The organism is Paenarthrobacter sp. GQ52, from assembly GCF_059759005.1.
Genome location: NZ_JCAXEJ010000021.1, coordinates 54,874 through 97,750, shown reverse-complemented (window position 1 = coordinate 97,750; position 42,877 = coordinate 54,874). Strand labels below are relative to the sequence as shown.

The 42,877-nt window shown below is 61.5% G+C and carries 42 protein-coding genes (1 of these 42 cut by a window edge); 13 read left to right on the top strand and 29 right to left on the bottom strand.

Annotated features, from left to right (window positions below):
* Positions 1 to 966 (bottom strand): Abi family protein (locus AC6CH8_RS20225; RefSeq protein ID WP_498192064.1); only part of this gene is annotated, 966 nt, incomplete at its 3' end.
* 201 nt (positions 967 to 1,167) lie between these two features.
* Between AC6CH8_RS20225 and ggt the strand changes: the two genes are divergently transcribed.
* Entirely contained in the window at positions 1,168 to 3,003 is a 1,836-nt protein-coding gene (ggt, locus tag AC6CH8_RS20220) for a gamma-glutamyltransferase (protein ID WP_498192063.1), read from the top strand.
* Positions 3,004 to 3,048: 45 nt separating this feature from the next.
* Here the strand turns inward: ggt and AC6CH8_RS20215 are convergent, their stop codons facing one another.
* The 16 genes from AC6CH8_RS20215 to AC6CH8_RS20140 form a co-directional block, all read right to left on the bottom strand.
* Complete coding sequence (locus AC6CH8_RS20215) at positions 3,049 to 3,237, bottom strand: hypothetical protein (RefSeq protein ID WP_091470216.1); 189 nt, start codon at positions 3,235 to 3,237, stop codon at positions 3,049 to 3,051.
* A 28-nt stretch (positions 3,238 to 3,265) separates the two neighbouring features.
* Entirely contained in the window at positions 3,266 to 3,970 is a 705-nt protein-coding gene (locus AC6CH8_RS20210; protein WP_498192061.1) for a hypothetical protein, read from the bottom strand.
* Positions 3,971 to 4,738 carry a hypothetical protein gene (locus AC6CH8_RS20205; RefSeq protein ID WP_498192060.1) on the bottom strand — a complete coding sequence of 256 codons (768 nt, stop codon included), beginning with the start codon at positions 4,736 to 4,738 and terminating at the stop codon, positions 3,971 to 3,973.
* Positions 4,735 to 5,445: an ABC transporter ATP-binding protein gene (locus AC6CH8_RS20200; RefSeq protein ID WP_498192059.1), complete on the bottom strand. Its 711-nt coding sequence runs from the start codon at positions 5,443 to 5,445 to the stop codon at positions 4,735 to 4,737. The genes AC6CH8_RS20205 and AC6CH8_RS20200 overlap by 4 nt, the downstream gene beginning before the upstream one ends.
* Positions 5,442 to 7,118 carry a daptide biosynthesis intramembrane metalloprotease gene (gene mpaP / locus AC6CH8_RS20195; protein ID WP_498192058.1) on the bottom strand — a complete coding sequence of 559 codons (1,677 nt, stop codon included), beginning with the start codon at positions 7,116 to 7,118 and terminating at the stop codon, positions 5,442 to 5,444. The genes AC6CH8_RS20200 and mpaP overlap by 4 nt, the downstream gene beginning before the upstream one ends.
* Positions 7,119 to 7,156: 38 nt before the next feature.
* Positions 7,157 to 8,386, bottom strand: coding sequence for a YcaO-like family protein (locus AC6CH8_RS20190; RefSeq protein ID WP_498192057.1), 1,230 nt, complete (start codon positions 8,384 to 8,386; stop codon positions 7,157 to 7,159).
* Positions 8,383 to 9,201 (bottom strand): daptide-type RiPP biosynthesis methyltransferase, encoded by an 819-nt coding sequence (gene mpaM / locus AC6CH8_RS20185; RefSeq protein ID WP_498192056.1) that lies wholly within the window; start codon positions 9,199 to 9,201, stop codon positions 8,383 to 8,385. The genes AC6CH8_RS20190 and mpaM overlap by 4 nt, the downstream gene beginning before the upstream one ends.
* Before the next feature lie 85 nt (positions 9,202 to 9,286).
* Positions 9,287 to 9,424, bottom strand: coding sequence for a daptide-type RiPP (locus AC6CH8_RS20180; RefSeq protein WP_166660325.1), 138 nt, complete (start codon positions 9,422 to 9,424; stop codon positions 9,287 to 9,289).
* Between the two features lie 47 nt (positions 9,425 to 9,471).
* The gene (locus AC6CH8_RS20175; protein WP_256870618.1) at positions 9,472 to 9,597 is read right to left on the bottom strand and encodes a daptide-type RiPP; all 126 of its coding nucleotides are present in this window, start codon (positions 9,595 to 9,597) and stop codon (positions 9,472 to 9,474) included.
* 48 nt (positions 9,598 to 9,645) lie between these two features.
* The gene (locus tag AC6CH8_RS20170) at positions 9,646 to 9,789 is read right to left on the bottom strand and encodes a daptide-type RiPP (protein ID WP_498192053.1); all 144 of its coding nucleotides are present in this window, start codon (positions 9,787 to 9,789) and stop codon (positions 9,646 to 9,648) included.
* A gap of 6 nt (positions 9,790 to 9,795) precedes the next feature.
* The gene (gene mpaC / locus AC6CH8_RS20165; RefSeq protein WP_498192052.1) at positions 9,796 to 11,010 is read right to left on the bottom strand and encodes a daptide-type RiPP biosynthesis dehydogenase; all 1,215 of its coding nucleotides are present in this window, start codon (positions 11,008 to 11,010) and stop codon (positions 9,796 to 9,798) included.
* Complete coding sequence (mpaD, locus tag AC6CH8_RS20160) at positions 11,007 to 12,293, bottom strand: daptide-type RiPP biosynthesis aminotransferase (RefSeq protein WP_498192050.1); 1,287 nt, start codon at positions 12,291 to 12,293, stop codon at positions 11,007 to 11,009. The genes mpaC and mpaD overlap by 4 nt, the downstream gene beginning before the upstream one ends.
* Positions 12,293 to 13,339, bottom strand: a complete 1,047-nt coding sequence (gene mpaB, locus AC6CH8_RS20155; protein ID WP_498192049.1) for a daptide biosynthesis RiPP recognition protein — start codon at positions 13,337 to 13,339, stop codon at positions 12,293 to 12,295. Before mpaB ends, mpaD begins: the two co-directional genes overlap by 1 nt.
* A gap of 297 nt (positions 13,340 to 13,636) precedes the next feature.
* The gene (locus AC6CH8_RS20150) at positions 13,637 to 14,959 is read right to left on the bottom strand and encodes an MFS transporter (protein WP_364305837.1); all 1,323 of its coding nucleotides are present in this window, start codon (positions 14,957 to 14,959) and stop codon (positions 13,637 to 13,639) included.
* Positions 14,956 to 16,548 carry an acetate--CoA ligase gene (locus tag AC6CH8_RS20145; RefSeq protein WP_498192048.1) on the bottom strand — a complete coding sequence of 531 codons (1,593 nt, stop codon included), beginning with the start codon at positions 16,546 to 16,548 and terminating at the stop codon, positions 14,956 to 14,958. Before AC6CH8_RS20145 ends, AC6CH8_RS20150 begins: the two co-directional genes overlap by 4 nt.
* 17 nt (positions 16,549 to 16,565) lie before the next feature.
* Entirely contained in the window at positions 16,566 to 17,330 is a 765-nt protein-coding gene (locus AC6CH8_RS20140; protein ID WP_420179041.1) for an enoyl-CoA hydratase/isomerase family protein, read from the bottom strand.
* A 116-nt stretch (positions 17,331 to 17,446) separates the two neighbouring features.
* Here AC6CH8_RS20140 and AC6CH8_RS20135 point away from each other — a divergent pair, with 116 nt between their 5' ends.
* The 3 genes from AC6CH8_RS20135 to AC6CH8_RS20125 all read left to right on the top strand — a co-directional run bounded on the left by AC6CH8_RS20135 (position 17,447) and on the right by AC6CH8_RS20125 (position 19,872).
* Positions 17,447 to 18,340 (top strand): LysR family transcriptional regulator, encoded by an 894-nt coding sequence (locus AC6CH8_RS20135; RefSeq protein ID WP_498192047.1) that lies wholly within the window; start codon positions 17,447 to 17,449, stop codon positions 18,338 to 18,340.
* 138 nt (positions 18,341 to 18,478) lie between these two features.
* Positions 18,479 to 19,015, top strand: a complete 537-nt coding sequence (locus AC6CH8_RS20130) for a type IV toxin-antitoxin system AbiEi family antitoxin domain-containing protein (protein ID WP_420179043.1) — start codon at positions 18,479 to 18,481, stop codon at positions 19,013 to 19,015.
* The gene (locus AC6CH8_RS20125; protein ID WP_498192046.1) at positions 19,012 to 19,872 is read left to right on the top strand and encodes a nucleotidyl transferase AbiEii/AbiGii toxin family protein; all 861 of its coding nucleotides are present in this window, start codon (positions 19,012 to 19,014) and stop codon (positions 19,870 to 19,872) included. Before AC6CH8_RS20130 ends, AC6CH8_RS20125 begins: the two co-directional genes overlap by 4 nt.
* A gap of 28 nt (positions 19,873 to 19,900) precedes the next feature.
* Here the strand turns inward: AC6CH8_RS20125 and AC6CH8_RS20120 are convergent, their stop codons facing one another.
* The 12 genes from AC6CH8_RS20120 to AC6CH8_RS20065 form a co-directional block, all read right to left on the bottom strand.
* Complete coding sequence (locus tag AC6CH8_RS20120) at positions 19,901 to 21,262, bottom strand: Nramp family divalent metal transporter (RefSeq protein ID WP_498192045.1); 1,362 nt, start codon at positions 21,260 to 21,262, stop codon at positions 19,901 to 19,903.
* 176 nt (positions 21,263 to 21,438) lie between these two features.
* Entirely contained in the window at positions 21,439 to 22,188 is a 750-nt protein-coding gene (locus AC6CH8_RS20115) for a ThuA domain-containing protein (protein ID WP_498192044.1), read from the bottom strand.
* A gap of 1 nt (position 22,189) precedes the next feature.
* Complete coding sequence (locus AC6CH8_RS20110; RefSeq protein WP_498192043.1) at positions 22,190 to 23,293, bottom strand: Gfo/Idh/MocA family protein; 1,104 nt, start codon at positions 23,291 to 23,293, stop codon at positions 22,190 to 22,192.
* A 45-nt stretch (positions 23,294 to 23,338) separates the two neighbouring features.
* Positions 23,339 to 24,241 carry a carbohydrate ABC transporter permease gene (locus tag AC6CH8_RS20105; protein WP_420179047.1) on the bottom strand — a complete coding sequence of 301 codons (903 nt, stop codon included), beginning with the start codon at positions 24,239 to 24,241 and terminating at the stop codon, positions 23,339 to 23,341.
* On the bottom strand, positions 24,238 to 25,194 hold the full coding sequence (locus AC6CH8_RS20100; protein WP_498192042.1) for a carbohydrate ABC transporter permease: 957 nt from the start codon (positions 25,192 to 25,194) through the stop codon (positions 24,238 to 24,240). Before AC6CH8_RS20100 ends, AC6CH8_RS20105 begins: the two co-directional genes overlap by 4 nt.
* 2 nt (positions 25,195 to 25,196) lie before the next feature.
* Positions 25,197 to 26,519, bottom strand: coding sequence for an ABC transporter substrate-binding protein (locus AC6CH8_RS20095; protein WP_498192040.1), 1,323 nt, complete (start codon positions 26,517 to 26,519; stop codon positions 25,197 to 25,199).
* 200 nt (positions 26,520 to 26,719) lie between these two features.
* The gene (locus AC6CH8_RS20090) at positions 26,720 to 27,715 is read right to left on the bottom strand and encodes a LacI family DNA-binding transcriptional regulator (protein WP_498192039.1); all 996 of its coding nucleotides are present in this window, start codon (positions 27,713 to 27,715) and stop codon (positions 26,720 to 26,722) included.
* Positions 27,716 to 28,161: 446 nt separating this feature from the next.
* Positions 28,162 to 28,728: a hypothetical protein gene (locus AC6CH8_RS20085; RefSeq protein WP_498192038.1), complete on the bottom strand. Its 567-nt coding sequence runs from the start codon at positions 28,726 to 28,728 to the stop codon at positions 28,162 to 28,164.
* Positions 28,718 to 30,205: a reverse transcriptase domain-containing protein gene (locus tag AC6CH8_RS20080; RefSeq protein ID WP_498192037.1), complete on the bottom strand. Its 1,488-nt coding sequence runs from the start codon at positions 30,203 to 30,205 to the stop codon at positions 28,718 to 28,720. Before AC6CH8_RS20080 ends, AC6CH8_RS20085 begins: the two co-directional genes overlap by 11 nt.
* A 141-nt stretch (positions 30,206 to 30,346) precedes the next feature.
* The gene (locus AC6CH8_RS20075; protein ID WP_498192036.1) at positions 30,347 to 30,805 is read right to left on the bottom strand and encodes a hypothetical protein; all 459 of its coding nucleotides are present in this window, start codon (positions 30,803 to 30,805) and stop codon (positions 30,347 to 30,349) included.
* Complete coding sequence (locus AC6CH8_RS20070) at positions 30,798 to 31,172, bottom strand: helix-turn-helix domain-containing protein (protein WP_498192035.1); 375 nt, start codon at positions 31,170 to 31,172, stop codon at positions 30,798 to 30,800. The genes AC6CH8_RS20075 and AC6CH8_RS20070 overlap by 8 nt, the downstream gene beginning before the upstream one ends.
* A 41-nt stretch (positions 31,173 to 31,213) precedes the next feature.
* Positions 31,214 to 31,735, bottom strand: a complete 522-nt coding sequence (locus AC6CH8_RS20065) for a hypothetical protein (protein ID WP_498192034.1) — start codon at positions 31,733 to 31,735, stop codon at positions 31,214 to 31,216.
* A 308-nt stretch (positions 31,736 to 32,043) separates the two neighbouring features.
* Here AC6CH8_RS20065 and AC6CH8_RS20060 point away from each other — a divergent pair, with 308 nt between their 5' ends.
* The 9 genes from AC6CH8_RS20060 to AC6CH8_RS20020 all read left to right on the top strand — a co-directional run.
* Positions 32,044 to 32,847: a hydroxypyruvate isomerase family protein gene (locus tag AC6CH8_RS20060; protein ID WP_105692055.1), complete on the top strand. Its 804-nt coding sequence runs from the start codon at positions 32,044 to 32,046 to the stop codon at positions 32,845 to 32,847.
* Between the two features lie 71 nt (positions 32,848 to 32,918).
* Positions 32,919 to 33,854, top strand: a complete 936-nt coding sequence (locus AC6CH8_RS20055) for a 2-hydroxy-3-oxopropionate reductase (protein ID WP_498192033.1) — start codon at positions 32,919 to 32,921, stop codon at positions 33,852 to 33,854.
* 126 nt (positions 33,855 to 33,980) lie between these two features.
* Positions 33,981 to 35,756: a glyoxylate carboligase gene (gene gcl / locus AC6CH8_RS20050; RefSeq protein ID WP_498192032.1), complete on the top strand. Its 1,776-nt coding sequence runs from the start codon at positions 33,981 to 33,983 to the stop codon at positions 35,754 to 35,756.
* 25 nt (positions 35,757 to 35,781) lie between these two features.
* Positions 35,782 to 36,951, top strand: coding sequence for a glycerate kinase (locus AC6CH8_RS20045; protein ID WP_498192031.1), 1,170 nt, complete (start codon positions 35,782 to 35,784; stop codon positions 36,949 to 36,951).
* The gene (allB, locus tag AC6CH8_RS20040) at positions 36,944 to 38,293 is read left to right on the top strand and encodes an allantoinase AllB (protein WP_498192030.1); all 1,350 of its coding nucleotides are present in this window, start codon (positions 36,944 to 36,946) and stop codon (positions 38,291 to 38,293) included. The genes AC6CH8_RS20045 and allB overlap by 8 nt, the downstream gene beginning before the upstream one ends.
* A 10-nt stretch (positions 38,294 to 38,303) precedes the next feature.
* Positions 38,304 to 39,044, top strand: coding sequence for a winged helix-turn-helix domain-containing protein (locus AC6CH8_RS20035; protein WP_498192029.1), 741 nt, complete (start codon positions 38,304 to 38,306; stop codon positions 39,042 to 39,044).
* 98 nt (positions 39,045 to 39,142) lie between these two features.
* Positions 39,143 to 39,610 carry a thioredoxin-dependent thiol peroxidase gene (bcp, locus tag AC6CH8_RS20030; protein WP_091470169.1) on the top strand — a complete coding sequence of 156 codons (468 nt, stop codon included), beginning with the start codon at positions 39,143 to 39,145 and terminating at the stop codon, positions 39,608 to 39,610.
* A gap of 178 nt (positions 39,611 to 39,788) precedes the next feature.
* Positions 39,789 to 40,907, top strand: a complete 1,119-nt coding sequence (locus AC6CH8_RS20025) for a PP2C family protein-serine/threonine phosphatase (RefSeq protein WP_498192028.1) — start codon at positions 39,789 to 39,791, stop codon at positions 40,905 to 40,907.
* Between the two features lie 19 nt (positions 40,908 to 40,926).
* Positions 40,927 to 42,877, top strand: the 5' portion of a protein-coding gene (locus AC6CH8_RS20020; protein ID WP_498192027.1) for a glycosyltransferase family 2 protein. Its footprint extends 26 nt past the window's final position; 1,951 of the gene's 1,977 nt are visible here — the first part of the coding sequence; the start codon lies at positions 40,927 to 40,929; the stop codon falls past the right edge of the window.

Here is a 42,877-nt window from a genome sequence, read left to right as displayed (position 1 = left end):
CCATCCCCCAGGCACACCCAATGAATCCAGGGTGACAACCGACGATTCCGGGAAAGTCTCCAGCAACTTGACCAGACGTTGAGGCCAACCGTCATCTGCACCAATTGCCCGAAGCATGTAAGCCATAACAGCCAGAGCATTGTAAAGTCCAAGAACCTCCTTGGATGAGGTTTGATCTCTGAGGTGATCCAGAAGCGGTACATCTCCCTTGGGCGGCCTTTTAGGGGACGTCACCAGTTTCCGGTTGAAGAGTCGCGCGTGATGAGCTGCCACATTCCTTACATAATTCAGGCTTGCGATCCAGCTCCCCATGATGCGCTTAGAGGGGACTCCGTACGCTGCGGCAATTTCTGATGCTATAGAGCTGTTCAGTCCGCCATACAGTCGGTTCAGATGACCCAACTCCATGATTTCCGTAGCAGCCCAGATCGGCAGCCGACCATCATATTTCTCGCGAAAGTGATACACGAACGCCTCGTCAGAAGCATTCTGACGTTCCAAAAGCCTAGCCACCCATAGCTCATGCTTGCTGAGGTATGGCTGCCCAGTTTCCGCATCTGTGGACGACTCAGTGAAAGCACTTACGAAACTTGAAGTCTCCAGATGGGCAAATGCAGATCGGTGTCCGAGCACATAACCGATCTGCATACGGAGGGAGATTTCGATTCGCTCAATGGCTTCCAGAACCAGCAGTCGTAATCGTCGGTCAAAGTCAATCAGCGCAGCAGCATCCTTGAGGGAAGTCCCCTGCCGAAAACCGCTCAAAACGCGAACACGTTCTCGACCGGTGTCGTCTAAATAGCGCTCGGACTTACGGAATGGATAAAGGTACCCCGTTAGACGGTAATAGCCGACTTCGTACAAGAGTTGGGCGCCCCGGCCTTCGCCGGGCTCAGTTATACCCCGTGAGACAAGGCGAGCCACCTGATCATCAACCGACAGCCACTTCTTCGTGTACTCAGCCAAAAGTCCCTCGCTTAAAGAAAATCAGCCCGAGCCGTTAGGCGAGCGGGCTGATCATGATGGGTCAACATTATCACGAGACGAAGCTCCCCGATTCATCCCGTCCACTGACAAAATTTCAACCGTTGTTCCTCGCCAAGCCCCGCGATAGGGTGACCGGACCGTCCACCCACATCATCGTCTGGAACAACTCTGGGAGACACCATGACACATGTGAGACGTCAACTGGCTGCTGTCACGGCAGCCTTGGCACTAACTGCGACGAGCGGCGCGATGGCCAGTCCAGCCTTCGCCGATCCCCGCGAAACCGAGAAAAACCCGACGGCCACGGGCTACGGCGGTGCGGTGAGCACCGTCGATCCCGAAGCTTCCGCAGCCGCCATCGAAGTACTGAGGAAGGGTGGAAATGCTGCCGACGCCGCTGTCGCCGCGGCAGCAACCCTTGGAGTTACCGAGCCCTACAGCGCAGGCATCGGTGGCGGCGGTTATTTCGTTTTCTATGATGCTAAGACCAAGCAAGTTGGAACCATTGACGGCCGCGAAACCGCTCCGGCGGGCATGCCTACCGACGCGTTCATCGACCCCGCTACCGGCAAACCCTACAGATTCACCCCGGAACTCGTCACCAGCGGCGTCTCCGTGGGCGTCCCAGGCACACCCGCAACATGGGAGCGGGCCCTGGAACGCTGGGGGACGTTGGATTTGGGTGAGGCACTGAAGCCAGCCATCAAGGTAGCCAACCGCGGCTTCGTGGTGGATGAAACCTTCCGGCAGCAAACCTTGGACAACGAGGCCCGGTTCGACACCTTCACGTCCACGCAGGATCTGTTCCTTCCCGGCGGTGACGCTCCCGCCGTCGGAAGTGTCTTCAAGAACCCCGAGCTTGCTGCCACGTATCGCCTGATCGCCAAGGAGGGCATTGACGCCTTCTACGGCGGTCCGCTCGCGGAGGAAATTGTCAACACGGTAAAGGCTCCGCCGAAGTCGGGCGACACTAGCCTGCCCGTTCCCGTCGGTTTCATGACCACACAGGACCTGGCCAACTACAAGGTGCTGGACCAGGACCCCACCAAGGTGGAGTACCGCGGCTACGAGGTCTATGGCATGGCTCCTTCCAGCAGCGGCGGCACCACCGTGGGTGAGGCGCTGAACATTCTGGAGAACTACGACCTCAAGGGAATGGAGCCCGTCAACGCCCTCCACCATTACCTTGAAGCGAGCTCCCTGGCGTTCGCGGATCGTGGCGCCTACGTTGGCGACCCGGCCTTCGTGAATGTCCCCACCGAGAAGCTGCTGGACGACGTCTTCGCTAAGGAACGCTCCTGCAATATCAATCCGACGGCGGCCGCCCCCGAGCCTTTCGCCCCGGGGAACGTGGAAGATTACGACGGCGCCTGCCCGGCTGCCGTTGCACCGCTCGCCGATGAAACGGATACAGAGAATATCTCCACGACGAACCTGACTGTCGCCGACAAGTGGGGCAACGTTGTGGAGTACACGCTCACGATTGAGCAGACCGGTGGTTCGGGAATCGTTGTGCCGGGCCGTGGCTTTCTGCTGAACAACGAGCTGACCGATTTCAGCACCGTCTACAGCGAGACTGATCCGAACCGGATTCAACCTGGTAAGCGTCCCCGGTCGTCGATGTCGCCGACCATCGTTTTGAAGGATGGCGATCCGTTCCTGGCTCTCGGCTCCCCTGGCGGTTCGACCATTATTACTACCGTGCTGCAAACAATTTTGAACCGCATTGACCTGGGAATGGACGTCTCCGAAGCCCTCGCAGCTCCGCGGACGTCACCCCGGAATGGCCTCACAGTCACCTCCGAGCCCGCCTTCATCGAGGCCTACGGTCCAGGTTTGAAATCGTTGGGGCATGATCTGGTTCCGGCTGGCGATGCCTTTACATCAGCGGCCGAAATCGGCGCGGCCACAGCCATCGAGTTCAACCCGGATGGATCGCTGACAGCTGCTGCCGAACCTGACCGCCGGGGTGGTGGATCAGCGATGGTGGTCAAACCAGCAAAACCGGGCAAGTAACTACGGGCTCGCTTGCCGCGGACAAACTATTTCGTGGCAAGCGGGTCACTGTTCGTTTTGGCCTGCTCTGCGTCCCTGAAGATATCGCCAGAACATAACGAGTGCTGCGACCACCATGATGACTCCCGAAACAGTTGACCACACTGATTCACCGCGGTTCGAGATGAAGATGGAGACAGCGTAGGCAGCGAGCGTGAGGGCCAGGAGGAGCCAGACCAACGGTTTGGTATTCACTATGTTTCCTTAATTTTTGATTGGAGTGTCAGGCCAGGTCTCGCCTGAGAAACACCCAGCTGGCTGCCGCTGATACCACTACAAGCCAGCAAAGGGCCCCGGCGAAAGATGCGAACGCGGGTATGTTGACAGCCACGTTCTCCGCCCAGTTGGCGGCGAGGGTTGGGAAGAGGAGCCGCCCGGTCTCCCCCAGAGACGGGGACAGGAGTTCCGGGAGTGCCAAGCTGAGAGGCACAACGAAGAGGCTCACCAAGTGGTTGCGGATAAGGGATCCCAGGGCGAAGCCCCATAACGACCCCATGCCGGAAGTCACACAGAAACCCAGAACGGTAGCAGGGTTGAGATGCCACGTACCGTCCGTAAATACTCCGAACAAGCCGAAGGCAGTCCCCACCAGTGCGCCGCTGATGAGGGCTGCCAAGGTGGTTGTTGCAGCCCGGCCGGTAAATGCAGGGCCCCGCTGAAACAGTAAAACCCTCCTGTTGAAGCTACCGGTGCGGTAGTCCGCGGTGAATGAGAATGCACCCACAATGGCGGCCCCGGTGAGCATGAGGGAGAGCCCGGTTTTACGCAGAACGTGGTCCAAGCCCGGCGTTGGTGCTTGGGATTCAAGGCTGGCAGCGACAATGAGCAACCCTAGAAGCCCCAACACCAACAAAGCCCCCAAAGCCGAGCCCTTCCAAAGCCATGGCCGCTGCAGATCAGAGCAGAAAGCAGGCACCAGGTTGAGCATCTAAAACTCCCGTCCCTTGACCGTCCGCACGGCCCCGGCACCCGCAGCAGTCAGCCACCCGCATGAGACCAGGAACGCCGGCACGGGCTCGAGTAACCCTTCCAAGGGCAGTGACGCGATTCCGGCCAAGGCGCCTGATGGAAGCCAGCGGGCAACCTCCGAGCTGCTCAGCAACAAGGGCAACTCAACGGCGAGTGGGATCAGCAACGTGAGGATCGTCGTCGCGTAGTAATGCCGGATGATCCAGCCGAGCGAACACCCCCAAATAGATCCCAGCGCCGAGGCCATCACCACGCCGGGCAGTTCCCGCCACGACTCTGCAGACAAAAGGGCTCCCCGCACTTCTGGCGGGAGCGACAACGCCACGCTTCCGCCCCACACCACTACTCCTGTGATGGCAGTGGCAAGGCCGATGACCAGCGCGGCCACATACTTGGCCCGCAGCACTTGCCGCGGTCCGGTCATTACGATGCTTCGCCGAAGCGTGCCGTAGTAGGACTCCCGGGTCACAAGATAACTCCCGGCAAACGTGGCCACTGGAGCAAGGCTTGCGGCCAGGGCCCAGAACACCTGGACATTCTGGGCGGCCGAAAGCCCCCCTGAATTGCCCGGCCATCCAAGGAAGTTGGCAACGAACCAAGGCACCAGGGCGCTGAACGCCAGAACACCCACCACGGAATACCCGCTGAAATACCTCAGTAGCTCCGATCGAAGTCCGGTGGGCAGCCAGGCCACACGGTCCTTGGTGGCCACAACATCCCTGGTCATCGGGCTCGATCCAGAATCTTGAAGTAGGCAGATTCCAGGCTTCCGCCACCCAGAGCTTTGGCCTCCTTCAGCGTTCCCCGGAAAAGCGTCCTTTGCTTGAGGATCACCACTTCGTCGGCAACCTGTTCCAGTTCCATCAGCTGATGGCTCGAGACCAACGCACTTCCGCCGGAAGCAGCGAAGTCCCTAAGGAATCGCCTCAACCACTGGATGCCCTCCGGGTCCAAGCCGTTGGCAGGCTCGTCCAGCACCAGTAGCTGGGGTCTGCCTATCAGCGCGGATGCGATCCCCAGCCGCTGCCGCATCCCCAGCGAGTAGTCGCGGACCTTCTTCTTGCCCTCTGCAGCAAGGTCAACCTGCTCAAGAATCTGATCCACGTCCTGACGCTCAGCACCGGCAGCAAGCTGGCAGATCTGAAGGTGCCGGAGTCCTGTCAGCCCGGGTTCTATGTCCATTCCGTCCAAATTCACTCCTACTTTGGTGGCGGGCCTCCGCAGCGATCGGTAGTCGGTTCCAAAGACTGTTGCCCGTCCAGAGGTGGGTTCCACCAGACCGGTCAAGCCTGCGAGCGCTGTGCTCTTGCCTGCGCCGTTGGGGCCGATGAGGCCCACTACCCGGCCGGCCTGAACATCGAAGGTCAGCTCCTGGACCGCGAACCGCCCGCCCCTCTTCTTACTGAACTGCTCAAAGCTGGCAGTGACTGTCATGAGTGCCCTTTCATGGAATCCTCAGTCTTGGAGTGGTCACTGGCATCCGCGTTTCGGCCGGGCCACAGCATCGAATGGGTCACGGAATCCCACAGCCACTCCCCTAGGCTCATGTGGCGTTGGCTGGTCACTTCGGCCCGTCCGGATACGGGAAGACGTTCCGCGGCAGCAAGCTTGGACTCCCCGGTGAGGTGGCTTGGGTAGGCAAGCACGGGCAGGCTGTTGCCTTCCAAAGCGATGGGAACGATCGTGTCCAGCGGTGCCAAGGATCCCGACGGCGGTTGGTCACCGATCGTGGCACTACCCAGCTTTTCGTGGAAGATCATTCCCTGCGACTGAAGTACAACTTCATCTCCCGGCCGGATCGTCCTGCCTGCGGCATCGGGAGGCATCACGACCTGCAGCGCGCCCTCGGAATACATGTAACCGGCCACCGTCACCGCTTTCACGGGAATGAAAGCCGCAAGCAGAGTGATAGCCAGCGTTCCCAGGAGCGCGGCGAGCACCCGCCGCCACAGCGGACTTCCGTTCGCCGCAGCGGTACTGAAGAACCGGACGATAGACCTTCCCGCCATCGTCAGCAGCAGGCACAGGACCGCCGCGACAACTATGTGCCCTGCAATCCCCAGTTGGAGGAAGACCGGGACAAGCCGCTGGTACCCAATCACCATGAACCCGATACCCGAGACGAAACTCGCGAGCCCGAACCAGGCCAGCCAACCGTAGCTTCGGTATTTGGGCAGCGAACCCAGCACGTGTGAACTCACAAAATCCCCCGTGACGCTCAAGGACTTGTTCCGCAGATGCGGAACGTCCACGGCTGACATCAAAGCGACATAGCCATCCAATTTGATGAACGGAAACAAGTTCAGAATGGCCACCGCGTAGCAAATGACTCCGTAGAGGAGAACTGCATCCTGCAGCCATGACACCGGGAGGAAGCCGCGGACCGACAGGGCGAAGCTTCCGAGACCGAGGTGAACCAGTGGACCTGCGAGCGCCACGAATACCCGCTGCTTCCGTGACCCCAGCCTCCATCCATCGGTTACATCGCAAAAGAAGGCCGGCGACAGGTAGAACAGCATGATTCCGATACGTCTGGGAGTGCCGCCGCAACAAGTGAGCGCCAGCCCGTGCCCGAATTCATGGAGCAGCGTGGAAGCGAACATGGCCACCGCTACAAACAGATAGGCCTCCAATGGAAGTGGCGTTGATAAGACGCGGCCGATGCTGGGTCCAGCAATGAAGACACCTGCCACGCCGCCGAGCAGGAGCAGCACAGCAGCCGCCACCGCCTTCGGTCCGGACACGGTCGTCATCAGCGGGCGGATGGACTGCAGCAGGGGTGCTGGGTTGAACAAGGTGAATTGAACAGTCAGGGGTGGTCTGAACTGGATCCTTCCATTCCCGCTCGGCTGCTTACCGGCGTCGAAAATTCCTGTCTTGGCCAGCTGCCGGACAATTCCCATGACGTCGGCGGCAGTCCAGGGAATCCCAAGGTACTGGGCCACCTGTGCAGGGTTCCGGACCCCATCCAGCGCGTTCAGGACGGCGGCCACATCGGCGGAAACACGCGCTTTGGGGACACTGGCCATGGCAACGATCCAAGGCGCACCAGCTTGCAGAGGAGCATCGATGGATGCCGAGGACACCAGCTTTACGGGCCATTCCACTCCGGGCGCGGCTTCAGAAGAGTCCCTTCTAAAAGCCCTCATATCAACGGATGGGGTGTCGTGGACGAACCACCCGGCATCCGGGCCAGCCCCTTGGTTTCGTCCATGGTCAAGGGAATGGCGCCTGGGCAAACCGCTTTGCCCGTAACCCATCCAAGCTCCTGAATGGCTGGAGGCAGCCTATGGGTGAGGCTGACCCAATAAGAAGGGATGCCCCCACGGCCCAGCCATTCCACCAGTGCGTCTGCATCGGCTGCAGCTTTTGCCGCTGGAAATTCTGAAGCCCTGAAGGACAGAGCCCACTCGGACAGTTCGGCAATGGCCTCTGGGCGAGTCCAATAACCGGCCCGTGATTCGTCATCAGTAACCTCTAGCACCGGCATGACGGAAGGCGTGCGGGCAAGGAAGAGCTCGCGAATTTGCAGGCCCTCTTGAAGCGCTCCCCTCAGTGCTGCCATGGGATCCGAGGCAGCTTTGATACCCACGGCCCCAAACTGCCGTTGGTGGGCACCGCCGTCGTCAGGTTTACCGATGATGATGCAAACAGCTGTGTGCAGCGGCCCTTCGTCGGACGGGATAAAGGCCAGGGTGGGCCAGATGCCGCGGGCATGGGCGGCGTAGAGGAGACCCAAGAGGCGCTGGGTTTCCTGGGTCCCGCGCAATGGATCCGGAATCCCGCCATCATGGAATAGGTGCAGCGCCGTACGCGTCCGCCAGGCAGCAAGAAACGCGTCACGCTCAATCACTTCGGCTACACCGGAAGCCTTGGCGAAAGCCTCGGATGGTCCCGATGCGGCACCGTTTGGTGAGGGATCAAAGAAGGCGTCCCAAGGGTTCAGAATGCCTCCGCCGTAATCCACTACAGGTGCCGGTACGCAGGCTTCCTTCCCTGTCAGCAGGTCCGTTGCCGCGTACCAGGGCAGCTCATAGGCGAGCGCCGAGGCCATTCCCAAGCCTGGCGTCACGTAGTCAATCCGTTGACTGGCGGTGTCTGCACCTTGGAGGTGTGGCATCAAAAGGTAATCACAGTCAACGTCCGCCGGGACCAGCGCAAAACGTTCAACGGCTTCTCCGGCCCCTCGCGTAATGGAGGCCCGTCTGTTGACGTCAAAGGCACCCACGGCGGACGCAAACCCGCTTACGCCTGTGCCGGCATTGGCCAGCAGCCCCACCGTCCGCCAGAGGCCCACCTCATTCGGCAGGTATATGGATGCCTCGGATACCAGCCCCAGGGCAGGGTCAAGGGTGCGTGCAGCGTCGATGCTCATTTGCTGCACACCCATAGCTCGATGTCGTTCAGTCCTGGAGTACGGGTGGCAATCCGTACTGGGCGACGTTCCACAATAGTGAGGCCCTCAGCAAGGATTTCTTCCTCGATAAGACTGTTGCTGACAAAGGCGATACGGCTGGAATAGGCGGAGGATCTATACGTGCCGCCTTCGTTGAAGCCCACCTGGATCATGGTCACGTGCCGTGCACCATTGGCAATGTCCCGGCTTTCGACCGTGATCAGGAAGGAGTCTTCCCCCAACGGCGAAACTGTTGAGCCGCCGTCGTGATGTTCCGACCCCGCCGTACCGTCGGCATTCAGGACTGTCAGCAGGAACCGGCCGTCAGGTGCCAATGAATCCCCCACCCTGCGGAACAGTTCCCGCCGTCCGCGCGGGTCAAGGAGGGTGATGGAACTCGCGCCGAGCACCACGCAACCAAACTCGCCTCCTACCTCGAAGCTGGACATGTCCGCCTCCACCAACTCAACCGGCACACTGCGGGGGTTGAACGTGCGGTCTTCTGCCTTGCCCTTCAGCATCGCCAACATTTCCACCGAGGAATCGACGGCGGTCAGCGGACGCCCGAGGGCAAGGAGTGCGCGGGTGATCCGGCCGGAACCGGCGGCCAATTCCAGGATTGGCCCAGCGGTCTTGCGCGCCGCGGCGAGGATCTCGGGGAGTTCAGTGAGGTCGTTGGCCGTGATTTGGTCGTATAGACGGGATCCTGACGCACTGTACATATCCTCCGGCGGATCCAGGTGGCCCAAGATGCGAAGGATGGCATCAGCGGTCTTGTCAGGTTCGTTGTTCATCAGCGTGTGCTCTCCGGGAGTTTGGTGGAGGTCCGGGGTACACGCGGGCGGTGGCAAAATCATGTGCACCACCCGCGTGCAACGGCTATGTGGCGGCGATTCCGACGACGATGCCGGCGATGATGATGACGTCACCAACGCGGATGTACCACGGCGTATCATCCGGGGTGTCGAGGTTCTCCAGCTCTTCGATGGATAGCTGAAGGTTCGAGTTTGCGATCATTGGCTCCTCCTTTCCTGGCTTGTGCGTATGGACCCGGCGTAGCTGTCTTACGTGATGCTGACGGCGATGATGCCTATGGCAACGCCTTGGGTAACGCCGATAAACCAGTTGTTGAAGTCCGGCGTATCCAATGACTCGATCTCCTGGATGGAGATGTTGAGCTGGTTCTGCATATGTGTTCACCTCCCTTCCTTGCGAATTCCTTGATGCACGGGGCTGGATCAGGTAATCGCGACGGCGATGCCTACCAACGCCAGTCCTGCGGAGATTCCCTTGATTCGTTCGTCCCAGTCGTCCGGGACATCCATTGGCTCCAGTTCCTGGACGGTGAGGTCCAGGCTCTTAAGTGCTGCGCTGCTGATCATGTGTGTTCACCTCCCTTCCCTTACCGCTGTTCGTTCGCCCGTTGGGCTTGGCAAGAGGTGCTGTCCGCCAGCTGCCGCGTTGAGGACATGCTGAATCTGAAAAGCATCGATTCCCCGCAGCATGGGAAGCGCCCTGCCCCAGTTGCGAATGGTTGCATCAGTGGTTCGCAGCAGCGTTTCCTCGCTGATGTGCTTGAGCCCGGTAATGCCCCAGTTCCACATCAGTTCCTTGATGCCCTGCACGGGGTCCAGATCCACAGAGGGTTCAGCAGCGGCCACTATGGACCAGAGCCGTTGAAGGCGTCCTGCGTCGCCCCAAGCGCTGGCGCCCTTGCCGACTTCTTCCCAGACGGGACCGATCACCGAGGCCGTGGCAGTCATCTTCCTGGCGCCAGTGACGTATGCGAGCTCGCTGGCGAGGTACCAGTGCTTCGCTCCGTAGGGGTCGCGCCCTATCAGCGCCCATCCAGTGTGTGTCTCCATGCTGAGGTGCCCTGCGGCCAGGCGCAGCATGCGCGAATCCTCGCGTGTCAGCCTCTGCCCTAACCGGACTATCCGCTGGATGAGAACGTAGCCGTCGTCGTCGAAGATGCTCTCTTTGCTGCCAATCATGGTTCCCGCCACCCTCAGGAGGGCTTCGAGCAGACCCTCAAAGACCAGGTGCTTGGGCAGGGTGGCGAGGTGTCCGGCGTCGAGCACTGCCACGTCGCCTGCCAGATGCCGCGAGACAATCAGGCGGCGGCCGACGGCGGTGTCCAGGCAAGCTACAGCGCTGACTTCCGCGCCGGTCCCCACGGTGGACGGCATCAGAATGGTTTTCGGACGGTCCTTGGGGTTTGTGATGGGAGGCAGGACGAGCAGGCCGGAACGCTTGGCGTGACGTTCGGCGAAGATGGTCAGGCCGGGGTCTGCGGTGAAGAGTGCGGCGAGTTTCACGGCATCCAAAACGGAGCCTCCGCCGAGCCCTGCAACGGTCTGAAGTCCGTTCTCGCGAATGAAGCTGCCCACCTCCCGCAAAGTTCCCACCGTGACGGGAGCCGCGTTCAGTTCAAGGACCGGCACGCCTTTGAGGTCGCCCGCCATCAGCGCATCCCGGTGCTCTGGCAGCTCTTTGTCCACCACCAAACCCGTTCTTCCGCGGGTGAGTCCGCCGACGAACTTGGGCGCCTCTCCGGCGTCGACGATGACACAACGAGTCCTCCATAGGTGATCGGCGATCATTCGAAGACTCCGTCGCTTTGGGCCCCAGCAAGGCCTGCCTTTATTGCCGTTTGGAGTTCAGCGAAGTTCTCCTCGGTGTAAATAAGAGCTGGCAGGAGTTGGATTCGGCCCGGACCGGGCTGGACGATGGCACCCGCTTCGTGGATGCTCCTCACCACTGCCAAGACACCTTCGGAGGAGAGCGGCATACCGTTCCTGCTGTGGAGTTTGACTCCCCTCATGCAGCCGCGACCTGTTGAGTCACCTACGCCGCGGGTGCCTTGAAGTTCTTCTATGAGCTTGTTGAGGCCAGCGGCCACGTGTTTGCTCAGGGTGTTGTGATCAAGCCTTGTCATTTCGGCGATGGTGCCAAGGATGGCGGCGCATGTTGGCGGTGTGCCGGCCTGGGTCTCACCGTGGACAAACACGGACTCGCTTGTGTCAAAGAGTTGGGTCACGCGCTGGGCTATCAGAAGGGCGGCGCATGCGCTGGTTCCGTTGGTCAGTCCTTTGGAAGTCACGATGACATCCGGCTGTTGTTGCCACTCGTCCGACGCAAACCAGCCGCCGACGCGTCCGAAACCCGTGGCAACCTCGTCTGCGACCAGGAGGAATCCGTGGTCTTGGCGGTGCTGTTGCAGGGCGGCTATGAATTCGTCCGGCACTGCCTCTGCGCCCGAACCCAGAACCGGTTCCACGATCACCGATGCGATCCTGTGGCCTTCCCGCTGCATCAGCTGAGCCAGCTCCTGGCCTTTATCTTGGAACGCGATGTGGCGAATATTGCGCCGGTCCACGCCATACACGGATTGGCCGAGTTCATCTCCACTGAGTGCTTGGCTCCCATAAGTGAGTCCGTGATAGCTGCCCTTCAGCCCGATGATGAGCTTCCGTTCGGGTTGACCGTCAAGCACAAAGAACTGACGTGCCAACTTCATGACGGCGTCGTTCGCCGCTCCTCCCGAGGTGGAAAAGACGACGCGCTGGAAGTTGTGGGCGGGTAGTGAGAGAAGGGCTCGTGAAGCCTCGATGGCTTTGCTGTGAGCCGTCCGGAAGAGTGGAAGGTAGGAAGCCGAGCGGAGTTCTCCCGTGATCGCCGCTTCTATGTGTGGGTTTCCGTAGCCCAAGTTGGTGTTCCAGAGGCCGCTCTTGGCACAGATCCGTTGCTGCCCGTCTTCAAACGAGACGTGGACGCCGTGGGCGCTGACTGCCGTGTGGCTCCTGTCCGGAAAGTCGTGCTGAGTGGTGAGGGGAACCCAGAGCGGGCGCTGCAAACCGGGAGCTGTACTTACTACGGACGTCATCAGCGCGCCCCAATGACGTCGATGCCCAGCTGCTCGAAATGTGTGAAGACCGCTTGCACAGCGTCGCCGGCTACTGCTGGTGACACGTTGATGGCAGCTGCTACAACGCTGGCAGCCTTGGTGAGCTGCCCCATGTTGGATAGTGCTTCCACAATGACGGCGGCATCAGCTCCGATGGTGAAGAGCCTGCCCGTTGAGGTGTCCAAAAGCGTGTGCTGGCTTCCCTTTACCAGGATGAACGGAGCACCTGCAGATGGTGGACCATCGTTGAGGGCGGAGCCGTACAGGCTGACTCCGAAGCCGACCACGCGAGTTCCGGCACGTTCTTCACGGGGAATGAACTTCCATGCGTCCAGCGCCGCCAAGTAGCGGGGAATCCACGGTGAGGCGGCAAGTAGGTCGCGAATGTGTATTGACGGTGAGGCCGAGGCGACAGCAGACTCCGGACGCAGGGCAACGGACCTCACGCGTAGGTCTGCCAGTCCGTCACCCACCTTGCCGATCATGGTTCCGTAAGGTCCATTGAGGACGGTTCCATCCCAAGCGATGTGGAGCCTTGTAAGGAGGCGATCCTCTTTGTTTTGCCCTGTCAGCAACGCGCGCTCAGCCAACACGGCATTGGCTTCAGTGAGTTGTTGGATGAAGTGCCCCGAGGTCCAGGCTTCCCGGGCATCGTCAAAGAATGCTTGCCAGTCCTCTTCGGTAGTGATCCGGACAATGGTCACACCCACAAGGTTCACGAACGGAATGGCCACGTAATCCTGGATCTCCAAGCTCAGAGACCCGTCGACCAAGAGTTCCTCCCCGGCGGCGTCACACGATCCCGAAACCCTTACAGTGCCTTCAACATCCTTGTCGCCGTTGAGGACCAGGATGGTGGAGCCTTGGCTCGCCAGCGTCTTCGCGTAGTCGGTATGTTCGGGGTTCTCCACGAAGATCACGTGGCCCGGGATTCGCCCCGGAATGCCGGTGATCCACTGATCCATTGCGGCGGCGGTGCTCTGTTCCTGGCTCAGCTTCAATTCCAAACCCCACAAGTTGTCCATGTTTCCCGTGAGCGGCCGGCGGTTGGCCGGGGCTCGTTCTGAGAAGGACACTATGGGCGTGCTGGGAGGCCACAGGCTGGAAAGGAGGAACTAGGTGGTGGGTGGGCCGAAAATAGGTGTGATTTGGGTGCCCCTAGGTGGTGGCCAGGGGTTGTCTAGGTGGTGACTTCGCTCGATCAGATATAGAGCCCGCAGCCAGGATGGCGAGGACGCCGGATTATCGGAAAGGTACTCTCCAGCGCAGGATCGCGCGACCGCCCAGCCATCAGACTGGGCGGCCGGACCCCATCAACAGAACTACAGAACCGTGGTCCGCGTCAGCGACAGGTCCTTCGTCTCCCGGAAGAACAGGACCACAACCACTGCAGACACCAGAGCCATGCCCATCAGGTAGAAGGCTGGAGCCAGCGGGGTTCCAAATCCAGCTACCAACCCCGTGGCTACGAAGGGAGCGGTTCCCCCGAACAGTACGTAGGCCAGCGTGTACCCAATTGCTGAGCCTGAAGCCCGGACCGATGACGGGAACATTTCCACCAAGGCAGGCACGTTGGACGTACCAATCACGGCTACAAGTGCACCCAGGATGCTCGTACCCAGAATCGCGAACCCGAGCCCCAGCGGCATGATCGAGAATGCCGGAATGGTCATCACTACGAAGCCAACACAGGCCACCAGCAGCATCTTCTTTCGACCAAACCGGTCACTGCCGCGTGCTGCCAGAGGACAAACCGCCGTGTACACCAGCATGGTAATCACACTCGTGATCATGGATTCGGCCGAGGAGTACCCAAGGCTCGAGGTCATGTAAGCGATCATGTAGCTGCTCATCAAGTAGTACGCGATGGCATTGGTGATGCTGTATCCGAAGAGCGTGAAGATCTGTCGCGAGCACATCCGGATGGCGTCTCCCAGGGGTCGCTTTGCCACTTCGCCTGTCTTCTCCAGGCCGCGGAACACCGGGGTGTCGTCCACCTTGGAGCGAATATATAGTCCGATCAGACCCAGCGGTGCAGCCAGCAGGAAGGGAATCCGCCAGCCCCAAGCCTGGAGGTCTTCGGTACTCAACGTCGCGGTGATCGCGGCACCAAGCAACGCGCCGGCAACCGAAGCCAGGCCGACAGTGGCCGGGATGATGCTGGCGTACGTTGCCCGCTTGCCCTCTGGTGCGTATTCCACGATGAACGCCGAGGACCCCGTATACTCGCCGCCGGTTGTGAAGCCCTGAACAGCGCGGAACACGAACAGGAGAATCGGAGCCCAGATACCAATCACCGCGAACGTCGGCAGGATACCGATGCAGAACGTGGCCGCGCTCATGATCAGCACGCACAGGCCGAGCATCTTGTTGCGCCCAATCCGGTCACCGTAGCGTCCAAAGAAAGCCGCGCCGAGCGGCCTGGCGATGAAGCCGCCGGCGAAGATCGCCCACACGGCCAGAAGTGACGCCGTCGTGGAGTAATCCGGGAAGAACAGCTTCGCGATGGTGACGGACATGACCGCATAGGCCGCGGAGTCGAACCATTCGACGAAATTTCCGACGGCGGCTGCCGCGGCGACGCGCTTCAGGCTGCGGCGCGGGGAAGACTCGGTTTCAGCAACTTTCTCAGTCATCGTATTCATGATTGTTGTCCTTCGAGGCGGGGAGAGGCTACAACGTGTGGGAGTTCGCGGAGCTGGGCCCGCTGGACTTTTCCGGTGGCTGATTTCGGCAGTGCGGAAACGTATTCAATGAATCGCGGGTACGCGAAGCGGGAGAAGTTCTCCTTCACGTGGGCCACGATGGTTTCGCTCAGGTCCGCTCCCCCAGTGTGACCGGGCGTCAGTTCGATCCATGCCTTGATGGACTGGCCGCGGAGCTCGTCGGGCACGCCAGTCACCGACACGTCCCGCACGGGATCGAGCTCGCGAATGACAGCCTCCAGCTCATAGGGTCCAACACGGTAGCCGGACGTTTTGATGACGTCGTCGGTCCTCCCAAGGAACCAGAAGTAGCCGTCTTCGTCCGCGTAGGCTTGGTCCTTCGTGTGGTACCAATCGCCCCCGAATGCGGTGGCGGACGCCTCCGGCATGTTCCAGTATCCCAAGGGAAATTGCGGGTTGGATCGCGCGCGGAGGCAGACCTCACCGGTCTCACCGGCGGGGACTTCCTGCTCGTTTTCGTCCAAGAGGCGGACTTCCCATCCAGGAAGTGGACGGCCCATGGACCCTGGCTTCACCGGAACATCCGGGTAGTTGCCCAGCAGCGGGTACGACTCGGTGGAACCGTAGTAGTCCAGCAGCGTCACCCCGTACTGCCCCTCGAACCACGTGATCAGGTCCGGCGTCAGCGGCTCATTGGACGAACAAACCGTCCGCAGAGACAGCGGGAAGCGAGTACCGGCGTCGGGAACGTCTTCGCGCATTTTGCGCAGGAACGTCGGGTTAACCAGCGCGCTGGAAGCGCCGTGGCGGCTCATGCTGTCCAAGAGGGCTGCGGGGTTGAAGCCGCCGCTGGGCCGGAAGACCAAATGCGTGGCACCGAGTCGCAGCGGGCCCATGAGCTTGGCGAGCGACCACGCCCAGTCCCCCGCGCCGTAAAACACGTCGCCGTCGCCGATCTGGTGGCAGTACTCGAACTCGTTGTGGCCAAGGAGCGTCCGGTGCGCGTGGACGATTCCCTTGGCCCGGCCCGTGGTGCCCGAGGTGTAGAAGATGAGGGCGGGGTCGTCGGCTGTGGTTTCGACATCCTGGAACTCTGTGGACGCCTCTTTGATAGCCGGGCTGTCGATGTCGATGAAAGTGCCCTCGAAGTCCTTGAACAAGTGCTTCGCAGACTCCTCGGCGATGATCACCGACGCGCCACTGTCCTCCAGCCGGAACCGGATGGGCTCCGCGGCCCAGAGCAGGGACATCGTGACCAGGATGGCGCCGGTCCGCAGCACACCGAGGTAGGCGGCCGGGGTGTCGGAACGCTGCGGCAGCAGGACGGCGACGCGGTCGCCCTTCTTGATGCCGGCTTTTTGGAGTGAGGCCGCGATCTGCCGGGACCGGTCCTGGATTTCGCCCCAGCTCACCTCACGTTGACCTTCGACGGCGGACTCCAGGATGAGTGCCCGCTTGTCCCTTGGGTGCCGGTCGGCGACGTCGACGGCCATGTTGTAGAGCTCAGGCACCTCCCAGCGGTGGCTGTTCCGCAGTTCGGTATAGCGGTCTTGGGTTGCTGTTTTCACTTTGGTGTCCCGTCCCTTCAGCGCCGGCCGGCCAGGAAGCGGGCCATCTCGCGCTGGGGTTCACCGGTGCCGTAGGCCTCGCGGTGCACGCGCTTGGCTTCTGCCATGGCATCGCTCAGGTCGTCGTCCTCCAGGCTGCGCAGGCGGTTCTTGGTCAAGCGGACCGCGCCCGGGGGAAGGAGGCTCAAGCGGGCGGCGAGGTCCGTGGCGTAAGCCAGCACGCCGCCGTCGTCCGCCAGGTAGTTAAGGAGGCCGAGCCGCTGAGCCTCGGCAGCGTCCACCAGCTCGCCGGTGAGGACGAACTGGGAGGTCTTGGACTTGCCGAGGATGCTCCACATGGCCCAGATGCCGGTAATGCTGGGGATGCCGGAGAGGACTTCGGGCTGGCCCATGCGGACTTTGGAGTCGCCTACGCGGAGGTCAGCGAGGAGGGAGTACTGGAACCCGGAGCCTGCGGCGACTCCGTTGACGGCGGCGATGGTGATCTGGTCGAGGTTGCGGACGGCGCGGTAGAGGCGATCGAAACCGTCGATCCAGGCCTCGGCGGATTCGTGATCCTCGGGGTTCATGGATGCGGTCTCGGCGAGGTCCTGCCCGGCGCAGAACGCACGGCCGCTGCCGGTGAGGATGACCGTGCGGACTTCGTCGTTGCCTTTGAGGCTTTCCAGGTAGTCGATGAGTTCGTTGCGCATGGCCTCGGTCCAGGCGTTGAGCTTGTCCGGGCGGTTGAGGGTGATGATGGCGGTGGGGCCGGTCTGTTCGAAGAGGACGTCCTGGGACATTGGGGAGTTTCCTTTGGTTCGTTGGGGCTTCTTGAGTCCCATCTGACCATCGGCGAATGTGACCCGTCTAACATCAATATCTACTCGCCTTGATACCAAACTGATATGGTGCGGCGATGGACCTCCACCATCTCAAGTACTTTGTGGTGCTCTCCGAAGAGCTTCATTTCGGCCGTGCCGCACAACGTCTGCATATGGCCCAGCCTCCGCTGTCGCAGCGGATCAAGGATCTGGAGAAGGAGCTGGGAGTGCTGCTGTTCCACCGCCGGCGCACCGGTGTGGAGCTCTCCGAAGCAGGGGCGTTGCTACTGGAGCACGCGCGTGGGGTGCTGGATCACGTGGCCATGGCGCAGGAGTCAATGCGTCGGATCCGGCCTGGCGCGTCGGGAATCCTGCAGGTGGCCGTGCCACCGGATACGAACCCCGTTGCCTTGTCCACGATGGTTTCTTTCTTTGCTGCGCCTGCGCCTGACGTTCTTCTGAACCTGCACGAGCTCACCACCGTTGAGCAGGTTGAGCGACTGCGCGACGGCGAACTGGACGTTGCGGTGGTTCGTCACCCTTTGAGCAGCGTGGGTTTCGAGTCGGGGCCGCTGTATTCGCGGGCGCTAGGGGTGGTGCTGAATGCTTCGCATCCGCTGGCCTCCTTGTCTTCTGTGCCGCTGGGTGATCTGGCCGGGAATCCGTTGATCATCTTCCCGCGGCACATGGCACCTACGTTGTACGACTCGTTCCTCCAAACGTGCCGAGATGCCGGGTATCTTCCCGCGGCTATTGTTCATGCGCGGAATCAGCACTTCACGCACGGGTTGATCATGGCCGGCCGCGGGGTGCACTTCAATGAGGAGCCTTGGACGCCGCTGCCGGAGGGGATCGTCTGGCGGCCTCTGGTTAGCGATCCGCTGGCTTGGCGAACGTCGGCGCTGTGGCTGAAGAGCCGGCGGTCAGCTGAGACGGACGCGTTCGTTGAGGCCGTGGGGGCGGGGTTGGAGGCGGGTGGGCACGGGTGACTGGTGCCTGGTGCCTTTGCAATTACTCGCAACCTCAGTGACACGATGTCAAGAGCATACCGTTTACGGTATACTTTTGACACTCCAAGCCGTTTCTCTGGGATGGCAAAACAATACCGGTCACGGTAGAATTTTGACATGAGATCAACATATCGAGACATATTGCGTGAGATCGCCTATGACAACCATGGTTATGTCACCACCGCGGACGCAGTGGGCGCCGGTGTGCCCGCCGTCGAGTTGCCAAAGCTCACGGCCCGGGGCGGGCTCGATCACGTTGGATACGGCCTTTACCGAATGACGGACATCCCGCCGACCGACGATGATCAATTTGCCGAAGCGACCTTGCGCGCAGGAGGGGACGCCTACCTGCGCGGGGAATCCGTCCTGGCCCTCCTCGGACTGGGGGACGTGAATCCTACGAATATCACCGTGGGTACTGGCCGTCGTGTCCGACGCACAATGCCCGACTATGTAAAGGTCATCCAGGGGCAGGCCGGCGCGAAGGTTACACGCTACCGCGGGATCCGCGCCCAGCAGCTCAGTGAAGCACTCCTCGAATGCCTGGGCCGGGTCCCCAGCTCGCGGCTGCGAGACGCTGCAGTCAAGGCCCGCGCTGAGGGATTGCTGACAACGGCGGAGTGGAACCGCGTGCGCAAGGAGCTCGCCGCATGAGCTACGGCACCCCGCCTCGGAACCTTGCGGCCCTCAACCAGAGACTGAAGAACCTAGAGGTAGACGAAACTCTTACCCTTCGCCGGAGGACAACGATGGCTCTGGTCGTGATCGGACAGATGCTGCCCGAAGGTGCCGTGAAAGGTGGCAGTGCCATGGCGCTGCGATACGGCTCCAGTACAAGGTTTACCCGCGACCTTGACGCCGCCCGCACAGGAGGAATATTGGCCTTCCGCGCAGACTTCGAAGAGCGCCTGCGGGAAGGCTGGAGTGGGTTCACTGGCCGTCTGGCCGAGCGAAAAGCACCGAAACCCGAGGGAATCCTCGCGCCGTACGTGATGAAGCCGTTCGACGTGAAACTCGACTACGAGGGAAAGCCGTGGTGCACAGTGCCCTTCGAACTCGGTCACAACGAGATCGGTGATGCTGACGATCCCGAGTTCGCTCTGGCGCCCAGCATCAGTGAAATGTTCACCTCTGTGGGCCTCCCCGCTCCAGACCCAGTGGCGGTAATGCCCGCCGACCACCAGATCGCCCAAAAGATACACGCGTCAACAGTGTCCGGAAGCGACCGCGCCCGAGACCTCGTAGACCTGCAACTTCTGGGCGCCCGCGAGCAGCTTGACCTGGCAATGGTCCGAGCCACTTGTGTTCGTCTGTTCGACTACAGAAAGGCTCATGCCTGGCCTCCGGAAGTTGTAGAGGGAGCGGATTGGGCGACCCTCTACGCGAAGGCTGCCGAGGGCCTTGATGTCGCATCTGAAGTCGCTCCCGCCATCGAGTGGCTGAAAAACTTCATCGCCCGGATTGACCAGGCCTCACCAAACGATCAGCCGTCGCCCTCTGAAGTTGGGTGAGGCCTACGCTTCCCCGAACCTCACGTGCCTAGCCGCCGCCGAAGAGTGGCGAGAGGGAGGTCCAGAGCTGGCGGATGCCCAGGACAACGAACAACAGGGCACACACTCCCAGGGCAAGATTGGAGTGCAGTTTGTTGGCCCAAGCTTTGGGAATTCGCCTGCCGTTGAGCAGCCCCAGCAGCGTCAATGCAAGGAATGGCATGAACAACGAACCCAGCGCTCCGTAGAGCAGGATCAGTCCGATGGGCTGACCCAGGGCGAACAGGATCATGGGCGGGAAGGTCAGCCAGAGGAGGTAGAACTTGAAGTACTTTCCACCAACACGGGTATCAGGGTGTCCCGATTCCTTGCCCCGCATGTTGCCCCAGAAGTCGGCGAACATCAGGGAGACTCCATTCCAGACGCCGATGATGGAGGAGAAGGAAGCTGCCCAGAAACCAATGAGGAAGCCGGTTCCCACCACGTCGCCGTACTCCGCTTTCAGGACATCGTAGAGATCCAGAAGGCCTTCATCGCTCGCGCTCAGGGAAACACCTGCGGACCGGACAACTTCGGCGCCCACAATGAGCATGGCGATCACGAAGACGCCTGTCATCACGTAGGCCATGGAGTTGTCGATTCGCATGACCTTCATCCACTTGGGTGTGTACCAGCCCTTTTCCCGAAGCCAATAGCCGTAGGCGGCGAGGGTTATGGTTCCACCCACTCCCCCAGCCAGTGCAAGCGTGTAGAAGATGGCGCCGTCGGACGATGGGATTATCGGGATCAGTCCGGTCAGCATTTCCGGAATGTTTGGGGCGGCGATGATGGCCAAGCCCACCACCGTCACAAACATCATGCCCACCAGGGCCGCTGTGATCTTCTCAAAGGTGGCATATTTTCCCCACCAGACCATGGCGAAACCTGCCAGGCCCATCAGGATGGCCCACGCCCACAACGGCAGGATCGGGAACACTGCCGCCAACGGTAAGGCTGCGGAGGACATGGCCGTGGCTCCGTAGACGAAGCCCCAGATCATGATGTACGGGCCGAAGTACCAGGTGGTCCATTTGCCGAGGGATCGCCACCCCTCAAAAATCGTCTTTCCAGTTGCCAGTGTGTATCGGCCGGCTCCTTCGACGAGGATGATCTTCAGCACCACACCAACGATGACCGCCCAAAGCAGGCCGTAACCGAACCGTGAGCCGGCCACCAAGGTGGCGACCATGTCAGCCGCCCCCACGCCGGTGGCGGCCACAACCAGACCAGGGCCGATGATCCGCCACTTGGCCGGGCGGCCGCCGTCGTCGTCAATCCGGTCAGCGTGGCTGCCACCGGGGGGAACCTGCTGATTGGCCCCCACCGCCCCCGTGTCCTTGGGGGTTGTGTTGCCCGCGGCATCGTTGCTCATGGCTTCTCCTCGACATTGAGTGCACCCTGAAAACAGAGAACTGCAGACAATCTATTTGTGATTCATCCCACGTCCAAGTCACTTCCAGATTTCCTAACACGTTCTTAGGTTTCGATGCTCGCGAGGCGGAGGTCGCGGGGGCGGTTCAGTCCGCGCCCCGCCATCCGCCCCGGCGGCTAAGCCCCCTCGAACCAGCCCCGCGCCGGATTGGAGACCTCGGGCACCTCCCGGAAAACACCGGGCTGGGCCACCCAGCCAACACCGTTGGCGATGACCTTTTGGATCTGCGGCTGGTGGTACACCGGGTATTCCTGGTCGCCCGGGCTGAAGTAGAAGATCCGGCCCTTGCCCCGGGAGAACGTCACACCGGAACGGAACACCTCGCCACCTTCAAACGAGCTGATGAAGATCAGGTCGTCGGGCTCCGGGATGTCGAACAGCTCGCCGTACATTTCCTGCTTCGGGATAACAAGCGGGCTTTCAACGCCAGCCGCGATCGGGTGCGAGGGCTTGACCGTCCACACGAGTTCCCGTTCGCCTTCGTTGCGCCACTTCAACGAGCACGTGGTCCCCAGCAGCCGGGTGAAGATCTTGGCGAAGTGCCCTGAGTGCAGCACCACCAAGCCCATGCCGGCCAGCACGTGGCGCTGCACGCGCTCCACCACCTCGTCGCTGACTTCCTGATGCGCGATATGCCCCCACCACAGCAGCACGTCGGTCTGCTCCAGCACTTCCTCGGACAGTCCGTGCTCGGGATCGGCCAAGGTGGCTGTGGAGATTTCGGAGTCCGGGTAGAAGCCGCGGAGTGCGGCGGCGATGGCACCGTGGATCCCTTCGGGGTACATTTCGCCAATGGTTGCTGGCTCGTTGCGGGCCTCGTGCACGGCCTCGTTCCAGACGACAATCTTCAATTTCGAATCAGACATTTCAGAGCACCACTTCACGTTGTTCGAGGGCGGATTTGTAGCAGGCATCGAGCACCAGAGCTCGGCTGAGGGCAAGGGACCCGTCGTGGCTTCCCCACACGGTCTCACCGCCGCGCACGGCGGCAATGAAATCGTCGACGACGGCCTGGTGGGCTCGCCCGGGTTCGGCCACCACTTCGAAGTCGGCGTTCTCGCCGTCCTTCTCGGTGAAGACGTGCACGTCCGCAACCGGGTTCTCGGAGGCGCCGACCGAGCGCAAGTCCGCTCCGCCGTCGGTCCCGTAAACGGTGAAGTCCATCAGGTCCCGCTCGTCGCGGTACGTGGCCCATCCCGCTTCCAGGATCAAGGTACCGCCGCCTTTCAGCCTGATGAACGCCGAAGCGAAGTCTTCCACCTCAAACTTATGACTCGAGTTCGAAGCTGTGTAGCGGGCGTTGCCGCCGAGGCCGCGCGGACCGAGTTCGGAGTGGGTCGACGCCGAGACGGACAGTACCTTGGGCTCGCCCAGGAGGTGCAACGAGTAGTCCAGAACGTGCACGCCGATGTCAGCCAGCGGACCACCACCGGCGAGTTCCGGGTTGGTGAACCAGCTGCCCAGCATCGGGATTCCTTGGCGACGGAGCCACGACGCTTTGGCGTAGTACGGGCGTCCCAGCGTGCCGGCGTCGATCACTTCTTTCAGGGCCTGGATATCGCCGCGGCGGCGGTGGTTGAACGCCACGTCCAGGACCCGGCCAGCCTTGCGGGCGGCGTCCACCATCTGTTGGCCTTCGACGGCGTTGCGCGCCAACGGCTTTTCGCTCAGCACATGCAGTCCCCGCTCGAGCGACGCAATAGCGATCGGCGCGTGCAGGAACGTCGGCACGGCGACGCTCACGGCGTCGAGGCCTTCGAGCTCGATCATGTCTTCCCAGCGGGCGAAGGCGTGGGGAATGCTGTATTCCTCCTTCAGCTGGGCAAGAAGGTCAGCTTCCATGCCGGCGACGGCGACAATTTCGACGCCGGAAATGTTGCTGTACGCCTTGAGGTGCTGCTGGCCGGCCCAACCAATGCCCACAACTCCCACCTTGAGGGTTGTGGACGGGGCCTGCTGCTGAATGCTCACGTTGTTCCTGTTCTTTCTGGGGTTTCTAGGTTCGGGTTGAAAGGGCTAGCCTTTGACGGCACCGGCCGTCATGCCGGACACGATGCGCTTCTGGCAGAGGAGCACCAAGATAACGAGCGGGATGGTGATGATCACCGACGCGGCGCTGATGGTGCCGAGGGGTTGGTCGAACTCGCTGGTGCCGCTGAAGAACGCGATAGCCACCGGGACGGGGCGTGATTCCGGCGATGTGGTCAATGTGACGGCCAGGAGGAATTCGTTCCAGACCGAGATGAACACCAGAATCGCCGTCGTCGCCAGGCCGGGGATGGCCAAGGGCAGGATGACTTTCCGGAAGGCGACAAACGGTGTGGCGCCATCCATATACGCGGATTCCTCCAGCTCACGCGGGATCTCCTTGAAGAACGACGTCAGCGTGTAGATCGCCAGCGGCAACGCGAAGGTCAGCTTCGGAATGATCAGCCCCAGCAAAGTGTCGTACAGGCCGATTTCGCGCCAGATGGAGAACATCGGGGCCGCGATGGCGATGGCCGGGAACGTTGTCACCGAGAGGATCAGCGTCAGAATCATCGCTTTGCGGCGCATCTTCAGCCTGGCCAGCGCATAGGCGGCGAAGGACGCGAACACCAGCGCCACGGTTGTAGTCACGACGGCGATAATCACCGAGTTGCGCAAGGCCAGGAGGAACTCGGGGTTCTGGAAGACCACCAGATAGTTCTCAAGGGTCGGCTGGCTCGGAAAGAGCTCACCTTGGGACAGGCTCGCGCCCTTCTTAAGGGAGGTGTTGACCAGCCAGTAGAACGGGATGAGCGAGAAGCCCATCACGGCAATGACGAACACCCAAACCATCGGATGCAGCTTCGCTTCCCCACGCAACCGACGACGCTTCGGCGCCTTGGCGCGAGTGGCGAGTTCCGCCGTCGGGCGTTCTGCAGTCAACGTGCTCATTGTTCCTCCTTCGCGACGTCGCGGATGTTGCCGCCGGCGAAGCGGACGTAGATGACCGAAACCACCATGACGGTGAGGAAGGTCAGGATGGACAGCGCCGAGCCTTCGCCCACGAGCCGGTTTTCGCGCAGCTGGATGTAGGCGAGCATGGACATGGATTCGGTGCCGTTGGCGCCGCGGGTGAGGACGAACGGCAGGTCGAAGACGCGGAGGGCGTCCATGGTGCGGAAGATCGCGGCGAGGACGATCGCCGGACGCAACAGCGGCAGGGTGATGTTCACGAAGGTCTGCCATTTGCTGGCGCCGTCGAGTTCCGCGGCCTCGTACGTTTCGGCGGAGATGACCTGCAAGCCGGCCAAGATGATGAGCGCCGCGAAGGGCGTGGTCTTCCAGACGTCGGCCATGACGATCACGGCCATCGCGTAGCCGTGCTCACCGAGCCAGACGACGTCGCCGCCCGGCAGTCCCAGCGTGGAAAGGACGTTGGTGACCAGGCCCATGTTGGGCTGGAACATCGTTTGCCAGGTGATGGCGCTGACCACGGTGATGATCGCATACGGCAGCAGAACCACGGTGCGCAGGACGGCGCGGCCCTTGAACGCGAGGTTGAGCAGGAGCGCCATGGCCGTGCCGAGGATGAGTTCGAGGCTGACCGAGAGGCCTGCGAAGAGGAAGGTCTGGCCGAATGCTGCCCACCACTCTGAGCTGGTCAGCGCGGCGATGTAGTTTTCCAGTCCGACAAAGCGGGACAGGCCGGCAGTGCGGACGCTGTACTGGTTCAGTGAGAGCCAGATCGCGTAGCCGATGGGGACCGCGGCAACCAGCGCCATGATGACCAGCGACGGCGCGGTCATGCGGAACGCGAGCTTGCGCTCGGCGCGGTCGCGGCCGCTTACGGGGCGGGCCGGTGCGCCGCTAGGGCTGCGGCCCGGTAGGAGTGTCTTGATGGCCATGATCAGAAGCTCGCCTTGGCGGCGGTGATTTCCTCGTCCATCTTCTGCACGGCTTCCTCGGTGGAGGCGGTGCCGGAGAGGACGGCGTAGACGTTCTTGTAGATCGCCTGGCTGATCTGCGGGTAGACCGGGGAGATCGGGCGCGGCTTGGCACCCTTCACGGAGGCGAGGAGTTCCGTGGCGAACGGCATCTTCTGCAGGACCGCCGGGTCAGAGTAGGCGGCTTCGTTGACCGGGGCCTGTGAGTAGTCCATGGCCACATGCTTCTGCCAGTCCGGGCTGGTGGCGTAGTCGATGAACGCTACAGCCCCGGCCTGGTTGGTGGAGTGGGCCGAGATCGCCAGGTTCCAGCCGCCCAGCACGCCGGAGGCCTTGGCGCCTTCCCATGCCGGCAACGGCGCGACCGCGAAGCTGGACGCCAACGGTGTCGCGTTGAGCAGGCGGTACACGTGCGGCCAGTTGCGCTGGTATCCAAAGTCGCCGGACTCGTAGGCGAGGCGGGCCGGGTCTTCGTTGTAGGTGAGGACGGCGCGGTCGGCCGAGCCGTTCTTGAGTCCGTCGCTCATGAAGTCGAGGACTTCGCGGGTCTCTGGCGAGTCGATCTTGACGTTGCCTTGGTCATCGAGGACTTCGCCACCTGCGCTGTAAAGCATTTCGAGGAAGTTCACCGTGAGGCCCTCGTACTGCTTGCCCTGGTAGACGAAGCCGTTGCCGGGAGCCTTGGCGGCTTCTGCGTAGAGCTGCTGCCAGGACTCGGGCTTGGCTACCTTGTCCTTCTGGTAGTAGATCAAGCCGGCGTTGGTGAAGAACGGCGAGCCCCAGTACTTGTCCTGGTACTTGGTGGTTTCCACAGTGGAGGGAATGAGCCGATCCTTGTTGGCTTCCACCAGTTTGGTCTGGTCCAGCAGCCAGCCCTGGGAGGCGAACTCGGAGGTCCAGATGACGTCCGTGATGAAGATGTCGCACTCGGTGGACTTGCCTTCGAGCCGCTGCACGATCTGCGTGCGGGCCTCGTCCGTGGTGGCGCCGATCTCGGTGTACTTGGCCGTGACCTTGCCGTTCGCCTTCGTGAACGCCTCCGCCGTGCCCTTGTAGATACCGCTTGCGTCCTTGACGCCGCAGGTGTTGACTGCCCCGCTGGCATTAGCGCCCGACGCCGGATCGGCAGCTGCCGCTTGTTCGGCACCCTGGGGTGCTGCTCCCCCGCCGCACGCACTGAGGAGGAGGGCTGCGGCTGCGATAGCGGCTGATGCGAGAGCTTTTCGGTTGCGGGGCGTTGCTTGGTTCTGGCTCTGGAGCGGGGAAGCAGGTCGGTTCAAGTCCACAAGTGGCTCCTTTGGGGTCTGTGGGCGGTGGGGTTCAGTGCGCGCTTTGACTGTCCCGCGTCCTGAGGTTGGCTTCTTTGCCGGTGGTTCGTTTTGATCCGTGGAATCGATTCCAAATGTGGTCAAAAGAATCGGCCTTGAGGCCGTGGAATCGATTCCAAAATAGTGTGACAGGGGCCACCTTGGGCTGTCAACCCTCTTTATTTGGTGGAGTCCCTGATGACGAGTTCGTGTGGGAGGAAGGTTCTTCCCTTGCGATGCGAACCCTCCACGGTCATCCGTTCCAGGAGCTCCGCAAAGGCTACTCGGCCCATTTCGTAGGCGGGCTGCCTTACGGTGGTTAGCTCCGGGACGCACATTTCTGCCTGGGCGGAGTCATCGAAACCTGCCACGGCGATGTCGTCTGGAACTCGTAGTCCGGCATCGGTGAGTTCACGGACGCAGCCGGCCGCGACTACGTCGGTTCCGCAGAAAACGGCGTCCGGAAGGTCTTTTGTTTCCAGGAGTGTCTTGGTTAGGCGGCGACCGGCATGGAACCCGAAGTTGCCCTCGCCGAGCAGGATCTGGTCTTGTTCCAGGCCCGCTTCCGTGAGCGCCTGGCGGAATCCTTCCTCACGCAGCTGGCCGGAGCGGGCACCCCTGTGGGCGAGCATGGCTAGTTTCTTGGCACCCGTGTCGATCAGATGTTTGGTGATGTCGTAGGCAGCCTGTCGGTCATCAATGGACACCCCGAATGCAGCCTCGGCGTCGACGATTTCGCAGACCTGGATAACGCTCAGTTGTTCGGCGACAGCGTTGACGTCGTCGTCCGGCATCGTTGGCGAGAAGATGACCAATCCGTCCACGGAACCGTTGCGTAGCATGTCCACGAGCTGCTGCTCGCGATCGAGGTCGCCATCGGTCGCCGCAATGAGGCTGACGTAGCCTGAGTCCGCGGCGGCATCGCCGACACCGCGAAAGACTTCGCTGATCACCAGCGAGTCCAAGTTCTTCGCTAGGGCGAGTACGCGCATCGTGCGGTCTCTTCGGAGATCCCTTGCTGAGGCGAGAGGACGATAGCTGAGCTGACGGATCGCGGTGTTGACCTTCTCCTTGGCCGCCTCGCTGACAGCAGGGCTCCCGTTCAAGACGCGGGACACCGTCCCTACGGACACCCCCGCCGTCCTGGCGACGTCCTGAACTGTCGGCCGAGCCATTAGTTTTGTCCTTCCGCGGAGAGTTGCTGACGATTAGCACTGCCACGTCGACCGGCGCTCCCCAGCTTAGCTGTAGAAGGTGAGGCCGCGACGGATCGGTTAGTCGCACAGCCAACTTGAGCTTGTGAAACAGGTGTCCCAATACAGATGGTTGTCAATTTCACCTCGCCTGTCTGACTGAAAGAGACTCCTGGCGTGCTGATCCTGACGACCGCGCTAAGGCCGAGGGGACGGACACGCTCGGCCTGAAGACTTCCTGCATTGGGCGTCGCCAACCTGACCTACTGGCGATCCTCCTGCAGGTTCCGGCTTTTTCAGCTCATGGCTTTCATTTGAACAGGCAGCACGGGGCACGGACTGCTGACCGTGACAATCTGCCGTTAGACAGGAGACGCCGCAAGCGTGGTCGCGCCAGAACAGAACGGGTATCTTGATCCAGGCTATTCTCAGTCCTCGTCGCCACAAGTCCGTGCGGCAATCACAGCTAACGCTTTCTTGTCTAGCGCCAACACATACTTAATTGCTACATCAACGGCAAGACGCCCCGATTTCTGGCCAAGCACAACCTGACGTCCTTGAAGCTCAGATCCCAAGGCTGAAACTATCCCTTTGCGCAATGCAATCACCCTCAAAAAATTCTTCATTTGGCGATCGGTGAGTTGACTGTTTCCGTGGATAATAGCATTTCTTACTTCAATTAGAATACTAAAATTTTGCCCTACCTGATCCTGCTGTAAAGCGATTCCAAACCCGCCGTTAAGCCAGCTATTCCGCTCATCCCAAGATTGATGAAAAGAGTTCGAACTTTGCTGGATAAGCTTACGGCCAAATCGAGTCTTCGATAGTCCCGATTCGGATACCAGATCCTCAATAAACTGATCAACAAGCCCTTCGACAAGCGTAACCGAAGTGACTATTTGCGCCGCAGGGTCGCCCCGTTCGGCAGCAACAAGTCGATGAAGGGACCGCAGAGTCGCCTCCGTCGTCGATCGGACGTCAGCATCAACGATCACCTGACGACGCCCAATCGTATGCGGCACGTGTCAGCGCCGAATCGGTTTGCAATGCCTTGCCAGCCTTACTGGCCGTACCTCCATCTAAGCAACCTGCACTGGCCGCAAGGCCCAGACGAGTGACATCGGTGGCTCCCACGAATAGCTCGCCCAAACGATCGGACGAAACCTTGCCTCGTTTTGCCAGGAACCAGGCGGCCTCCGCACGCACAGACTCAAAGCGATCATTGAGAAGACTCTGAGCCCACGCAACAACACCGGATTCGCCCGACGAATTTCCAGACTGCAGTGAGTTGCCCAAATTGATCATCCAAAGGCGGGCCCAAGGACTCTGACGTGGCATCTGAATTAGCTGGCCAAGGGCAGCCCAGTTCGCATCGGTCTCTTGCCTGCCCGTCAAGTACTTCACAATATTAAAGAGTCGAATTGGTTCTCGACGAGCTATTTCTACCAACCACTCATCCCGAATCCTCTCGGGCGCGGTCGTGAGCACTTTTAGAGCTCTAGTGCCGTAGTGCGTGTGGATTCCGCGTTGCTCGGGATCCCCTTGAGCCCAGTCCTTGACAACCCCGGACAACGCCGCAAAATCGACTTCCTCGTCATCGGGCTCTGAGAGCACAACATCAAAGTCCTCATATCCAACCCTGACGTGCTCAATAGAGCGGAGCTCATCGGCTGCGTCATCTTTGTACTTCTGGAAGGCAGCCTCACGCAGTTGCTTTTCTTCGCGAATCTGTCGTGCAGAGCGGATCTTAGTCTTGCCGTCCGCAAGCACGAGTCCAATTCCTCGAGCAACTTCAACTGCGCGCTCAATTGCTTCGTGGGCATCTCCCCAATTCGCGGTAACAACTCTGAAGTCATCGGCATATCTGTGAACTTCGTAGCCCGCTCGAGCAATACCACGCTCAAGTTGATTCAAATAGGCGTCAGCAAGAAGGTGGCTGCACTCCATAGCTTGCGGTAAGCCCAGCCCCCGCGGGAAGATGTCGACGAATAGATCATGCAAGCTGGCAACCGGGGCAGCGTCAAGAGTTTGAAGGACTAGCTCGTCGGCAAGAATCTGGTGGTCTATGTATTCGTAGCACGCCGCAATATCGAAGTCGACCAATAAGGCTTCCTGAGGTCGTGTTGACTCACTTCCAAAATCATTGTGCACCTCCATATCACCAGAACGCGACGGTTCAGGAAGCCCACCCTTAAGGATTTCAACTAGGGCTTCATAGAGGGTCCTGGTTTCCGGAGAAAGAAGGCCTATCGGTCGAGGACCCAAGCCGTGCTTAGGCATCGCCAACGTCTCAATAGCGGGCGAATGTCCTGCAGTGAACCGAGCACCCGTAGATTCCGCTAGTTTTTTCGTTGCATCGGCCAGTGAACGCTCAGATATTAGGTGCGGCATGAGTGTGAGAGACGTGGCTACCGTCTTTTCCGCTGCGAGGTTGAACGGCAGACGTGCCGCCACTGGAGATGCGAGGTGCATGAAAAATCGTTCCTGTAGCAGTGGGATTCTTGATCATTTCGCTAGGCCATTGACAGGCAATGGAGAATCGCCGAAGTGAGGCGAATCCTACCTACCATGTTTTGTCCAACCCGATCGAAAGCCAGCTGGATTGCAGCTTCGTCAGTCGACGGATTGGGGCCTTGCTGTAAACACAAGCTCTCCGCGGCGATACATCGGCATCGTCAGAGGAACTCCAAAGACCCTTTGCGTCATGTCCGAGACACCCTGCCTCAGGAACGGAATGATGGCGAATACGGCAACCTGATTCGCGAAATCGAGCAGAATCTCCTCAGGAACAGCATCCATATCCAGACCGTTCACCTCGTACTCGGCCGCAGCGTCCACCATGATTGTGCCAGGTTCCGAATCAATCAGTGTCGCCAATCGAACACGAAACTTGCCCGCCTCGTCGTTTCGAGCGAATTGAAGAGTGAATTCCGGCTCGATTTCGTACGTATCCTGTTTAAAAAGCGAGTCGTGAGTCGCGTCTTCATTGGCACGCTTCGCTGATAATTCCATGAACGTGACCGACTCAAGTGATACGGCGTTAACGAATGCCTGGATGTCGATCTTACACACCCGCCATCGTCCGCATGCGCGGCGCCCGCCATGTACTTTTTGGGGCAGCCTGGACCCTCATAGGAATGTGCACGGTTTCAGCGAGCATCTCAAATGGCAGGGCATGCTCTTCGCAGTCATCAATGACACTGTTTTGAATGCGCCCTCCCACAGCTAGGGCGTAGCGTCGGATTGTGGAAAGCGTAGGGTTGCTGTCGTAGCGCTCGAATGCAGCAACCGTGGGTTGACTGACGCTCATTCGTTCGGCGACCACTTCCTGCGAAATCCCATGTCGCTTGCGTAGATCAATGAGTGACCGCATCAGTTGATCGTGCGCCTCCACAAGGGCGTCGGCACGAGCCTCGATGCGCGCGATTTCTTCCATCATAGATTAAAGTCTATATGCGATGCGGCCTGCGGCCAAGATGATCACGGCATCTCCCATCGACGGCCCTCGCCCAAGTAGTACAAGTTGCGAGCAACGGCGATCTCCGCATCCTGTGCCGCGTAGATATGAACTCCTGCATCCGTGACTTTCTCATGTATGTGATGGCCGATGAAGACTTCAGGCTCTTCCGCCGGCTCGGAGTGGTACATGCGCACCAACACCGTCAGATGAACTGGCGATGCAGTGGGAGATTCGCGTTCCGTCACATTGACGTCCTGCCACCGGATCTCGTACAGCGGAGCCGGACGCTCCTCATCCACCCCTTTGACTTCGTCAACCGGCAGGAGTGCTCCCGCGCACGCTTTTCGGATCCGCCCCTTGAATTCAGACTTGACCATAGAACTGCTGTACGGGTTCCAAAGACGAATTGGTCCGCTCAGCGCCGCCATGAACCGCTCGGTAGCCCTCTCGACTGCGGCCTGATCACTACTAACCCCATCAAACCAATGGAAGCCAATGGTCACAGACGAGGAGCAGCGCGATGTCGAACGGTCATAATTCACTTCAACATACTAACTAGTCAGACCCCTACGACCGTCGCGCAAGGAGCCCCCAGGCACCCCCATATCGACCCGAGCGCGCCGAGGCGGCACTTCATCATGCGAAGATCCTGACGGATATTCCCATTCCGCACTTCTGGTATCCCGAACCCCCACCTCACCACCCACCCCCTTGACTCCCACCCCCACCTTCCCTAAACTTTTCATAAAGCAGAATCTAAATTCCACAAAGCGGAAACCTAAGCCAAGCACCAAGGCCTCGTCGAAGCACAGGGAAGATAGATCAAAGCCCCTCCTCGGAAGGACCTACGATGACGTACACAGTGAACTGCTCCATCCTCCTGACGGAGCTGCCCTTGCTCGAGCGCCCCGCCGCCGCGAAGGCAGCCGGTTTTGACGCCGTCGAGTTCTGGTGGCCCTTCGCCACTTCGGTTCCCACCGACAAAGAGACAACCGAGTTCGAAACCGCCATTAAGGACGCCGGTGTTCAGCTCACGGGCCTGAACTTCAACGCCGGCAACATGCCCGGCGGCGACCGCGGCCTGGTTTCCTGGAAGGGACGTTGCTCCGAGTTCAAGGACAACATCGACGTCGTAGCCGGCATCGGTGAGCGCCTGGGCTGCAAGGCCTTCAACGCCCTCTACGGCAACCGCCAGGACGAATTCACCCCTGAAGAGCAGGACGAACTCGCGGCCAAGAACCTCGCCGCAGCAGCAGAAGGCGTCGCCCGCATCGGCGGCACCGTCCTCCTCGAACCGGTCAGCGGCGCACCCAAGTACCCGCTCCTCACCGCCGAAGACGCACTCAAGGTCATCGCCCGCGTCAAGGCAGAATCGGGCGCACAGAACATCAAGCTCCTCGCCGACTTCTACCACTTGGCAGTCAACGGCGACGACGTCGAATCCGTCATCGAGAACCACGCCAAGGACTTCGGCCACATCCAGATCGCCGACAACCCCGGCCGCGGCGCTCCCGGAACCGGCACGCTCCCCCTCGGCGAGTGGATCGCCCGCAGCCGCGAACTCGGCTACGACGGCTACATCGGCCTCGAGTACAAGGAACCGCAGGAATCGGCCTTCAGCTGGGCCATCCGCCAGCGCGCCAACGCCAACTAAGCACGGGGCGCCCAACTAAGTAGCAGCAGAGCGCATTTAGGGCCCTCAAAACGCGCACTAATGCGACCTAGTTGGGTAAGCACACCCGGGTTAAAACACACACAGACTTCCCCAGAAAGAGAACTACTATGAGCAACGTTGCAGTCATCGGACTCGGAATCATGGGCCTCCCCATGGCCATCAACCTCGTCAAGGCCGGCCACACGGTCACCGGTTTCAACCGCAGCCAGGACAAGATCGACAAGCTCGTCTCCGAAGGCGGCCAGGGTGCCACCAGCATCGCGGACGCAGTCAAGGACGCCGACGTCGTCATCACCATGGTCCCCGACTCCCCCGATGTTGAGGGTGTAGTCAGCGGCAAGGACGGCGTCTTTGCCAACGCGAAGAAGGGCACCCTCTGGATCGACGCATCCAGCATCCGCCCGGATGTCGCCAAGCGCCTCTCGGACGACGCCGTAGCAGCAGGCATCCGCCCGCTCGACGCTCCCGTATCCGGTGGCGAACAGGGCGCCATTGACGCTGTCCTGTCCATCATGGTCGGCGGCGAAGCGGCAGACTTCGAGGCAGCACAGGATGTCCTCAACGCAGTGGGCAAGACCATCGTCCACGTCGGCCCGTCCGGCTCCGGCCAGACCGTAAAGGCAGCTAACCAGCTGATCGTAGCCGTCAACATTCAGGTCCTCGGCGAGGCCATCGCCTTCCTTGAGGCCTACGGCGTAGACACCGACGCAGCACTGAAGGTCCTGGGCGGCGGCTTGGCCGGCTCCAAGGTCCTCGAGCAGAAGGGTCAGAAGATGCTCGACCGCAACTTCGACCCCGGCTTCCGCCTGGCCCTCCACCACAAGGACCTCGGCATCGTAACCTCCGCAGCCCGCGAAGCCAACGTCGCTGTCCCGCTCGGCGCAGTCGTCGCCCAGCTCGTCGCCGCAACCGTCAACCAGGGCGACGGCGGCCTCGACCACTCGGGCCTCTTCAAGCAGGTCCTCCAGCTCAGCGGCCGTAAGTAAGCCCAAAGGCAACTAAGCAACAACAAGCAGGGAACCCGCCGTCGCACTTAAACGACGGCGGCTCCCTCACCACACCCAAAAACACCACAGACTTCGCCCGATAGGGCAAAAAACAAGGAGTACACCATGGCTAAGATGCGCACCGTTGATGCGGCAGTCGCCATCCTGGAGAAGGAAGGCGCCACCGAGGCTTTCGGCCTGCCAGGCGCAGCGATCAACCCCTTCTATTCCGCAATGCGTGCCCACGGCGGCATCCGCCACACGCTGGCCCGCCACGTTGAAGGCGCCAGCCACATGGCCGACGGCTACAGCCGCGCAGCTGACGGCAACATCGGCATCTGCATCGGCACGTCGGGCCCCGCAGGCACGGACATGATCACTGGCCTGTACGCAGCCCAGGCCGATTCCATCCCCATGCTCTGCATCACCGGCCAGGCACCCGTTGCCAAGCTGCACAAGGAAGACTTCCAAGCCGTGGACATCGAGTCCATCGCCAAGCCGTTGACCAAGTTCGCCATGACCATTCTGGAACCGGGCCAGGTTCCCGGCGCGTTCCAGAAGGCTTTTCAGCTGATGCGCTCGGGTCGCCCGGGCCCGGTCCTGCTGGACCTGCCCATCGATGTTCAGATGGCCGAGATCGAGTTCGACATCGACGCCTACGAGCCCCTGCCGGTGGAGAAGCCCAAGGCTTCCCGCAAGCAGCTGGAAAAGGCCCTGGACCTGCTGACCGCTGCCAAGCACCCGCTGATCGTTGCCGGTGGCGGCATCATCAACGCCGGCGCTTCCGCTCAGCTGGTTGAGCTGGCCGAGATCCTGAACGTTCCGGTTATCCCCACGCTGATGGGTTGGGGCACCATTCCGGATGACCACCAGCTGATGGCCGGCATGGTTGGCCTGCAGACCTCGCACCGCTACGGCAACGAGACGTTCCTGCAGAGCGACTTCGTGATCGGCATCGGCAACCGTTGGGCCAACCGCCACACCGGCGGCCTGGACACCTACACGGCAGGCCGTAAGTTCGTTCACATCGACATTGAGCCGACGCAGATCGGTCGCGTTTTCTCGCCGGACCTGGGCATCGCGTCCGACGCCGGTGCGGCGCTGGACGGTCTGTTGGGGCTGGCTCGCGAACGCCAGGCTGCAAAGACCCTGCCGGACTACTCGGGTTGGGTTGCCGAATGCCAGGAGCGCAAGGGTTCCCTGCACCGCAAGACCAACTTCGACAACGTGCCCATCAAGCCGCAGCGCGTGTACCAGGAGATGAACAAGGCCTTCGGCCGCGACACCACCTACGTGTCCACCATTGGCCTGTCGCAGATCGCCGGCGCACAGATGCTGCACGTGTTCGGTGCGCGCAAATGGATCAACGCAGGCCAGGCCGGACCGCTGGGTTGGACCGCTCCCGCCGCACTGGGCGTTGTTCGTGGAACCCCGGATGCCACCGTTGTTGCCCTGTCCGGCGATTACGACTTCCAGTTCATGATCGAAGAACTGGCCGTTGGCGCACAGTTCAACCTGCCGTACATCCACGTTGTGGTGAACAACAGCTATCTGGGCCTGATCCGTCAGAGCCAGCGCGGTTTCAACATGGAGCAGAACGTTTCCCTGGCCTTCGAGAACATCAACAGCCCGGAGACCAACGGCTACGGTGTGGACCACATCAAGGTTGCCGAGGGTCTGGGCTGCAAGGCCATCCGCGTTGAAGACCCGAACGATCTGCCTGCCGCTTTCGACAAGGCCAAGGCACTCATGGGCGAGTTCAAGGTTCCCGTGGTTGTTGAAGTGATCCTGGAAAAGATCACCAACATCTCCATGGGCGTTGAGATCAACGGCGTGAACGAGTTCGAAGAGATGGCAGAAACCGCGGCGGACGCACCCACCGCGATCCTGACCAAAGCGTAAGTAAGTAAAGGAAGGAGGCACCGGAATGCGTGTTGTCATCGCCCCGGACAAATTCAAGGGCTCGCTGTCCGCGCCCGACGTCGCCAAGCACCTGGCAACAGGCCTGCTCGCCGGCTTCGGTTCGAAGGGTTTTGAAGCAACACGCATTCCGGTGGCCGACGGCGGCGAAGGAACCATCGACGCCGCCATCGGCTCCGGCTTCACCCGCCGGACCACCACCGTCACCGGCCCGCTCGGCGAGCCGGTGCAGGCCGACTTCGCAGTGCGGGACCAGGAAGCTGTCATCGAAATGGCGGCAGCTTCCGGTCTCGCCCTCCTCCCGGACGGCCCCACGTCCCAGACCGCCAAAAACGCAACCAGCATCGGCACGGGCGAACTCATCCGCGCCGCGCTGGACCTCGGCTGCCGCAAGATCATCCTGGGTGTGGGCGGCAGCGCCAACACCGACGCCGGCGCAGGAGTCCTGCAGGGCCTCGGCGCCGTGTTCCTGGACAAGAACGGCAACGAACTCCCCGGCGGCGGTGCCGCCTTGGCACAACTGAGCAGCATCGACTTCTCCAACTTCGACGTCCGCGTCGAGGCCACAGAGTTCGTGTTGGCGTCCGACGTCGACAATCCCCTTTTGGGGGCAAGCGGAGCCCCAGCCATCTTCGGTCCACAGAAGGGCGCGACACCGGACGACGTCACCGCACTGGATGCGGCAGCAAGCCACTTCGTGGACGTGCTCGCGGCAACCACCGGCCAGCACGCCAAGTTTGCGGCCAAAGCCGAAGGTGCCGGAGCAGCGGGCGGCGTTGGCTACATAGCCATCGCGGCACTGAAGGCAGAGCGCCGGCCGGGTATCGACGTCGTGCTTGAATTCACTGAACTCGAGCACAGGCTCAAAGGCGCCGATCTGGTGATCACCGGAGAAGGCAGCCTGGACGAGCAAAGCCTGCTCGGCAAGACCCCCATGGGCGTCTCGCGGGCGGCGCAACGGAACGGGGTTCCCGTGATCGCAGTGTGCGGCCGGAGTACCCTGAGCCGTGAACAACTCACGGATGCCGGCTTCCACACGGTCCACGCCCTGACCGATCTGGAAAAAGATGTCCAAAAATGTATCGCTGAAGCAGGTCCGTTGCTTGAACAATTAGGTAAGCACATAGGCGTGTACCTGGCGGAACGGACCGAAAACAAGGAGTACCTCAATGTCTGAAGCAATCGGCGCCTATGACCTCGTTATCCGGGGCCAGCGCATCCTGACCACCGCCGGACTCGCAGCCCGCGAAGTTGGCATCCGCGACGGTATCATCGTCGCCATCGAACCCCTGGGCAACGGCCTGACGGGCGACGAGGTCATCGAACTCGCAGACGACGAAACCCTCATCCCCGGCCTGGTGGACACCCACGTCCACGTCAACGAGCCCGGCCGCACCGAGTGGGAAGGCTTCGCCTCCGCCACCCGTGCCGCAGCTGCAGGTGGCGTGACCACCATTATCGACATGCCGCTGAACAGCATCCCGCCCACCACCACCGTGGACGGTTTGGAGCAGAAGCGCGTTGTCGCCAAGGACCAGGCGTTCGTGGACGTCGGATTCTGGGGCGGCGCCATCCCGGGCAACAAGAGCGACCTCCGCCCGCTCCACGACGAAGGCGTTTTCGGCTTCAAGTGCTTCCTCCTGCACTCCGGCGTGGACGAGTTCCCGCACCTGGACGCGGATGAGATGGAAGAGGACATGAAGGAACTCAAGTCCTTCGACTCCCTCATGATCGTGCACGCCGAGGACTCCCACGCGATCGACCGCGCTCCGCACCCCGGCGGCGACCACTACGAAACCTTCCTGGCCTCCCGCCCCCGCGGCGCCGAGAACAAGGCAATCGCGGAGGTCATCGAACGTGCCCGCTGGACCGGCGCCCGCGCCCACATCCTGCACCTCTCCTCCTCCGACGCGCTGCCGATGATCGCCTCCGCAAAGCGCGACGGCGTCAACCTCACCGTTGAGACGTGCCCGCACTACCTGACCCTCATGGCCGAAGAAATCCCCGACGGCGCCACGGCCTACAAGTGCTGCCCGCCCATCCGCGAGGCCTCCAACCGCGAGCTCCTCTGGAAGGGCCTGCAGGACGGCACCATCGACTGCATCGTCTCGGACCACTCCCCCTCCACACTGGATTTGAAGGACCTGGAAAACGGCGACTTCGCAGTGGCATGGGGCGGCGTTTCCTCGCTGCAGCTCGGCCTGTCCCTGATCTGGACCGAAGCCCGCCACCGCGGCATCCCGCTGGAACAGGTTGTTTCCTGGATGGCCGAGAAGCCCGCCGCTTTGGCCCGCCTGCACAACAAGGGCCAGCTCGCCCTGGGCTACGACGCCGACTTCTCCATCTTCGCCCCGGACGAAGCCTTCGTTGTAGACGTCACCAAGCTCAAGCACAAGAACCCGATCACGCCATACGACGGCCGTCCGCTGGCCGGCGTCGTCCGCAAAACCTACCTGCGCGGCACCCCCATCGACGGCCAGAACCCCGGCGGCAAGCTGCTCCGCCGCGGCAACGTTTAGGTCAACGGCCATGGCAGTCAATGCCTACGGGCCACCGCCGTCGCGAGGATCCGCAGCCCGCGGGTCTTCCGCGCGCCGGAACGGCATGACCGCACACGGCCTGGCGCTCTGGGTCAACCCGGCCGAGGGCGACGAGATCGATCCCGCAGTCTGGGAACGGGCCGCACGCCTTGTGCTGGCCCGCGCCATGAAACTTGCCCCGGAGGCGGAAGTCCGCATCTGGCCCGCCACCGGGGCAGAGCACTCCGGCGTCGGCGACACTTCCTGGGGCGGCACTCCGCAGGAAGCCGCCGACGCCGGTACCAACGGCACACTCTCGCTCGCCGATGCCCTGGCGGAGGCGCGTTCGGTGACTCGTTCGAAAGAGTCAGAGCCCACAGCAGAGGGCGACAGCACCGCCGTCGAGCCCGTAACGTTGGCGAGCCGACGCAGCCAACTTGCGGTGGACCTCGCCGCTGAAGTAGTGCTGCTGGACGGCGAGCCGGTTTCCTTTACTGGCATGGAATATAAGCTGCTGCGCTACCTCGTGGTCAACTGCTCACGGGCCATCAGTCGTGAAGAATTGCAACGTTTTTTGGAGTCATTTGACCTCCCCGGCGCGGCATTTCGCTCGATCGACGTTTATGTTGGAAGGGTGCGGCGGAAGCTAGGCTCCGCCCGACACACCGTCGCCACCGTCCGTGGTGGCGGCTACCAGTTCGTGCCAGGGCCCTATGCCACAGTGCGCGGACCTGCGGAATACAGCATCTAAGTTCGCTGTTGTTAAAGATCAACGCCCCCGCAATTTGCATGACCGCTGTTGTTTGAAATGAAGGCCGGCTGTTTGCCGGTGAAACGTAAAGGATCGCCATGACCCAGAAACTCCTCGTCGGAACGCAAGCACCTGATTTCGCGCTTCTCGACGCCGACGGCACCAAGGTCTCGCTGTCCGATTACCGCGGACGCAACGTCATTGTGTACTTCTACCCGAAGGCAGCCACCCCCGGCTGCACCACCGAGGCTTGCGACTTCCGCGACAATCTCGCCAGCCTGCAGGGCAAGGGCTACGACGTCATCGGGATCTCCCCGGACGGCCCCGAGGACCTCGCTAAGTTCACCGGTGAATTCGCCCTGACCTTCCCGTTGCTCTCCGACGAAAACCACTCCGTGGCACTCGCTTACGGCGCTTGGGGCGAGAAGCTGGTCGACGGCGAAATCGTCGAAGGCCTGGTCCGCTCCACCGTTGTCCTCGACGGCGAAGGCACCGTGAAGCTCACCCAGTACCAGGTTTCCGCGCAGGGCCACGTCCAGGCGCTCAAGGAAGAGCTGGGCGTCTAACCCTCTCTCACGTCCCTAGGGCTTGAGCCGAACGCTCTTCCACATCCCTAGGGCTTGAGGGAAACCCTCTCGCATATAACTGCACAAATCGTGTAACGCCCGCCCACTTTTGTGAGCGGGCGTTTCATGTGTCGTGACTAAACGTGACAAATACCCAGCAGCATTAGTTAATGGAGCCATGGTCTCTTCCCCACCCGTGCGCCACGCTGTCGTTGTCGAAGATGACGCTGACATCCGCGGCCTCCTCGTCCTCGTCCTCGAGCAGCTCGATTTCGTGGTGACGGAAGCACCTGACGGTCTCTCCGGCGTCGAAGCTGTCCGCAGAACCAACGCCGAACTGGTGACGCTGGACATCAACCTCCCGGACATCGATGGCATGGAAGTCTGCCGTCGCCTCCGCGAATTCTCCGACGCCTACATCCTGATGCTCACCGCCCGGGCCGACGAGATTGACCGGCTCAACGGGCTGGACACCGGCGCGGACGATTACATCAACAAACCCTTCAGCCCCAAGGAACTCCAGGCGCGCATCCGTGCCCTGTTCCGCCGCGCCCGCACGCCCGCCGCGCCCGCCGAGGACACCGGCCAGAGCGACGAACTCGCCCGGGCAGCAGTGGTGCAGCAGAGCCTCCTGCCGCGCGAAACGGTCCGCCTCAGCGGTTACGACGTCGCTGGCGCCTTCCGCCCTTCGCGCAGCGTTGGTGGGGACTTCTACGACTGGTACCAGACCCGTGACGGCATGCACTTCACGTTCGCGGACGCCATGGGCAAGGGCATGGGTGCCGCACTGATCGCAGCAACGGTCCGCGCCGTGATGCGGTCCGTGGCGGACACCCCGGCCATAGACGCTGCGTTCGGCTCGGCCAGCGCCACCATTACCTCTGACCTGGACCAGTCCGGTTCCTTCGTCACCATGTTCCACGCGCGCCTGGACAGTGCCTCGGGCACGCTCAGCTATATCGACGCCGGCCATGGGCTTGCGCTGCACGTTCCCGCTGAGGGGGCGGCGCGGCGGCTGGTCTCCGCCGGACCGCCCGTCGGCATCCTGGACGACCAACTGTGGCCGGCTTCTGAGCTGGACCTGGAGCCGGGCGATTCGCTGGTTATCGTCAGCGATGGCGTGCTCGACGCCCACAATTCCTTGGAAGACTTCCAACGGAACGTGGAGAAGGTGGCGCGGATCGGAGCTACTGCCGACGATGTGTGCGCCGCCCTGCTCGAGTTGGCACCTGCGGCGACCGCCGAAGATGACGTGACTGCCGTCGTCGTACGCCGAAAACCAAACGCAGGACTGTAGACCGCAAAAGGGGGGATTTGTGACACGTTTCTGGACTCGGCTGATCGTTGTGCTGACGGTCATTTTGGGCGTCAACTACGTAGCGTGGCGTTGGATGGCGTCGCTGAACTGGGAGGCGTGGTGGATCGCCGTTCCGCTGGTGATCGCCGAGACGTACAGCCTGATCGACGTCATGTTGTTCGGCCTGACCGTGTGGAACATCAAATTCCGGAAACCGCCACCCCCTGCCCCGGAGACGGCCACAGTGGACGTCTTCATCACCACCTACAACGAGCCCTTGGATCTGGTGATGACCACGGCTTTGGCGGCCAAGGACATCCGCTGGCCGCACAGTACGTGGATCCTCGACGACGGCGACCGGCCCGAAATGCGCGAACTCGCCGAATCCAACGGGATTGGCTATGTCACCCGCGGCGCCGATTGGACGCCGGACATGCCGCGGCACGCCAAGGCCGGCAACCTGAACAATGCGCTCATGGTCACCTCTGGCGAGTACCTGTTGATTCTCGACGCCGACCAGATCCCCGAGCCTGACATCCTGGACAAGACGCTGGGCTACTTCAACGACGACAAAGTGGCGCTCGTCCAGACTCCGCAGTACTTCATCAACGTCCCCGCCGACGACCCCCTCGGCAGCCAGGCTCCCCTGTTCTACGGCCCCATCCAACAGGGCAAGGACGGCTGGAATGCGGCGTTCTTCTGCGGGTCCAATGCGGTCCTCCGCCGGGAAGCCCTCATGCAGCTGGGCCTGGTGGGCTACGTCAAAGCCACCGAGAAGAGTGTCCGGCGAGCCCTCGCCGCTTCGCGTACCGCCCTTAAGAAGGCACGCCGATCACCCGAGGCAGAGAACCCGCTGGTTGAGCAAATGCTGAACCAGGTGGAGGCCGCTACGGAATCCGCGCAGAAGGAACTCGAAGCAGGAGCGTCCCTCAGCGAAATCACGTACCGGGTTCGCCGCCAAGTGGACGATGCCGTTCGCACCCTCGTGGCCGCCGACTTCTCAGCACTCCAATCGGACCTCGAGGAGATCGCAGCCATGGAACTCGCCCACGTCGGCGAGTCGGGCGTGACAACCGTGGCGACTGACGCCGTCGACCGTATGTCCGGACGCGACTGGTCCCCGCTGGGTGCGCTCGAGTCGGTTCACGCTGTCCTGGACGCCATCTCGGTGGAACGCACCGACGAGGCCCAGCCAATCATGCCGCTGGCCACCATCTCCGTCACCGAGGACATGGCCACCGCGATGCGCCTGCATGGCCTGGGTTGGAAGAGCGTTTACCACCACGAAATCCTCGCCAATGGGCTGGCCCCTGAGGACGTCAAGACCATGCTGACCCAGCGTCTCCGCTGGGCCCAAGGCACCATGCAGGTCCTCCTCCGCGAGAACCCCCTGGTCCAACGCCGGCTCACGTGGGGCCAGCGACTCATGTACTTCTCCACCATGTGGACCTACCTGAGCGGCTTCGCTGCCGTGGTCTATTTCGCGGCGCCCATCATCTACCTGACGCTCGGCATCCTCCCGGTCAACAGCATCAGTTTCGGCTTCTTCATCCGCTTCATTCCATTCATGGTGGTGAATCAACTGCTGTTCCTGGTGGCCGGACATGGGATTCCCACCTGGCGCGGACAGCAGTACAGCCTCGCGTTGTTCCCCACCTGGATCAAGGCCTGCACGACGGCGGCCCGGAACGTTTGGTTCGGGCGTCCCCTCGGGTTCGCGGTCACCCCCAAAGCCCGGCAAAGCGGCGGGCCCAGTTGGAGCCTGATCCGGCCGCAGATCATCGTGGCGGTGCTGCTGGCGGTGGCGCTGGTTGTTGGCCTTATCCGGCTACTCGCCGGAATGTCCGAGCCCCTTGGCACACTGGTGAACGTGGCATGGGTTGCGTTCGATCTGGTGGTGCTGAGCGTGCTGGTCAAAGCAGTTTTGTACAAGGGTTTCGTGCCCGAAGTTGTCGGGCCAGAGCGCCCCG

Excerpts from the sequence above, each read along its gene's own strand:
- ggt (WP_498192063.1), top strand. The coding sequence starts at position 1,168 with ATGACACATGTGAGACGTCAACTGGCTGCTGTCACGGCAGCCTTGGCA.
- AC6CH8_RS20210 (WP_498192061.1), bottom strand. The coding sequence starts at position 3,970 with ATGCTCAACCTGGTGCCTGCTTTCTGCTCTGATCTGCAGCGGCCATGG.
- AC6CH8_RS20205 (WP_498192060.1), bottom strand. The coding sequence starts at position 4,738 with ATGACCAGGGATGTTGTGGCCACCAAGGACCGTGTGGCCTGGCTGCCC.
- AC6CH8_RS20200 (WP_498192059.1), bottom strand. The coding sequence starts at position 5,445 with ATGACAGTCACTGCCAGCTTTGAGCAGTTCAGTAAGAAGAGGGGCGGG.
- AC6CH8_RS20190 (WP_498192057.1), bottom strand. The coding sequence starts at position 8,386 with ATGAGCATCGACGCTGCACGCACCCTTGACCCTGCCCTGGGGCTGGTA.
- mpaM (WP_498192056.1), bottom strand. The coding sequence starts at position 9,201 with ATGAACAACGAACCTGACAAGACCGCTGATGCCATCCTTCGCATCTTG.
- AC6CH8_RS20180 (WP_166660325.1), bottom strand. The coding sequence starts at position 9,424 with ATGATCGCAAACTCGAACCTTCAGCTATCCATCGAAGAGCTGGAGAAC.
- AC6CH8_RS20175 (WP_256870618.1), bottom strand. The coding sequence starts at position 9,597 with ATGCAGAACCAGCTCAACATCTCCATCCAGGAGATCGAGTCATTGGAT.
- AC6CH8_RS20170 (WP_498192053.1), bottom strand. The coding sequence starts at position 9,789 with ATGATCAGCAGCGCAGCACTTAAGAGCCTGGACCTCACCGTCCAGGAA.
- mpaC (WP_498192052.1), bottom strand. The coding sequence starts at position 11,010 with ATGATCGCCGATCACCTATGGAGGACTCGTTGTGTCATCGTCGACGCC.
- mpaD (WP_498192050.1), bottom strand. The coding sequence starts at position 12,293 with ATGACGTCCGTAGTAAGTACAGCTCCCGGTTTGCAGCGCCCGCTCTGG.
- mpaB (WP_498192049.1), bottom strand. The coding sequence starts at position 13,339 with ATGGACAACTTGTGGGGTTTGGAATTGAAGCTGAGCCAGGAACAGAGC.
- AC6CH8_RS20150 (WP_364305837.1), bottom strand. The coding sequence starts at position 14,959 with ATGAATACGATGACTGAGAAAGTTGCTGAAACCGAGTCTTCCCCGCGC.
- AC6CH8_RS20140 (WP_420179041.1), bottom strand. The coding sequence starts at position 17,330 with ATGTCCCAGGACGTCCTCTTCGAACAGACCGGCCCCACCGCCATCATC.
- AC6CH8_RS20135 (WP_498192047.1), top strand. The coding sequence starts at position 17,447 with ATGGACCTCCACCATCTCAAGTACTTTGTGGTGCTCTCCGAAGAGCTT.
- AC6CH8_RS20130 (WP_420179043.1), top strand. The coding sequence starts at position 18,479 with ATGAGATCAACATATCGAGACATATTGCGTGAGATCGCCTATGACAAC.
- AC6CH8_RS20125 (WP_498192046.1), top strand. The coding sequence starts at position 19,012 with ATGAGCTACGGCACCCCGCCTCGGAACCTTGCGGCCCTCAACCAGAGA.
- AC6CH8_RS20120 (WP_498192045.1), bottom strand. The coding sequence starts at position 21,262 with ATGAGCAACGATGCCGCGGGCAACACAACCCCCAAGGACACGGGGGCG.
- AC6CH8_RS20115 (WP_498192044.1), bottom strand. The coding sequence starts at position 22,188 with ATGTCTGATTCGAAATTGAAGATTGTCGTCTGGAACGAGGCCGTGCAC.
- AC6CH8_RS20105 (WP_420179047.1), bottom strand. The coding sequence starts at position 24,241 with ATGAGCACGTTGACTGCAGAACGCCCGACGGCGGAACTCGCCACTCGC.
- AC6CH8_RS20100 (WP_498192042.1), bottom strand. The coding sequence starts at position 25,194 with ATGGCCATCAAGACACTCCTACCGGGCCGCAGCCCTAGCGGCGCACCG.
- AC6CH8_RS20090 (WP_498192039.1), bottom strand. The coding sequence starts at position 27,715 with ATGGCTCGGCCGACAGTTCAGGACGTCGCCAGGACGGCGGGGGTGTCC.
- AC6CH8_RS20080 (WP_498192037.1), bottom strand. The coding sequence starts at position 30,205 with ATGCACCTCGCATCTCCAGTGGCGGCACGTCTGCCGTTCAACCTCGCA.
- AC6CH8_RS20070 (WP_498192035.1), bottom strand. The coding sequence starts at position 31,172 with ATGATGGAAGAAATCGCGCGCATCGAGGCTCGTGCCGACGCCCTTGTG.
- AC6CH8_RS20060 (WP_105692055.1), top strand. The coding sequence starts at position 32,044 with ATGACGTACACAGTGAACTGCTCCATCCTCCTGACGGAGCTGCCCTTG.
- gcl (WP_498192032.1), top strand. The coding sequence starts at position 33,981 with ATGGCTAAGATGCGCACCGTTGATGCGGCAGTCGCCATCCTGGAGAAG.
- AC6CH8_RS20045 (WP_498192031.1), top strand. The coding sequence starts at position 35,782 with ATGCGTGTTGTCATCGCCCCGGACAAATTCAAGGGCTCGCTGTCCGCG.
- allB (WP_498192030.1), top strand. The coding sequence starts at position 36,944 with ATGTCTGAAGCAATCGGCGCCTATGACCTCGTTATCCGGGGCCAGCGC.
- AC6CH8_RS20035 (WP_498192029.1), top strand. The coding sequence starts at position 38,304 with ATGGCAGTCAATGCCTACGGGCCACCGCCGTCGCGAGGATCCGCAGCC.
- bcp (WP_091470169.1), top strand. The coding sequence starts at position 39,143 with ATGACCCAGAAACTCCTCGTCGGAACGCAAGCACCTGATTTCGCGCTT.
- AC6CH8_RS20025 (WP_498192028.1), top strand. The coding sequence starts at position 39,789 with ATGGTCTCTTCCCCACCCGTGCGCCACGCTGTCGTTGTCGAAGATGAC.